General features: G+C 66.6%; 58 protein-coding genes and 1 tRNA gene (1 of these 59 only partly in view). 31 read left to right on the forward strand and 28 right to left on the reverse strand.

All coding sequences use genetic code 11. From position 1 onward, the window contains the following. Together TX76_RS17195 and TX76_RS13915 are read right to left on the reverse strand one after the other, a co-directional pair. The coding region (locus TX76_RS17195) for a twin-arginine translocation signal domain-containing protein (RefSeq protein ID WP_154019091.1) at window positions 1–289 on the reverse strand (289 nt) is incomplete at its 3' end. Between the two features lie 243 nt (window positions 290–532). Next, complete coding sequence (locus tag TX76_RS13915) at window positions 533–1462, reverse strand: NAD-dependent epimerase/dehydratase family protein (protein WP_049903198.1); 930 nt, start codon at window positions 1460–1462, stop codon at window positions 533–535. 108 nt (window positions 1463–1570) lie between these two features. On the opposite strand from TX76_RS13915, the gene TX76_RS13920 reads away from it, so the two are divergent. From TX76_RS13920 to TX76_RS13940, 5 genes are all read left to right on the forward strand, one after another. Then, complete coding sequence (locus tag TX76_RS13920; RefSeq protein ID WP_079890843.1) at window positions 1571–2257, forward strand: DsbA family protein; 687 nt, start codon at window positions 1571–1573, stop codon at window positions 2255–2257. A 6-nt stretch (window positions 2258–2263) separates the two neighbouring features. Next, window positions 2264–2800: a tRNA (cytidine(56)-2'-O)-methyltransferase gene (locus TX76_RS13925; RefSeq protein WP_049903200.1), complete on the forward strand. Its 537-nt coding sequence runs from the start codon at window positions 2264–2266 to the stop codon at window positions 2798–2800. Between the two features lie 63 nt (window positions 2801–2863). Then, complete coding sequence (locus TX76_RS13930) at window positions 2864–3382, forward strand: transcription factor (protein ID WP_049903202.1); 519 nt, start codon at window positions 2864–2866, stop codon at window positions 3380–3382. Further along, entirely contained in the window at window positions 3382–4047 is a 666-nt protein-coding gene (locus TX76_RS13935) for a DUF2110 family protein (RefSeq protein ID WP_049903204.1), read from the forward strand. Before TX76_RS13930 ends, TX76_RS13935 begins: the two co-directional genes overlap by 1 nt. Next, window positions 4044–4808, forward strand: coding sequence for a DUF5803 family protein (locus tag TX76_RS13940; protein WP_049903205.1), 765 nt, complete (start codon window positions 4044–4046; stop codon window positions 4806–4808). Before TX76_RS13935 ends, TX76_RS13940 begins: the two co-directional genes overlap by 4 nt. A 294-nt stretch (window positions 4809–5102) precedes the next feature. Here the strand turns inward: TX76_RS13940 and TX76_RS13945 are convergent, their stop codons facing one another. Then, entirely contained in the window at window positions 5103–7478 is a 2376-nt protein-coding gene (locus tag TX76_RS13945) for a DUF2298 domain-containing protein (protein WP_049903281.1), read from the reverse strand. Between the two features lie 120 nt (window positions 7479–7598). Between TX76_RS13945 and TX76_RS13950 the strand changes: the two genes are divergently transcribed. From TX76_RS13950 to TX76_RS13960, 3 genes are all read left to right on the forward strand, one after another. Next, entirely contained in the window at window positions 7599–8375 is a 777-nt protein-coding gene (locus TX76_RS13950; protein ID WP_049903207.1) for a glycosyltransferase, read from the forward strand. Beyond that, the gene (locus tag TX76_RS13955) at window positions 8372–8884 is read left to right on the forward strand and encodes a GtrA family protein (protein WP_049903209.1); all 513 of its coding nucleotides are present in this window, start codon (window positions 8372–8374) and stop codon (window positions 8882–8884) included. Before TX76_RS13950 ends, TX76_RS13955 begins: the two co-directional genes overlap by 4 nt. Window positions 8885–8923: 39 nt before the next feature. Continuing rightward, window positions 8924–8998, forward strand: a tRNA-Met gene (locus TX76_RS13960). 354 nt (window positions 8999–9352) lie between these two features. Here the strand turns inward: TX76_RS13960 and TX76_RS13965 are convergent. Further along, window positions 9353–10696, reverse strand: a complete 1344-nt coding sequence (locus TX76_RS13965; RefSeq protein WP_049903211.1) for a WD40/YVTN/BNR-like repeat-containing protein — start codon at window positions 10694–10696, stop codon at window positions 9353–9355. Between the two features lie 144 nt (window positions 10697–10840). Between TX76_RS13965 and TX76_RS13970 the strand changes: the two genes are divergently transcribed. Then, window positions 10841–11071, forward strand: coding sequence for a hypothetical protein (locus TX76_RS13970; protein WP_154019092.1), 231 nt, complete (start codon window positions 10841–10843; stop codon window positions 11069–11071). Between the two features lie 41 nt (window positions 11072–11112). On the opposite strand, the gene TX76_RS13975 is transcribed toward TX76_RS13970, so the two are convergent. The 7 genes from TX76_RS13975 to hpt all read right to left on the reverse strand — a co-directional run bounded on the left by TX76_RS13975 (window position 11113) and on the right by hpt (window position 19225). Beyond that, window positions 11113–11805, reverse strand: coding sequence for a DJ-1/PfpI family protein (locus tag TX76_RS13975; RefSeq protein WP_049903214.1), 693 nt, complete (start codon window positions 11803–11805; stop codon window positions 11113–11115). A gap of 106 nt (window positions 11806–11911) precedes the next feature. Then, window positions 11912–13240: an ABC transporter ATP-binding protein gene (locus tag TX76_RS13980; protein ID WP_049903215.1), complete on the reverse strand. Its 1329-nt coding sequence runs from the start codon at window positions 13238–13240 to the stop codon at window positions 11912–11914. Continuing rightward, entirely contained in the window at window positions 13233–14348 is a 1116-nt protein-coding gene (locus TX76_RS13985; RefSeq protein WP_049903217.1) for an ABC transporter ATP-binding protein, read from the reverse strand. Before TX76_RS13985 ends, TX76_RS13980 begins: the two co-directional genes overlap by 8 nt. Next, on the reverse strand, window positions 14348–15496 hold the full coding sequence (locus TX76_RS13990; RefSeq protein WP_049903218.1) for an ABC transporter permease: 1149 nt from the start codon (window positions 15494–15496) through the stop codon (window positions 14348–14350). Before TX76_RS13990 ends, TX76_RS13985 begins: the two co-directional genes overlap by 1 nt. Further along, entirely contained in the window at window positions 15496–16479 is a 984-nt protein-coding gene (locus TX76_RS13995) for an ABC transporter permease (RefSeq protein WP_394295443.1), read from the reverse strand. Before TX76_RS13995 ends, TX76_RS13990 begins: the two co-directional genes overlap by 1 nt. Before the next feature lie 15 nt (window positions 16480–16494). Continuing rightward, a complete protein-coding gene (locus tag TX76_RS14000; RefSeq protein ID WP_079890846.1) occupies window positions 16495–18453 on the reverse strand; it encodes an ABC transporter substrate-binding protein in 1959 nt (652 codons plus the stop codon). Window positions 18454–18655: 202 nt separating this feature from the next. Next, window positions 18656–19225 carry a hypoxanthine/guanine phosphoribosyltransferase gene (gene hpt / locus TX76_RS14005; RefSeq protein WP_049903224.1) on the reverse strand — a complete coding sequence of 190 codons (570 nt, stop codon included), beginning with the start codon at window positions 19223–19225 and terminating at the stop codon, window positions 18656–18658. A 139-nt stretch (window positions 19226–19364) separates the two neighbouring features. On the opposite strand from hpt, the gene TX76_RS14010 reads away from it, so the two are divergent. Beyond that, a complete protein-coding gene (locus TX76_RS14010) occupies window positions 19365–19808 on the forward strand; it encodes an SHOCT domain-containing protein (protein WP_049903226.1) in 444 nt (147 codons plus the stop codon). Window positions 19809–20279: 471 nt separating this feature from the next. Here the strand turns inward: TX76_RS14010 and TX76_RS14015 are convergent, their stop codons facing one another. Further along, window positions 20280–20717, reverse strand: a complete 438-nt coding sequence (locus TX76_RS14015) for a type IV pilin (protein WP_228842382.1) — start codon at window positions 20715–20717, stop codon at window positions 20280–20282. Window positions 20718–21039: 322 nt separating this feature from the next. Here TX76_RS14015 and mbhE point away from each other — a divergent pair, with 322 nt between their 5' ends. The 8 genes from mbhE to TX76_RS14055 all read left to right on the forward strand — a co-directional run bounded on the left by mbhE (window position 21040) and on the right by TX76_RS14055 (window position 28927). Continuing rightward, the gene (gene mbhE / locus TX76_RS14020) at window positions 21040–23451 is read left to right on the forward strand and encodes a hydrogen gas-evolving membrane-bound hydrogenase subunit E (RefSeq protein WP_049903283.1); all 2412 of its coding nucleotides are present in this window, start codon (window positions 21040–21042) and stop codon (window positions 23449–23451) included. Beyond that, window positions 23448–23933 carry an MnhB domain-containing protein gene (locus tag TX76_RS14025; protein ID WP_049903227.1) on the forward strand — a complete coding sequence of 162 codons (486 nt, stop codon included), beginning with the start codon at window positions 23448–23450 and terminating at the stop codon, window positions 23931–23933. Before mbhE ends, TX76_RS14025 begins: the two co-directional genes overlap by 4 nt. Beyond that, window positions 23930–24283, forward strand: coding sequence for a sodium:proton antiporter (locus tag TX76_RS14030; protein WP_049903229.1), 354 nt, complete (start codon window positions 23930–23932; stop codon window positions 24281–24283). Before TX76_RS14025 ends, TX76_RS14030 begins: the two co-directional genes overlap by 4 nt. Then, window positions 24283–25869, forward strand: coding sequence for a complex I subunit 5 family protein (locus TX76_RS14035; RefSeq protein ID WP_049903230.1), 1587 nt, complete (start codon window positions 24283–24285; stop codon window positions 25867–25869). Before TX76_RS14030 ends, TX76_RS14035 begins: the two co-directional genes overlap by 1 nt. Beyond that, window positions 25866–26423 (forward strand): Na+/H+ antiporter subunit E, encoded by a 558-nt coding sequence (locus TX76_RS14040; RefSeq protein ID WP_049903232.1) that lies wholly within the window; start codon window positions 25866–25868, stop codon window positions 26421–26423. The genes TX76_RS14035 and TX76_RS14040 overlap by 4 nt, the downstream gene beginning before the upstream one ends. Continuing rightward, complete coding sequence (locus TX76_RS14045; RefSeq protein ID WP_049903233.1) at window positions 26413–26703, forward strand: monovalent cation/H+ antiporter complex subunit F; 291 nt, start codon at window positions 26413–26415, stop codon at window positions 26701–26703. Before TX76_RS14040 ends, TX76_RS14045 begins: the two co-directional genes overlap by 11 nt. Then, complete coding sequence (gene mnhG, locus TX76_RS14050) at window positions 26700–27050, forward strand: monovalent cation/H(+) antiporter subunit G (RefSeq protein WP_049903235.1); 351 nt, start codon at window positions 26700–26702, stop codon at window positions 27048–27050. Before TX76_RS14045 ends, mnhG begins: the two co-directional genes overlap by 4 nt. Before the next feature lie 83 nt (window positions 27051–27133). Then, a complete protein-coding gene (locus TX76_RS14055; RefSeq protein ID WP_049903237.1) occupies window positions 27134–28927 on the forward strand; it encodes a flippase activity-associated protein Agl23 in 1794 nt (597 codons plus the stop codon). Between the two features lie 38 nt (window positions 28928–28965). Here TX76_RS14055 and TX76_RS14060 read toward each other — a convergent pair whose 3' ends face one another. After that, window positions 28966–29313 (reverse strand): winged helix-turn-helix domain-containing protein, encoded by a 348-nt coding sequence (locus TX76_RS14060; protein ID WP_079890844.1) that lies wholly within the window; start codon window positions 29311–29313, stop codon window positions 28966–28968. 104 nt (window positions 29314–29417) lie between these two features. Between TX76_RS14060 and TX76_RS14065 the strand changes: the two genes are divergently transcribed. Beyond that, window positions 29418–29693: a hypothetical protein gene (locus tag TX76_RS14065; protein WP_049903239.1), complete on the forward strand. Its 276-nt coding sequence runs from the start codon at window positions 29418–29420 to the stop codon at window positions 29691–29693. A gap of 9 nt (window positions 29694–29702) precedes the next feature. On the opposite strand, the gene coaBC is transcribed toward TX76_RS14065, so the two are convergent. Both coaBC and TX76_RS14075 read right to left on the reverse strand, forming a co-directional pair. Next, the gene (coaBC, locus tag TX76_RS14070; protein WP_049903240.1) at window positions 29703–30860 is read right to left on the reverse strand and encodes a bifunctional phosphopantothenoylcysteine decarboxylase/phosphopantothenate--cysteine ligase CoaBC; all 1158 of its coding nucleotides are present in this window, start codon (window positions 30858–30860) and stop codon (window positions 29703–29705) included. 107 nt (window positions 30861–30967) lie between these two features. Further along, on the reverse strand, window positions 30968–32419 hold the full coding sequence (locus TX76_RS14075; protein WP_049903241.1) for a NosD domain-containing protein: 1452 nt from the start codon (window positions 32417–32419) through the stop codon (window positions 30968–30970). 158 nt (window positions 32420–32577) lie between these two features. Between TX76_RS14075 and TX76_RS14080 the strand changes: the two genes are divergently transcribed. Both TX76_RS14080 and TX76_RS14085 read left to right on the forward strand, forming a co-directional pair. After that, window positions 32578–33099 (forward strand): SRPBCC family protein, encoded by a 522-nt coding sequence (locus TX76_RS14080; protein ID WP_049903243.1) that lies wholly within the window; start codon window positions 32578–32580, stop codon window positions 33097–33099. Between the two features lie 117 nt (window positions 33100–33216). Further along, window positions 33217–33879 (forward strand): hypothetical protein, encoded by a 663-nt coding sequence (locus TX76_RS14085; protein ID WP_049903245.1) that lies wholly within the window; start codon window positions 33217–33219, stop codon window positions 33877–33879. An 87-nt stretch (window positions 33880–33966) separates the two neighbouring features. Here TX76_RS14085 and TX76_RS14090 read toward each other — a convergent pair whose 3' ends face one another. Continuing rightward, complete coding sequence (locus TX76_RS14090) at window positions 33967–34728, reverse strand: GNAT family N-acetyltransferase (protein WP_049903246.1); 762 nt, start codon at window positions 34726–34728, stop codon at window positions 33967–33969. Window positions 34729–34807: 79 nt separating this feature from the next. Continuing rightward, on the reverse strand, window positions 34808–35881 hold the full coding sequence (locus TX76_RS14095) for a DUF3179 domain-containing (seleno)protein (RefSeq protein WP_049903248.1): 1074 nt from the start codon (window positions 35879–35881) through the stop codon (window positions 34808–34810). Between the two features lie 191 nt (window positions 35882–36072). Between TX76_RS14095 and TX76_RS14100 the strand changes: the two genes are divergently transcribed. Next, entirely contained in the window at window positions 36073–36759 is a 687-nt protein-coding gene (locus TX76_RS14100; protein WP_049903249.1) for an HD domain-containing protein, read from the forward strand. Between the two features lie 10 nt (window positions 36760–36769). Here TX76_RS14100 and TX76_RS14105 read toward each other — a convergent pair whose 3' ends face one another. Both TX76_RS14105 and TX76_RS14115 read right to left on the reverse strand, forming a co-directional pair. Then, window positions 36770–37462, reverse strand: a complete 693-nt coding sequence (locus TX76_RS14105; RefSeq protein ID WP_049903250.1) for a LysE family translocator — start codon at window positions 37460–37462, stop codon at window positions 36770–36772. Between the two features lie 339 nt (window positions 37463–37801). Further along, a complete protein-coding gene (locus tag TX76_RS14115; protein ID WP_049903255.1) occupies window positions 37802–38275 on the reverse strand; it encodes an Lrp/AsnC family transcriptional regulator in 474 nt (157 codons plus the stop codon). 165 nt (window positions 38276–38440) lie between these two features. On the opposite strand from TX76_RS14115, the gene TX76_RS14120 reads away from it, so the two are divergent. Together TX76_RS14120 and TX76_RS14125 are read left to right on the forward strand one after the other, a co-directional pair. Further along, a complete protein-coding gene (locus TX76_RS14120; protein ID WP_049903256.1) occupies window positions 38441–39556 on the forward strand; it encodes a CNNM domain-containing protein in 1116 nt (371 codons plus the stop codon). Between the two features lie 79 nt (window positions 39557–39635). Then, window positions 39636–40739: a CNNM domain-containing protein gene (locus tag TX76_RS14125; protein ID WP_049903285.1), complete on the forward strand. Its 1104-nt coding sequence runs from the start codon at window positions 39636–39638 to the stop codon at window positions 40737–40739. Window positions 40740–40865: 126 nt separating this feature from the next. Here TX76_RS14125 and TX76_RS14130 read toward each other — a convergent pair whose 3' ends face one another. Then, window positions 40866–42056, reverse strand: a complete 1191-nt coding sequence (locus TX76_RS14130; protein WP_049903258.1) for a threonine synthase — start codon at window positions 42054–42056, stop codon at window positions 40866–40868. Between the two features lie 351 nt (window positions 42057–42407). Here TX76_RS14130 and TX76_RS14135 point away from each other — a divergent pair, with 351 nt between their 5' ends. After that, window positions 42408–43697, forward strand: a complete 1290-nt coding sequence (locus TX76_RS14135; protein ID WP_049903259.1) for an NAD(P)/FAD-dependent oxidoreductase — start codon at window positions 42408–42410, stop codon at window positions 43695–43697. Here the strand turns inward: TX76_RS14135 and TX76_RS14140 are convergent. Beyond that, window positions 43689–44378, reverse strand: coding sequence for a metallophosphoesterase family protein (locus tag TX76_RS14140; RefSeq protein WP_049903260.1), 690 nt, complete (start codon window positions 44376–44378; stop codon window positions 43689–43691). The two genes, TX76_RS14135 and TX76_RS14140, sit on opposite strands and share 9 nt — an antisense overlap. Window positions 44379–44480: 102 nt before the next feature. Between TX76_RS14140 and TX76_RS14145 the strand changes: the two genes are divergently transcribed. After that, complete coding sequence (locus TX76_RS14145; RefSeq protein WP_049903262.1) at window positions 44481–45185, forward strand: hypothetical protein; 705 nt, start codon at window positions 44481–44483, stop codon at window positions 45183–45185. Between the two features lie 42 nt (window positions 45186–45227). Here the strand turns inward: TX76_RS14145 and TX76_RS14150 are convergent, their stop codons facing one another. Continuing rightward, entirely contained in the window at window positions 45228–45821 is a 594-nt protein-coding gene (locus tag TX76_RS14150; protein ID WP_195156071.1) for a J domain-containing protein, read from the reverse strand. A 283-nt stretch (window positions 45822–46104) separates the two neighbouring features. On the opposite strand from TX76_RS14150, the gene TX76_RS14155 reads away from it, so the two are divergent. The 3 genes from TX76_RS14155 to TX76_RS14165 are packed head-to-tail and all read left to right on the forward strand — an operon-like array spanning window position 46105 to window position 47682. Then, window positions 46105–46692, forward strand: a complete 588-nt coding sequence (locus TX76_RS14155; protein WP_049903265.1) for a helix-turn-helix domain-containing protein — start codon at window positions 46105–46107, stop codon at window positions 46690–46692. A 31-nt stretch (window positions 46693–46723) separates the two neighbouring features. Continuing rightward, complete coding sequence (locus tag TX76_RS14160; RefSeq protein ID WP_079890845.1) at window positions 46724–47176, forward strand: DUF4870 domain-containing protein; 453 nt, start codon at window positions 46724–46726, stop codon at window positions 47174–47176. Between the two features lie 5 nt (window positions 47177–47181). Then, window positions 47182–47682 carry a DUF3592 domain-containing protein gene (locus tag TX76_RS14165; RefSeq protein WP_049903267.1) on the forward strand — a complete coding sequence of 167 codons (501 nt, stop codon included), beginning with the start codon at window positions 47182–47184 and terminating at the stop codon, window positions 47680–47682. A 204-nt stretch (window positions 47683–47886) separates the two neighbouring features. On the opposite strand, the gene TX76_RS14170 is transcribed toward TX76_RS14165, so the two are convergent. The 3 genes from TX76_RS14170 to TX76_RS14180 all read right to left on the reverse strand — a co-directional run bounded on the left by TX76_RS14170 (window position 47887) and on the right by TX76_RS14180 (window position 50894). Then, a complete protein-coding gene (locus TX76_RS14170; RefSeq protein ID WP_049903269.1) occupies window positions 47887–48150 on the reverse strand; it encodes a DUF5827 family protein in 264 nt (87 codons plus the stop codon). 142 nt (window positions 48151–48292) lie between these two features. Further along, window positions 48293–48904, reverse strand: a complete 612-nt coding sequence (sod, locus tag TX76_RS14175) for a superoxide dismutase (RefSeq protein WP_049903287.1) — start codon at window positions 48902–48904, stop codon at window positions 48293–48295. A gap of 586 nt (window positions 48905–49490) precedes the next feature. After that, on the reverse strand, window positions 49491–50894 hold the full coding sequence (locus TX76_RS14180) for a cryptochrome/photolyase family protein (RefSeq protein WP_049903272.1): 1404 nt from the start codon (window positions 50892–50894) through the stop codon (window positions 49491–49493). A 181-nt stretch (window positions 50895–51075) separates the two neighbouring features. On the opposite strand from TX76_RS14180, the gene TX76_RS17710 reads away from it, so the two are divergent. Beyond that, window positions 51076–51246 (forward strand): hypothetical protein, encoded by a 171-nt coding sequence (locus TX76_RS17710; protein ID WP_228842384.1) that lies wholly within the window; start codon window positions 51076–51078, stop codon window positions 51244–51246. Window positions 51247–51258: 12 nt separating this feature from the next. On the opposite strand, the gene TX76_RS14185 is transcribed toward TX76_RS17710, so the two are convergent. Together TX76_RS14185 and TX76_RS14190 are read right to left on the reverse strand one after the other, a co-directional pair. Beyond that, window positions 51259–52008 carry an iron-sulfur cluster assembly protein gene (locus TX76_RS14185; protein ID WP_049903273.1) on the reverse strand — a complete coding sequence of 250 codons (750 nt, stop codon included), beginning with the start codon at window positions 52006–52008 and terminating at the stop codon, window positions 51259–51261. Then, window positions 52008–53063 (reverse strand): amidohydrolase family protein, encoded by a 1056-nt coding sequence (locus tag TX76_RS14190; RefSeq protein ID WP_049903274.1) that lies wholly within the window; start codon window positions 53061–53063, stop codon window positions 52008–52010. The genes TX76_RS14185 and TX76_RS14190 overlap by 1 nt, the downstream gene beginning before the upstream one ends. Window positions 53064–53220: 157 nt before the next feature. Between TX76_RS14190 and TX76_RS14195 the strand changes: the two genes are divergently transcribed. Then, window positions 53221–54261, forward strand: coding sequence for an NAD(P)-dependent alcohol dehydrogenase (locus TX76_RS14195; protein ID WP_049903276.1), 1041 nt, complete (start codon window positions 53221–53223; stop codon window positions 54259–54261). Between the two features lie 479 nt (window positions 54262–54740). On the opposite strand, the gene TX76_RS14200 is transcribed toward TX76_RS14195, so the two are convergent. Further along, on the reverse strand, window positions 54741–54795 hold the 3' portion of the coding sequence (locus tag TX76_RS14200) for an NADH-quinone oxidoreductase subunit N (RefSeq protein WP_049903277.1). Its footprint extends 1427 nt past the window's final position; the window shows 55 of its 1482 coding nt (coding positions 1428–1482); its start codon lies off the right edge, out of view; its stop codon occupies window positions 54741–54743.

Genomic DNA, 54795 nt, shown 5'->3' on the forward strand with positions numbered 1-54795 from the left:
CTAACGACCACTGGAGGTCCTTTCTTTGTTGAAGGAGTCCTGCTAATTTTTGCACGGGTTTCGACGACATCACCGAGCTGGTGAGTCGTTGATTCTCTTGCGATTGATCTAAGGGAGTTGCATTAGTTACTTCGATGTCACTCCCTTTTTGCTCCCAAGCTTCAGGCGACGGAGCTCCGCTAACCAGACCAACGCCATTAGCTCCCAGTACACCGACACCGGCAGTAGTTCCCACTTTTTTCAGCAAGCTTCGACGATTCAGATCGTTAGCTTTCACATCTTTCCTCATGGCACACTTGACTTATGTTCTAGTGCAGTATAAAAGTTTTCTAGCTTCTCTTATGACGATTTACTGTAACTCTATAAATTTATGTTGTTTCGGGGCCGGTACGTGCTCTCTCATGCGGAACTGTCCACCTCAGCAAGTATCGTTCCGGTACACCTACGCTCGCTGAGCGCGACTTTCCCACCCGTGTTCTCTGCTGGTTCAATAGGGATTTCACGATGTCGATAGCCAGCGGTACGATGCCGCTCAGGTCAGTTCCGCGATGAGCTCGCGCGCGCCGCGCCGGATCGCTGCGTCGCTCGACAGTTCGGGACTCCACCCGAGCGCGGCGAGTTTCTCGATCGAGAGCCGCATCCGCGGAACGTCGCCGGTCCAGCCGCGGTCGCCGCCGGTGTAGGCGTACTCGGGATCGAGCCCCATCTCGTCGGCCACGATGTCCGCGATCCGCGTCACCGAGGTCGTGGTCCGCGTTCCCAGGTTGTAGGTGTTCATCGCCTGGTCGGTGTGCTCCACGACGTGCTGGATGGCCTCGATGCAGTCCGTGACGTGGAGATAGGACTTCTCCTGGCGGCCGTCGCCGAGGATCTCCAACCTCTGGGGATCGTCGTCGAGCTTCTCGATGAAATCGGGCACGACGTTCCCGCGCTGGTGCGGGCCGACGATGTTCGCGAAGCGGAACAGCCAGACCGTGAAGTCGTGGGAGTGGGCGTACGTCGAGAGGATGCCCTCGTCGGCGAGCTTGCTCGCGCCGTAGATGGAGATCGGTTCGAGCGGGGCGTAGTCCTCCGGGGTCGGCATCGGTGCTTCGCCGTAGACCGTCGAGGAGGAGGTGAACGCGATGTTCGAGACGCCGACCTCGTGCATCCGTTCGAGGACGTTGTAGGTCATCGCGCCGTTCTCCTCGAACAGCTGGCGAGGGTTCGCGTAGTTCGTGTCGGTGTACGCCGCGAAGTGGAACACACAGTCGAGGTCGTCGGTGACGACCCGCGTCACGTCGTCGGGATCGGTCATGTCGGCCTCGACGAACTCGACGCCGTCGGGAACGCGCTCACGAGAGCCCTTCGAGAGATCGTCCGCGACGACCACCTCGTTGCCGTCGGCGAGCCGTGCCGCGAGATGCGAGCCCACGAGGCCCGCCCCGCCGGTCACGAGCAGCCGTTTGCCCGAAAGATCCATGTTCCGGATGCCGAGGCGTCGAGTATGTGTCTTCCGATCCCTGTGCCGCGTTCGGGGGCCGACGGCGGTGTCGCGGGGTTTATGCCCGCTGCGACGAAAAGCCGGCCAATGGATCGAACCCGCGAGTCGGCCGCCGGTTCCTCGAACCGGGGCCGGTCGCCGTCGGTGGATCGACGCCGGGCGCTGCTCGGGGCCGCCGGCCTCGCCACGACCGCGCTCGCCGGCTGTCTCGGCAGCGGTTCCTCGGGGAGTTCGGGCAGCGCGACCACCCGAAGTGGTGATCCGCTGTCGGCCCCGGTCAAAGGTGATCCCGAGGCCAGCGTGACCGTCGCGGTCTACGAGGACTTCGCGTGTCCGCACTGCCAGAGCTACAATGCAGAGATCCTCCCCGAAATCGAGTCGGAGTACATCGAACCCGGGACGATACGGTACGAGCACCACGACTTCCCGCTCCCGGTCGACGATCCGCAGTCGTACTACGCGGCGAACGCGGCCCGCGCCGTGCAAGATCGGGCCGGTGACGAGCAGTTCTGGACCTACGCGGGCCTGCTCTTCGAGAACCAGTCCTCGCTCGGCGGAGACCGCTACGCGTCGCTGGCCGACGAGGTGGGCGTCGACAGCGATCAGGTTCGAACCGCCGCGACGAGCCGTGTCTACCGGAACACCGTCATGGGCGGCAGGGAGCAGGGCGAAGAACGGGGTGTGACTGGAACCCCGGGCGTTCTCGTCGACGGGAACGTCCTCTCGGGGTACTCCTTCGACGCGATCAGCTCCGCCATCGAATCGGCACGATAGCACACCATGCAGAGCGAACCCCCGGTCTGGGTGCTCCGACTCGGCCATCGACCGGGCCGTGACGAGCGGATGAGCACTCACGTCGGGCTGACCGCTCGCGCGCTCGGAGCCGATCGGGTCGTGTTCGCCGGCAGTGCCGACGGACCCCAAAAGACAGTCAGCGACATCACGGGACGCTTCGGCGGCCCGTTCGACGTCGAGGCGCGCGAGTCCTACCGACCGCTGCTCCGCGAGTGGGACGGCCAGGTCGTGCATCTCACGATGTACGGGCTCCCGATCGAGGACTGTGAGTCTGAGATCCGGGCGGCCCACCGATCCGAGCCCCTGCTCGTGGTCGTCGGCGCGGAGAAGGTGGCTGGCGAAGTGTACGACGCCGCCGACTGGAACATTGGAATCACCAACCAGCCCCACTCCGAGGTCGCCTCGCTCGCGGTGTTCCTCGATCGGCTGTTCGAGGGCCGCGAACTCGATCGGGAGTGGACGGACGCCGAGCGGACGGTCGTGCCCCAGGAGCGCGGCAAGCGCGTCGAACGCTCCGAGTGACGGTCTCGCAGACGAGCCGGGGTAAACGATGGATTTACCCGCCCTGATGCCCGAAGACGGGCAATGGCGTTTGAGGACCTCCTCGAAGACCCCGTGGTCCAGACCTATCTCCACGAACTCGTCGGCCCGCGCGGGATGCCCGTCGCCGCCGCACCGCCCGATGGCGAAGTGACCGACGAGGAGTTGGCCGAGGACCTCGGCCTCGAACTCAACGACGTCCGGCGGGCGCTGTTCATCCTCTACGAAAACGATCTCGCGAGCTACCGCCGGCTCCGCGACGAGGACTCGGGGTGGCTCACCTACCTCTGGACGTTCGAATACGAGTCGATCCCCGGCAATCTCCAGGACGAGATGGGGCGGCTGCTGGAGGCGTTGGAGGAGCGCCGGGAGTACGAGCGTGACAACGAGTTCTACCTGTGTGAGGTCGACTCGCTCCGGTTCGAGTTCGGCGAGGCGATGGAGTTCGGGTTCGAGTGCCCCCAGTGTGGCTCCGCGCTCGAATCGATGGAGAACGACCGGTTGATCGACGCGATGGACGAGCGCATCGACGAGCTCCACGACACGCTCACCGTCCCCGCCTGATGGTCGTTCTCGCCACCAAGTGCTACGTCGAGGGGGACGCCCGCGAGCGTGCGCTCACCGGACTTGAGTCGCTCGTCGACAACGCGATCGGCGATCTCGAAGTGACGTACGAGGTGGGGGTCCGTCACGACGACTTCCCCTCGGTGACGGTCGAAGGGGAGGACGGGGTGGCCGCACGGAACGTCCTCGGCGAGGAGTGGGGCGCGATCACGCCCGAGTTCGAACGAGGCGAAACCTACACCGGAACCCTCGAATCGTGGGACGAGTCGGGGTTCGTGCTCGACGCCGGCGAGGAGATCCGTGTGCCGGCCGACGAGATCGGGTTGGGGCCCGGGAGTCCCGAACAGGTCCGGACGCGGTACGGCCTCGTCCAGCATCTCCCCCTCCAGTTCGTCTACGGCGAGCCGTCGCGCCTGGCCGACGACGAGCGCGATCGGCTGTACGACTGGACGCGGGGCACAGGGCGAGTGAACGTCAACAGCGCGACCCGTGGAGAGGCGCGCGCGACCGTCAACCGCGCGGGCCACGCGAACGACATCGTGACCGTCGAGCGGCTCGGCCTCCTCGAACAGAGCGTGATCTGTCGCGAGGGGACCGATCCACCGGGGCTGCTCGCGAGCATCGGTGGGTATCTGCCCGCCGAGCTCCTCTGTGTCGTCCCATGACGCGACGGCGGCTCCTCGCGTTCGGGCTCCTCGTCGGGCTCGTCGCGCTCGCGGGCTGCTCGTCGATCCTCGGCCCGGGAGCGGGCGGTGGGGGCGACGCCGCCAACACGAGCTACGACTGGGACACCGACGCGAACGCCACGATAAACGTCACCGGCGGGAGCTACGAGGCGGTCTACGCGGTCCAGAACGAATCGACGTTCCCGGTCTTCCGGCGGAACGAGCTCGGTCAGAACCAGCCGCTGGGGGTCTCCGCGCTGCAGTTCCGGTACCCCGACGGCCGGGTGGTGACGGCGGACGAGACGCCGGGGTTCAACACCTCGACCGAGCGCGAGCGCGCCGTCATCAACCTCCCCGCGAGGAACGGGAAGCTCGGGTTCACCGCGTCGGCCCAGGGCAAGCGCTTCACCACCCGGACGTTCGTCGAGGGGTCCTACGAGGTCACGATCCCGAAGGGGATGCGGGTCGACTACGAGCCGCTCGCGAAGGTGTCTCCCGGCTACACGAACAAGCGGATGGTCGACGGGCGAGTGCAGATCAGGTGGGACGACGTCGAGTCCAGCGCCGTGGTGGTGCGGTACTACCTCCAGCGCGACCTGTACCTCTTCATCGCCGGGGCCGCCGTGCTGGTGCTCGTGGCGGCCGGCGGCGCGCTCTACTACCTCCGGCAGATCCGCGATCTCGAACGCCGGCGGAAGGAGGCAGGGCCGGACGTCGACACCGGCAGCAGCTCCGACGACGGGCCGCCGGGATTCGGATAGATACGCCCCGGTCGCCGTTCACCTTGGAGCGGTGGCGCGCGGGAGCGGTGCGAGGCGCGAACGAAGAGAGGGCCTCGTTGCGAACGGGGAGGCACGACCCGTGAGCGCACGGTTCGCGCGAGGGATGACTGAGCGGAGTGAGCGAAGCGAGCGCAGCGAGGGAGTCGGCTGGGGAGGGGGTGGCCTACGGTACTCGTTTGTTCCGGGACTCTCCCACGACATTTCGGCCGCTGTCAGGGGCCCCTCGACAGTATCTCGCGTAATCGAAAGAGATAGCAAACGAACTGATTCCGTTCAGGCCGGCAACCCGTTCTGGTCGACGCGGTAGATCGTCACGTCCTCGAACTGCCTGGCGACCTCGACGCCCCGGAGATCCGCGACGGCGATCCGCTCGTACGCCGCGCGCTCGTTCGGGCCGACGTAGACGTACCGGACGTCGTACTCGCGGAGAAGCTGTGCCTGGTCCACGGGACGCCCTTCGTAGATGGTTTCGACGTCCGCGACGCGCTCGCGGTACGCTTCGTCGCCCCGGTAGCCGGTCTCGTGGCTCCAGCCCGCGACCGTCGGCAGCCCCGTCAGACTGGAGGGGGCGTTCACCCAGCGGTAGGGTTTGCGGGGGTCGTCGTTGCACCAGCAACCAGGCAGCGAGACGATGTGGGGCTGGCCGGATCGGTCGTCGAGCCACGCGATGGCGGCCGCCTCGTCGGGGTGGGTCGCCGGGACGAACGCGCGCGCGTCGAGCGTGGGGTCGTCGACGCTCGTCACCGGGCTCTCGCTCGTGAACTGGTCGGTGAGCGCGAGGCCGCCGTAGATCGATGTCGAGAGGACGACCAGCGCGAGCAGCGCGCGGCCGGCGATCCGCCATCGGCCCGCCATCGCGTCGGCGACCCCGGCGGGGCGGGCGTCGACCAGCCACGCGGCCATCGCGCCCGCTGCAGTCGCGAAGAGGACCCAGATCTGCGCATAGGTCTTGAACACCGTGTTGAACCGTCCCGGTCCCGCGTTCTCCTGGATGTAGACGAACTCGACCAGCAGGACGAGTCCCGCCCCCGCGACCAGCAGGACAGTCTCGTAGCCGACGGTCGCCCCGACGAGCGAGTCGCGGGTGGCGACGCCGCCATCGGATTCGGCGGGGTGTCGTCGGCTGCTGTCGACGAACGCCGATCGAGCACCGCTCGAACCGGCGTTCCGCCGGGTCACAAGCACGAGCCATCCCACGAGGAGCAGCGGACCGAACACTACGACGGCGGCCGCATCGGCCAGCCACGCGATCGCGACCAGGCCGGCGAGCGCGGCGAGCACCGCCTCGCGCGTCCGGGTGCCGAGCGAGCGCGCGTGGACGGCGAGATACGGCACGAACACGAGGAGGAACGCGCCGTAGACGAGCAACAGCGGGCCGAGCGCGCTCCGTTCCGGGAGGAAGGCGACCGCGCGCCCGCTCGCCGAACCGAGCCAGAACGGGATCGACCACGCGACTCCGAGTGCGAGGACGACCGCCGCGGCCGCGAGCGCGCTCGCCGTCCTGCGCACTTCTCCGCGGAGGCTGGAGCCGGCGGACGACCGCAGGCGAGCCGCGATCCGCTCGGGAAACAGCGACACCGGGTCGGCGTCGGCGAACGTCATCGCGAGCCACCCGATCCCGGCGACGGTCGGAAAGCTCCACGTGTTGACGACCGCGAGCAGGCCCGCGATCGGCGGCACAGCGCCGAACGCGAGGAGTCGCCGTCGCAACACCGCGTCGGCGGGCGCACAGTAGTAGGCGAACCAGCACGCCGCCGCCAGCAGGAGGAAGGGCGTGCTCAGCATGTGGGCGTGGAGATCGCCGTTGAGCCACGCGAACAGCGGGAACTCGTTGACCGTCCCCGGAATGACGCGGCTCGCGTCCCAGTAGCCGAACGCCGCGGGTGAGGCCGCGAGCCCCGTGATCTCGATGCCGAGCCAGGCGGCGACCGACTCCGTCACACCGTCGGGAAGCGCCCACAGCACCGCTCGACCGGCGGTTTCGAGATTGCTCGCGAACCCGACGAGGAACGCCGCGATCACACCAGCGGTGCGGGGCGATCGACCGCGTTCGGCCGCGATCGCCCCGGCGAGTCCGTAGGCCGCGGTCACGACCATCGCGAAAAAGCCCGCGAGCGCGAGGTTGTACGCGTAGCGCGCCTCCGTGAACGTGAGCTTCGCGAGCAGCGTCGTGAGGAGGTGACCGCCGTAGTAATACTGGACCGGCTCGCCGGCGAACCAGACGTCCTCCGGTGGGAGCCGGGTCGTTCGGGAGAGGGACTTGAGAAGACCGAAATCGAGGAACTTCTCGCCGCCACCCGGATGCACCGCCGGATCGACCGCCCGGATCGCGATCATGAACAGGAAGGCGAGCGCGAACACCACCACCGGGGCGAGCGCTCGCCTGGCGTCGATGTCGTCGCGGTCGAGCCGTCGAAGCGAGAGCCCCGACAGCGCCACGAGGACCGCGATCCCGGCGACGAGGCCGGCGACGAGCGAGAGGTGACCGACCCAGTAGGCGACGCAACCGACGACCGCGAGCGAGAGCGGGAGCGCGAGCGCGGCTCCATGGTCGGGGAATCGCCGGAAAAGAAGTGCAGCGAGAGGCGCACCCGCCAGTCCGAGGGCAAAGAGGACGGCGAGCCACCGGACGACGAGACCGTACTCCATGCCGAAACCCGGGAACCGGTGCATATCCCTCTTGTGGGATCGGCGAGCGTGAACGGACGGAAGCGGAGTTCGGGCCGGCGGTTCCGAACCCCTTTTGTCCGCGCCCGCGGAGGTGGCCCCATGCACCGGTCCGTCGGGGTCGTCGTGCCGGCCTACCGGCCCGACGTCGAGCGCCTCGCGACCTACGTCGCCGCGATCGACGAGCGCTGCGCCCCGACGACGATCCGGATCGAACTCGACGCCCCCCGGTCCGGGGTGGCCGACCGACTCGCGGACCTCTCGGCGACCGTCGCCACGTCGCCCCACCGGCGGGGGAAGGGGCGCGCGATCACCGCCGGGTTCGAGGCGCTCGACACCGACGTGCTCGCCTTCGCCGACGCCGACGGGAGCACGCCCGCCGACTCGCTCGCCGACGTGATCGCGCCGGTCGAGGGAGGCGGAGCGGATCTCGCGGTCGGCTCGCGCCGCCACCCCGACGCGACGATCGCGCGCCACCGGACGTTCGCGCGCCGCCGGCTCGGCGACACGTTCGCGTGGCTCGCCCGGCGGCTGGTCGCCCCCCAACTGTTCGACTACCAGTGTGGCGCGAAGGCGATCTCGCGGGAGGCGTGGGAACGGATCCGCGAACACCTCTACGAGCCGGGCTTCGCGTGGGACATCGAGCTGGTGGCGATGGCGGATGCGTTCGGGCTCTCGATCGAGGAGGTGCCGATCACGTGGCACGACCAGCCCGATTCGACCGTCTCGCCGATCGAGACGTCGGTCGCGCTCGCGCAGGGGTTGCTCGCCGCCAGGCACCGCGCGGCGCTGATCACCGAAAGCCGCCTCCACGGCGCGATCGCCGCACGCCGGGAGGCCCCGACAGCGCTCGTCGACGCGGGCCGTCCCGACCGATGAGCGCACGCTCGCTGCTGGCCGACCTCCGGGCACGCCTCGCGAGCGGACGGGTGACGGGGCGAGTGCTCGAACTGGTGTCGGCGGTCCGCTTCGGCCAGTTCGCCTCGGTCGGCGTCGTCGGCGCGCTATTCGACGTGACGACCGCGACGGCGCTGCGCGAGCTCGGTGTCTTCCCCGAGATCGCCGTCTTCGTCGGCATCGAGGTCTCGGTCGTCGTCATGTTTCTCCTCAACGACAACTGGACGTTCGCCGAGGAGGGCAGGGGTGGACTCCGCCCGACGCTCCGACGACTGCTCCGCTCGAACCTCGTCCGAACGGGTGGAATCCTGGTCCAGCTCGTGACCTTCCGATTGCTCTATCGTGTGGTCGCGGTCGACCTCGCCGTCGCGGGTCTCGACGGGTGGTTCGTCGTCTCGAAGGTCGCCGGGATCGGCGCGGGCCTGCTCGTCAACTACGTCGCCGAGAGCCTGCTCACGTGGCGGGTCCACACGGGTCCCGGCGACGGATGAATCACAACCCTTAACCAACGGACAGCGATACGAGAGAGTAGCGGGATAGGATAGCCAGGAGATTCCGGCGGGCTCATAACCCGCAGACCGGTAGTTCAAATCTACCTCCCGCTATCCCACCTTTTGCTACGGTCGCTCACTTCGTTCGCTCTCTGCTCGCGGGCCGAAAGCCCGCTCGCACGGTACGGGGGACGCGGAGCGTCCCTCGCTCCTCGCAAAATCTGGACCAAAAGCCTCGTCACCTCCTTCGGAGGTTCCTCGGCCCGCTTGCTCACACCGCGCTCACGGCTTCTTGGCGCGGCGGAGCCGCGCCAACGGTCCGAGGCGGCTTCGCCGCCTCGCTATCGCCGTTCGCGCAAGCCGCGGCGCTTCGCGCCGCGCGTTCGCTCGCGGTACGATAGCTTGCCCGACCGCACCGACCGCAGACCCTAAATTCGGTAGTTCGCCCTCTCGAAACGCCAGTGGTGCTCAGTTTTGCTGTTCGTTCGCTGTTTCCGCGGGCGGATTCTGCGGCCGTGACTTGGCTTGATTCTCCTTCTGCGAACGATCTCCGTTCTCGGGCCGTGAGGAGACGTTTTGCGACCGTGTCACGTCCGTAGCTTCGGTTCGGGGCTGCGGTCTGGACTGGGTCGGCGCGCTCTCTCGGGACTGCTGGCGTGGCTGCGCGGTGCGGGACTGCGGCGGGTTTCGTGACGGCTCTCGTCGTGGTGGGGTGGACGCGTGCGGTTGCGGCGATTCGGCCGCCGGCTGCACGGGTTCGCTTCGGGGCTGCTGTGCGGTCGAGGGTCGGTTTGACGCTGTCGACGCGGATTCGCGAGGTGCGTTCGGGTCGGCGTCGTACACCTCGCCGCGTCCTGCGTACTCGTCGCCGTCGGGGCTCTTGCCGGCCGCGCGCGTCGTCCCGCGCGGGCGTTCGAGCACGAGGCCGCCCTTCCCGATCGCGATGTCGGGGTCGCCGAGCGCGAGGTCGTAGAGGGTGTCGTCGGTGGGGGTGTGGAGTCGCTCCCACCGTTCGCCGCCGTCCGTGCGCTGGTACATGAGGCCGCCGTCGCCGAGCGCGACCATCTGGTTCTCGTACATGTCGAACGCGTGGAGCGCGCCCTTCTCGGCGACGCCGATCGGCGTCCAGTCGCGGTAGGAGTTGTCGTAGCGGTAGAGCACCCCTTTCCCGGCGGCGATGTACACCCGGCCGTTGCGCTCGGCCCAGATGTCGTAGAACTTGACCTGTGACTCGATCACTCCGATGTCCTTCCAACCATCGTTTCTGGTTGTCATGAACGCGTTGCCGCTGGTGTCGATACCATACCCGTAGCCGTCGGGTGAGGCGGCCAGCCCTGTCATGGTCGACCCCTTGTTTGCGGGTTTCTCGGGCACGCCCCAGTTGATCGTGAACCCATCGACGCTGCACGGCATGATCTCCCCCGACCCGTTGGCGACCAGTAGCTTCTCGCTACCGGTGTTGCCGCTGACGGCGATCGACTCCCACGTGCTGGTCATCTCGTTGGGGTAGGAGTAGTCGTACTTCCGGTTGGTCTCGACGTCGTAGCAACCGATCGCGCCGCTCGACCCCGCGAACCACAGCCGCTTGCCGTCGTCGGTCACGTCGAGCGTCCGCAGCTGGTTTTGACTCACGTTCGGCCCGTCGTCGGTAATGATCGCCCATCCTTTGCCACGGTCACCCGCGATGATTCCGCCGTCACCCACCGCGAACGGACCGCGGGACGTGGTGACGACCTCGAAGAGGTCGTTCGAAAAGGGCGTCTCGACTACCTGCCACTCCGGCTCGTTCCTGTCGGCTCCGAGTCCCCACATGCGATCGGAGGAACGTCGCCGTAGCTCTTGAGTTGTGGACAATATATGGAAGAATAGAACGTTCGGGCTGGTGTGTCGGTTCCGGATCGTCCGCTTTTCTTCAGTACGGACACCCATTTACCGTTCCCAGCGATGGGTGTAGCCATGGCGGAAATGACCGTCGTCGACGCCAACGACCGCGCCATCCAGCGATGTACCGAGTTCGAACTGCGCGAGCACGGCCTCGTCACGAAGACCGAGAACGGCGACGAGACCGGCTTCTTCCCGTTCGGGAGCTTCGCCTACGTCGGGCGAACCCAACGACGGGACGAGCAAGCGACCGCCCAGCAGGAGGCTCGGCAAGGGACCAGTCGCCCCCAGAGCCGCCAGCAGTAAGCAGTAGTTCGAGCCGGACGTTCGGGGCCACCCCCGGCCGTTCAGGCGGGCTGTTCGATGCCGAGTTCGTCGAGGAGCGTTTCGGCGGCCGCGGCCGACGAGCCAGGTCCGCGGGCGGTGACGAGATCGCCGTCGACGGTGACGCTCGTGTCGGCGTCGAGTTCGGCATCCCAGTTGCCGCCCGCTGCACGGACCTCGTCCTCGACCCAGTAGGGAAGTTTCCGGCCGTCGGGCATCCTGTCGTGGTCGTCCACAATACCTTCCTCCCACTCGTTCGGGAACCCGGTGACGTCCCGGCCCTCGACGAGCCGGCCCTCGCTCTCGCCCCACGTGAACGCGAGGATGCCGACGGCGTGACAGACCACGAGCGCCGTGCCGTCGTCGCCGGCGACCGCGTCGGCCAGCAGCGTGCGGGCGTGACGATCCTGATTGATGTCCCACTCGGTTCCGTGCCCGCCGGGGAACACCACCGCGTCGTACTCGTCGGCGTCGGCGGCCGCGACCGGGATCGGGTCGTTCAGCCGGTCGTCGTTCTCGTGGACCTCCATGACGTGTTCGGCGGTCTCCTCGCCCACCTCGTCGGGATCGACCGAGCGCTCGTCGATCTCCGGAGGCGATCCGCTCGGCGTGGCCACGGTGACGTCGACGCTCGCATCCGAGAGACTCGTGAGCGGCTCGATGCATTCCTCGCCCCAGTAGCCCTCCTCGCTGACGACGAACAGTGCGGTTGTCATCGCCCACGATACGCCCCCACCGCCGAAAGGCTCACGGCCGCCGGACAGTTCCGCCGCTTATCTGGTACCGTCGCCCGTCTCCACCGCCGCTCGTCGCCTCCGCCGCTCACCCGGCTCCGTCGCCGATCCGCTCGGCGGGCCGTGGCTCCGGGTACCCCTCGTCGTGGAGGTGACAGGACGCCGGATGGCCCACCGCGGTCTCACGGAGTTCGGGTGGATCGCGCTCGCAGACGGTCGCGAACTCCTCGGCGAGCAGCTCGCGCGCCTCGGCGAGGTCGTCGCGGACCACGTGATCGAGCGCGTCGTCGAGCACCCGCTCCGCGCTCGGGCTGTCGAGCGTCGGCGGCACGTCGAACTCCTCGCGGATCGCGCGCTTCAGCGTCTCGTCGTCCGGGTTCTCGGATTCCATCGAGACGAACTCCCGAACCGCTTCGAGGTCGATCCCCTGGCCGTCGACGTGCTGGCGCAGGTCCATCACCGCGCGCCAGTTCTCCTGCTCGAACTCGTAGTCCGTGGGCTGGATCACCTCGGGACACCGGGTGTGGAACCGGCAGCCGCTCGGCGGGTTCGAGGGGCTCGGGACGTCCCCGCTCAATACTACCCGATCCGCCCGATCGCGCGGGTCCGGGGTGGGGATCGACGCGAGCAGCGCGCGGGTGTAGGGGTGGGCGGGGTTCTCGAACAGCTCCTCGGTCGGCGCGACCTCCACGATCTCGCCGAGATACATCACCGCGACACGATCGCAGACCTCCCGCACCACGCCGAGGTCGTGCGAGATGAACAGCATCCCGACCCCGAACTCGTCTTGGATCTCGTTCATCCGCGAGAGGATCGTCGACTGGATCGAGACGTCGAGCGCGCTCACGGGCTCGTCGGCCACGATCAGTTCGGGGTTGACCACCAGCGCCCGCGCGAGCGCGACGCGCTGTTTCTGCCCGCCCGAGAACTCGTGGGGGTACCGATCGAAGTCCTCGCCCGACAGCCCGATCCGGTCGAGCAGGTTCTCGACGATCCGCCGTCGGCGGTTGCGGTCGCGCATCCCGTGGACGCGGAGCGGTTCGGCGACCGACTCGCCGATGCTCATCCGGGGATCGAAGCTGGAGGTCGGGTCCTGGAAGATCATCTGGGCGCGCCGCCGGAACCGCTTCAGCTCCGCGTCGTCGTATGCGGTGATGTCGGTGCCGTCGAACAGCACCTCGCCCGCGGTGGGATCCTCCAGGCGGAGCATGCTCGTCGCGGCGGTCGACTTCCCACAGCCGGACTCGCCGACCAGGCCAACGGTCTCGCCGCGCTCGACGGTGAAGCTGATCCCGTCGACCGCCTTCACGCGGCCGACCTCGCGCTTCAGAACCCCCTCCGTGATCGGGTAGTGTTTCTTCAGCCCGCGGACTTCGAGCAGCGGCGCGTCGCCGCTCGTCGGTATGTCGCTACTCATCGTCGGCCTCCCTGGATTCCGTCCCCTCTGCAGTCTCGGCACCGACCCCGCCCCGCACGGCACCGCCGTCCGCGAGGCCGGTGTCGGTCTCTCCGGCCGGCTCGCTCTCGCGGACGACCGACGGATCGCCGCTGGGACCGTAGTGGACACAGGAGACCCGGTGGTCGTCGGTGCCGTCGACGGGGTAGAGTTCGGGCTGGTCGCCGACGCGACAGTCGTCGATCGCGTGCTCGCACCGAGGGTTGAACCGGCAGCCCTCGGGCGGGTCGGTCGGGTCCGGCAGCGTTCCGTCGATCGACCCCATCGGGGTTCCACGTCCCGGGAGGCACCTGAGCAGTGCCCGGGTGTAGGGATGGGAGGGCCGTTCGAAGATGTCGTACACGTCGCCCCGCTCCATCACCTTCCCCGCGTACATCACGACCACGCGATCGGCGATCTCGGCCACGACGCCGAGGTCGTGAGTGACGAAGAGGACGCTCATGTGGAACTCCTCCTGGAGGTCGGCGATCAGTGCGAGGATCTGAGCCTGGATCGTGACGTCCAAGGCGGTCGTCGGCTCGTCGGCGATCAGGAGATCGGGGTTCGCGGCGAGCGCCATCGCCACCACCACGCGCTGTTTCATCCCACCCGAGAACTCGTGGGGGTAGTCGTCGAACCGAGCGGCGGCCTCCGGGATCCCGACCCGATCGAGCAGATCGATCGCGTGCTCTTTCGCCCCCGCGTCCGAAACGGTGTGGTCGTGGAGTTCGATCGCCTCCACGATCTGCCACCCCACGGTGTAGACGGGGTTGAGCGCGCCCTGGGGGTTCTGGAAGACGTGCCCGATCCGACCGCCACGGACCTCCCGGAGCTCCTTTTCGGTGAGCTTCGTCAGGTCCTCGCCGTCGAACAGCACCTCGCCGCCGGCGATCTCGCCCGGAGGGCTCTGGATGAGTTTCGTGAGCGATTCGCTCGCGACCGTCTTGCCCGAGCCGGACTCGCCGACGATACACACCGTCTCGCCGCGGGCGACGTCGAAGCTCACGCCGTCGACCGCGCGAACGGTGCCCTCGTCGGTGTGGAACTGCGTCCGGAGGTCTCGAACCGAGAGCAGTGATTCGTCTTGCATCATTCGGTCTCCTGTCGTGGGTCGAGCGCGTCGCGCAGCGCGTCCCCGAGGAAGTTAAAGGAGAGGATCGTGAGAAACAGGAACACGCCGGGAATGGTCGAGATCCACCACGCGTCGCTGAGCTCGCCTCGTCCCGCCGCGATCGTCTGTCCCCACGAGTACACCGTCGGATCGCCGAGTCCGAGGAAGGAGAGCCCAGCCTCGGCGAGGATCAGGAAGGGGATGTTGAGCGTCGCGGCCGTGATGATGGAGTTCGAGACGTTCGGGACGATATGTCGCCGGATCACGTGATAGGTGCTTCCGCCGGCGCTTTTGGCCGCCTTGATGTACGCCTCCTCGTTGCGCTGGAGCGCCTCGCTTCGGATGATCCGGGCGTACCCACCCCACCCCGTGAGGCCGAAGATCACGATCAACAGGAAGAGGCTGCCGCCGTAGAGGTAGACGAGGATCAGAAAGAGGAAGAACGTCGGGAAGGTGAGCTGGATGTCGACGTACCGCATCAACACCTCGTCGACCCACCCGCCGCCGTAGGCGGCGGTCGCGCCGACCGCGGTGGCGATCACCATCGAGATCAGGGTCGCGATCAACGCCACCTGCATGCTGACCCGCATCCCGAAGATCACTGCCTTCATCACGCCCACACCGTCCTGTGTCGTCCCGAACGGGTACGTCCACGACCCGCCCTCCTGCCAGACCGGGGGCTGGGAGATCGCGCCGAAGTTCGGCTCCGGCGCGTTGATGAACACCGTTCCGATGGTCCCGACGAGGAAGATCCCGATCAGGAAGACGAGACCGAGCACCGCCGCCTTGTTCTTCTTGAACTGCCGCCAGTAGTACGCGGTCAGCCGGCGGTTCCGCGCGAGCGGGACGATGGCGTAGAGAAAGAGGACGAGGAGGGTACCGACGAACAGCCAGTCCACGCCGGTGAGATCCCAGACGTACCCGAAGCCGGCGACCGTCACGTCGATCGTCGCCCGGCTCGGTGGGAGCACGAAGACGTCGTACAGCAAGAGGAGCGCGTACGCTGCGAACGCCCCGTAGGTCACCGCGGCGATCGCGTCGACGTCGCCGATGCCGCTGTCGAGCGTTTCCCAGTCGACGTCCTCGAACCGCTCTCCCTCGCCGTCCGGTGGTGTGTCGACCGCCATCAGCGATCACCGTAGCTGATCCGCGGGTCGAGCACCGTGTACGCGATGTCCTGAAGCAGGTTGCCGATCACGGCGATGAACACCGGGATCAGCGTGGTGCCGAGCACCAGCGCGGTGTCCTGGTTGATGATCGCCTGATAGCTCAAGAATCCGAGGCCCGGGATCCCGAAGACCACCTCGATGAGGTACGACGCCGTCAGGATCAGCCCCAGCAGGTCCCCGACCAGCAGCGTCGAGAGCGGCACCAGGGTCGGCCGGAGGATGTGCCGAGTCAGCATCCGCCAGCCGGTCGCGCCCTTCGCGCGTGCGGTCTTGACGAACTCCGCCTGGACGTACTCCAGCGCCTCCGCCCGGGCGTACCGGGCGTTGCCCGCCAGCGCGGAGGTCATCAACACGACGATCGGCAACACGAGCTGGTGGAGGTTCGCCAGCGAGAACGTCCGGTTGGTGGCGATCTGCGCGTCGAACAGCACCGGAAACCAGTTGAGCTGGACCGAGAACACCAGCAGGAGGACGATCCCGAACCAGAAGTTGGGGATGCTGACCCCGAAGAAGGCCGCGAGCGTGGCGACGTAGTCGCTGCGCTCGTACTGGTGGACCGCCGAGTACAGCCCGATCCCCATCCCGATGATCGTCGAGAGGACGATCGAGGGAGCGCCGTACATCATGGAGTACGGGATCGCCGTGAGGATCGCCTCCGACACCGGCTGTGATCGGGTGTCCGACCAGCCCCAGTCCCCCGACGCGAGGTTGGTGAGGTAGTCGAGATACCGCTCCCAGAGCGGTCCCTGGAGGCCGCGCCGCGCCCGGAACGCTTCGGCCGCCGCCTCGGCGCTCTGCCCGCTCTGTGCCGCCTGGAACTGCACCTGCGCGAGTCCCGCGTTGGGTGCGGCGTCGAGCAGGACGAAGGTGATCGTCAGGATCACGAACGTCACCACGCCCGCCCACGCGACCCGCCGCGCGACGTACCATCCCATTCCCATCGTTGGTCCCGATGATCAGGCCTCGTCGAAGTACCAGATGTTGTCGTCCCACCCGAAGCCGAACGTCTCGTCCGGCCCGACCACGTTCGGCTGGTAGCCGATGATGTCGACGCCCATGTTGGTGAACAGGTTGGCCTGTTCCTTCGAGAGCGCACCGAAGATGCTGGCCAGCGCCTGCTGGCGCGTTTGCTGGTCGGTCGCGGTCGAGGCCCTGCTGTACAGCTCGTTCAGGTTCGCCTCGGGGTAGTAGCCGAAGAAGTTCGTCGAGGTCTCCCGCTGCCAGAACACGTCGGTCGACGTCGGCGTTCGGGGGTAGGTGTTGAAGACGATGCCGTACATCATGTCCCACTGCTCCGGACTCACCGAGTCGGTCCGTTCGCCCGCGTTGAACGGTCCGGCGCTCCAGTCGCCCTCCTCGTCGCCGAAGTTGCCGTTCGTCGGGCTGTTCGTGACGTACTTGTCGAGCAGCGTGTTGAACCGAACGGCGGTGAGCGACACCGCGAACCCGAGCTTCTCGAACTGCTGTTTGAAGTACTTGCAGGTCGTCTCGGTCGTCTGCGACCCCGTCGTGTAGACGAGGGTGAGCGTGACCTGGTTGCCGTTCTCGTTGACGACCTGCCCGCCCTCGTAGGCGTACGGAGTGTCACCGAGCGCGCTCTGGAGTTCGCTCCGGGCTTGCTCCATGCTGAACGTGTCCCCGACGCCGAACTGTTCGACCTGCGAGTCGTCGTAGAAATCGGAGAACTGCGGCTGGAACGTGTGGGCGACGTTGCCGTAGCCGTTGAGGATGTTCTCGAGGATGAGCTGCTTGTCGACGGCGTAGGCGAGCGCCCGGCGGACCGCCGTGCTCCGGAACCCCTCCGCGAAGACGCTGTTGGCCCGTCGGTTGTAGATCAGCTGCGAGCAGAACGGCTGTGGGGCGACGACGACGCTCGTGTCGTCCGATCCCTCGAACTGACTCACTTGCGTCGAGGGGATCGCCGTCGTGGTTATCTCGTTGGCCTGCAGCGCCGAGAGGCGCGTGCTCTGCTCGCCGATGACCCGGTAGGTGTACTGATCGAAGTACGGCGCACCCTGCCACGCCGCGGGGACGTCCGAGGCGTCGCGCATGTAGTAGTCGTCGTTTCGGGTCGCCACGAACGCCGCCTCCCGATCCCAGCGCTCGAAGCTGTACGGCCCGAGGTTCCCGCTGTAGGCGAGCGTGCTGATCTCCTCGTCCTGCTGGAGTCCCTCGAGGTCCTTGTCGGGGACGTACTGTTCGAGGAGCCCCTTCGGCATGCAGAACGCCCCCCACAGGATCGGCTTCAGCGGGAACGCCGGGTCGGGGTTGGGGAGCCGGATCTCGAAGGAGAGTTTGCCGGTCTTCTCGACCGGGATGAACTCGCCCTCGCGCTGCCAGTCACCCCGGTTGGAGTAGGCCGCCCAGTTGTCCTCGGTCTGGTAGACGTTCTTGATCATGTACACCCAGTCCTCGGCGGTCATCTGGCCGTAGTCCCCGCCCCACTGGAGGTTGTCCCGGAGGTTCGCGGTGTAGACCCGGTTGTCGGGCCCCGATTCGAGGTCGAGCCAGAGCGGGAACACCTCGTTTTCGGTCGTGATCGCGTAGGCGCTGTCGAGCGCCAGTCCGATCCGGTTCGACGACGGGACGTCGGAGACCTGGATGAAGTTCAGGGTCTGGGCGTCGGTGCTGGAACCGGCGATGTAGTTCCCGCCGACCGTGCGCTGACCCCCGGACTGTTGGGTCTCTTCCGAGGCGTTCCCGCCCTCGGTCGAGGCGTTCCCACCACCCGAGGTGGCCGTCGCCTCGGTCGTCCCGCCACCGGACGCCTCCGTTCCACCGCCGCCACCGCCGGCGGTGCTCGTCGAATCACCCGAGCCACCGCCGCCGGAACAGCCGGCGAGCGCGGCCGCCGCCCCGCTCACCCCGAGCGTCTGCAAGAACCGTCGACGATTCGGAAATCGGAGGGCTGGCATTCGTTCTCGTCCGTCGTCGTTGCCATCGGTTGGCATGTGTGTGTGAAACGTTGTCTACGGGAAAAGGCCGTCGCTTTCTGCGGCAAACAATTGTTACAAATAATGGGAGTGCACGCCGGGCGCACGAACGCGGACGATGAGACTCGGTCTCGAACGCTTCGGTCAGTGATCGGCCGGTCGTGTCGGATACGCGGAAAAGAGCTTACCCGTCGCCGTGGGGATCGGTGATGACGACCTCTTGATCCTCGACGTCGACGTTGATCAGCGTCTTCACGTCGTACGGGCTGTCGTCGAGTTCGTTGCCGCCGCCGACCTTCTTGATGACCGCGACGACGTCGACGATCTCCGCACCGATCTCCTCCAGCGCGCCGGTGATCCCGCGGAGCGTCCCGCCCGTGGAGAGCACGTCGTCGAGCAGGAGCACCCGATCACCCTCGTCGACGTCGTTGACGTACATCTCGTTCTCGGAGTAGCCCGTGACCTGCGAGAGCGCGACCTCTCCCTCCAGGCCGTACTGGCGCTTGCGGACCACCACGAGCGGGATGTCGGTCATCAGCGAGGTCGCGGTGGAGATGTGAATGCCCATCGCAGCGGGCGTCACGATCTTGTCGACGTCTTCGAGCGCGGCCTTCCGGATGATCTTGATGACGATCTCGCGCAGGAGTTCGGGTTCGAGCATCGGGACGCCGTCGCTGATCGGATGGACGAAGTAGTGATACCCTTCCTTCTCGATGATCGGCGCGTCGAGCAGCGAGTCCCGAAGCTGATTCATGCCGCTGGTACACCGAGTCGTCGGTAAAACTTGACGGTCGTCGGTCGTGAACCGCGCTCGCTCGCCGCCCTCGTCGGCGGCGACGCCTGGCCGCAGCGAGGGATGGGTTTTTGCCGTGCGCTCGTCAACCAGCGATCATATGACCACGACGGCGCGCGAGCGATTTCGGGAGAACGCCACGGGGATCACCTCGACGGTGGTGACGGGGGTCTGGCTCGTCGCCCTGTTCACCGGCCAGTCGTGGTGGCTCGCGGCGCTTCTCTTCGGCTACATCGTCGTCGTCCCGGTCGTCTCGATGCTGTTCGGCGACGACGAGGACTGGGAGGAACACGCCGACGAGGAACGGGCGGACGACGAGCACTGGGAGGACGGCTGGACCGGCGGCGGCTGGACGACCGAGGACTCGTCCGACGAGCCGCCCGAAACCGACAACCGCGACGCCCTCGAAACGCTCCGGAATCGCTACGCACGCGGCGAACTCACGGACGAACAGTTCGAACGGAAAGTCGAGCGACTCCTCGATACCGACTCCCTCGAAGCCGTCGAGGACCAGTATCGCGAGCGCGAGCGGTTGCGGGAGTAGTGTGTTTCACAGACGATCTGATTGCTGCGGGCTGCTCCCGCCACGATGCCGGACACTCACTTTTTTGCTTCGTCGGGGGCGCTCGGTCGCTCACGGATCGCTACGCTCCCCGTTCGCATCGAGGCGCTCACTTTGCTCGCACCTCGCGCCGCTCGCCCACCACTCTTCGTAAAATTTGGACTAAAAACCCCGCTCAACTCCCATTTTTTGCTGCACTCGCTCGTTCGTGGTTCGAGAGACGCGAAGCGTCTTTCGAACGACTTCGCTCACTCAGTCATCCCTCGCGCAGTGTTGCGCGCCGACGGAGCGGCGCGCAGCGCGCGCCACCGCACAGCGAACCGCACGGCTGGCACCACGACTTCCTGAGACCGCCACGTGACCGTTGAGTCGTCGGCTATCCGTTCGCCGTCGAAAAATGAGATTACACCGAGTTGTTCAGTTCACCCGCGAAGGGTGAGGCGAGCAGTCGGATTACGTGGTGCCACTAACGGCAGAGTCGAACGTCTGAAGGACCGCCGAGTTGCCGTTACCGTCGTCCCAGATGACCTTGACGGGTTCTCCGGCTGTCCCCGTCGCAGATGTGGAGTCGCCAGAGACGTAGGCACTTTCCTCACCACTTCCTCCTCCCCACTCAGTTCTGGTTCCATCGCCAATCTGGTAGTACAAATTGCCATTCGTTATCGAATCGCCACTTTCCATGGTTAGCGTCCCATCTTCACTATAACTGAAGCTCGCCTGGGGAGCGCTGCTCTGACTCCCAAAGATGCCGGTGGCGAACGCACCGACGACGGCGGCGAGAATGACGACGACCGCGATCATCAGCACGACGCCGATGACCGGGCTGACTGCACGTGAATCCGACCGGAGTTCGTTGAGTTTCGTTTTCATAGTCTTGGTTTCGCGACCCATCAGCCCCGGACTCGACAGCAATCATCGTCGCCGACTGATTCAGCTATCGTGACTGTCGAGTTCGTTTATGCTGATGCGTTGGCGAGGATTGAGAAGGGGACACCATAATATTTGTCCTTGTCGGTTTCGGTTGCACACGATCACGACGCTATTTCGTCCATTGGAGCCGTGGAATGCTACCGCTCTCCTCTCCCGGTTCCGATACGGCACGAACGACCGGCTGAGAAGGGATTTGAGAACGATTAAGTCCCGTCGTCGGTTGATCGGAAGTGTGTCTCTCGCGACGCTCGCCGCATCCTCGATCACGCCGACGGTCGCCGGAATCGGTGGCAGCGTCGCTCAAACCACTGCGGAACCGACGGCCGCCGTGCTGGTCGCCGCGCTCGGACTGCCCTTCCTCGGCGCGCTGGTCGTGCCACTGCTCTATCGCGCCCTCGGCGAGCGCGTGGCGTACGTCGCGGCGGCGATCGCGCTCGCGTGCTTCGGGCTCGTCGCGAGCCAGTACGGCACGCAGGGAACAGTTACAGTGCCGTGGATCCCGGAACTCGACGTCGCGCTCGTGCTGTATCTCGACGGCCTCTCGCTCCTGATCGCGCTGCTCGCCAGCGGGATCGGTGTGCTGATCTTCACCTACTCCGGGAGCTACATGCACGGCGAGTCCGGCATCGCACGCTACTACGCCACCCTGCTCGCGTTCATGGGCTCGATGCTCGGCGTCGCGCTCGCCTCTGACCTCATCTCGCTGTTCGTCTTCTGGGAGCTCACCAGCATCACCTCCTTCGGGCTGATCGGCCACTACCGCGAGGAGGCGAGCTCGCTCTACGCCGCCCGGAAATCCATGCTCATCACCGTCTCGGGCGGCCTGTTCATGCTCGTCGGCTTCCTCCTCCTCCGATACGTCTCGGGCGAAGCGCTCGCGAGCGCGACCTACACCCTCGTCGGCACGCCCGACTCGATGATCGCGAACGCCGACGCGATGCGCGTCGCCCTCCAGGATGCGGGCCTGTTCCTCCCCGTGCTCGGGCTGATCGCGATCGGCGCAGGTGCGAAGTCCGCCCAGGTCCCGCTCCATCTCTGGCTGCCGAACGCGATGGAGGCCCCGACGCCGGTCTCGGCGTTCCTCCACTCCGCCACGATGGTCAAGGCCGGCGTCTACCTCGTCGGCCGGATGCGCCCCCTCCTCGTCGGCGAGGAGTGGATGCTGCTGTTCGGGACGCTGGGCCTCCTCACGATGACCGTCACCGCGCTGCTCGCCATCGGCGCAAGCGACATCAAGGAGCTCCTCGCGTACTCCACCGCCTCCCACCTCGGACTCATCACCGCGGGCTTCGGCTTCGCCAACCAGCTCGGCGCGGAGACCGGCGTGTTCCACATCCTGAACCACGCGCTGTTCAAGGCGACCCTGTTCCTCGTCGCGGGGATCGTCGCCCACGAGGCCGGCACCCGGGCGATCGACGAGCTCTCCGGCCTCCGCCACGACCTCCCCCTCGTTGCTGTGATCACCGCGATCGCGGCGCTCGGGATGGCCGGCCTTCCGCCGTTCAACGGCTTTTATTCCAAGGAACTCCTGTTCGAGGCGGCCTACGAGGTCGCCCACACGGACGGCGGCCTCCTCTGGCTGTTCCCGATCGTCGCCGTCGTGGGGAGCGTCTTCACCTTCCTCTACTCCATTCGGTTCCTCTGGCTGTTCATGGGCGAGAAGCCCGCCGGACTCGGTGAGGTCCACTCCCCGCCCGCCCTGCTGGTCGCGCCACCGGCCATCCTCGCGGCGCTCGCCGCGGTCGTCGGGATCGACCCCCAGCTCGCGGTCGATACGATCGTCCAGTCGGCGTTCGGCAGTGCGGTCGCCGGCGAGGCCCACACGATGAGCGTCCACCTCCCGACCGAACTCAAACCCGCAGTCCTGATGAGCGCGATCACGATCGCCGTCGGCATCGTCGCCTCGCCGTTTTACGACCGCATCCGCGACGCCGTCCGGCGGGCGAGCCGCGGCCCGCTCTCGGCGAACTGGTACTACGACGGCGCGGTCGACGGCCTCGAACGCGCGAGCGCGCTCTCGCTGCCCCGCGTACAGACCGGTTACTTCCGAACGTACGCGGCCTGGACGCTCGCCGCGACCAGCCTGCTCGCGCTCGCCGGCTACCTCGCGGCGGGCGTCTCGCTGCCCGCGTTCACCGGCCTCTCGGTCGCGCTCCCGGTCGTGATCGTTCTCGCGGTCGCCGTGGTCGGCGCGGCCGCGGTCGGGATCGCGCCCTCGCACGTCGCCGGCGTGCTCACCCTCTCGATCCTCGGGTTCATGATCGCGCTCTTTTACGTCCTGTCGAACGCACCCGACCTCGCGCTCACCCAGCTGGCCGTCGAGACCCTCGTGCTCGTGCTCTTCCTCCTGGTGCTCGACAAACTCCCCGCCTACTACGGCGACGCACCCCTCTCCCGGACGCTCCGCGACGGCGCGCTCGCGGCCGGGGTCGGCGTGACGGTCTTCGTCACCGTGCTGGTGGCGACCGCCGCGAGCCCGAACGACGTGATCGCCGAGTTCCTCGTCGAGCGCGCGCCGGTCCCCAAAGAGCACGGCCCCGTCCTGCTCGACTCCGGCGGCGGCGGCAACATCGTCAACGTCATTCTGGTCGACTTCAGAGCGTTCGACACGATGGGCGAGATCTCGGTGGTGGCGATGGCCGCGCTCTCGGTGCTCACGCTGATCGCCATGCGCGGCCGGGGGGAGTCCTCGTGAGCACCCCCGACCGCGACACCGACGTCACCGTGATCGCGAAGACGGTCACCAGGGTGGTGTTCCCGCTCATCCTCCTGACCGCGATCGCCCTCCTGCTCCGGGGCCACAACCTCCCCGGCGGCGGGTTCATCGCCGGGGTGCTCACCGCCGCGGCGTTCGCGCTGCTGTACGTGATCTTCGGTCTCGATTTCGTCGGAAGCGACCTCCTCGATCGCGGCGGCACGCCCACAGTGGCCGCCGGGCCGGCGATCGTCGCCGAGTACCGACTCGCCTTCGCCGCCGGGCTCGGCCTCGCGGTCACGGGCGGGATCGCCGCCATCGCGCTCGGCTTCCCGTTCCTCACCCAGGCCGTCCTCTTCCTCTACGATCTCCCGATCTACCACGAGCTCGAACTCGCGAGCGCGTTCGTCTTCGATCTCGGGGTGTATCTCGTCGTGGTCGGCGCGCTGCTCACGATCCTCGCGGTGGTGGGCGCTGAATGACCCAGTTCGTGCTCGCGGGTGTGCTCGGCCTCCTGTTCGCGTTCGGAACCTTCCTCGTCCTCCGGCGCGACATCGTCAGGGTCGTCTGGGGCGTGACCATCATCGCCCAGTCCGCGAACGTCTATCTCGTCACGATGGGCGGACTCGCCGGGACGGTGCCGATCGTCGGCCACGGCCCGCCGGCTGATCCCAGCAGCGTCACCGATCCGCTGGTCCAGGCGCTCGTGCTCACCGCCATCGTCATCGGCTTTGGTACTACCGCGTTCGCGCTCGTGCTCACCTACCGGGTGTACGAGGAACACGGCACCATCGACCTCGACGAGCTCGGCGAGACGGGGGGTGAGGTCTGATGGCTCCGCAGGTCGTGATCGCGCCGCTGCTGATCGCGCTCGTGACCGCCATCCTGAGCCTCCTGCTCCGTCGGTTCCCGCGCGCCCAGCGTGCGGTGAGTCTCACCGGCGCGCTCGCCTACCTCGGGGGCGTAGCGTGGCTTGCCACGGCCGTCGCCCGGGAGTCGATCCTCGTCTACCAGGTCTCCGCGTGGCAGGCACCCCTTGGCATCACCCTCGTCGCCGACGCGCTCTCGACCTTCATGCTCGGGCTCACGGCGGTCGTCTCGCTCGCCGCCGTCGTCTTCTCCGCACGATACATGAGCGAATACGGCCAGCAGCTGTCCTATCACGCCCTCTACCATCTCCTCGTGGTCGGCGTCACCGGATCCTTCCTCACCGGCGATATCTTCAACCTGTTCGTCTGGTTCGAGGTCATGCTGCTGTCGAGCTACGTCCTCGTGGTCTTCTACTCGGGACCGGAACACACCCGTGCGGCGCTCCAGTACACGGTGTTGAACCTGCTCGGCAGCGCGGTCATGCTGCTCGCGATCGGCGGACTTTACTCCACGACCGGCACGCTCAACATGGCCGACATGGCCCGCCGGCTCGCGAACCCTGCGGAGTTCGGTATCGATCCGGTTCCCGTTCTGGGGATCGCTGCCATCCTGTTCGCGGTGTTCGCGCTCAAGGCCGGGATCGTCCCCTTCCAGTTCTGGGTGCCAGCCGCCTACCGCGCCGCGCCCGCTCCGGTTTCGGCGATGCTCGCTGGCGTCACGAAGAAGGTGGGAATTTACGCGATCGTCCGGCTCTACTTCACCGTCTTCGCGGCGGCGAGCCTGCCGGCCGGCCTCTCGCTGCCCGGCTTCGCGGGCGATTCCTTCCTCGCCTTCTTCGGCCCGATCCTGTTCGTGATGGCCGCGGCGAGCATCGTTCTCGGCGGCGTGGGTGCGGTAAGTCGAGTGGATCTGGACGGGGTGCTCGCGTACTCCAGCATCGGCCAGATCGGGTTCGTCGTGCTTCCGCTCGCGATCGCCGCGACAGTGCCAGGGGTGCGCGAACTCGGGATCGCGGCGGCGCTGATCTACGCGCTCAACCACGGCCTCGCGAAGGCGATGCTGTTCCTCGCGAGCGGCACGATCCGGGAGGCCATCGGCACGGTGCGCTTCGAGTATCTCGGCGGGCTCGCGCGCCGCACGCCGGTGCTCTCGGTCGGGTTCTTCCTCGGCGCGCTCGCGCTGGTCGGGATCCCGCCGCTGTCGGGCTTCTTCGGCAAGCTGCTCGTCTTCCGGACCGCCGCCGATGCCGGGGCCGTGGGGGGTCAGGGAGCGACGCTCGCGCTCGCCCTCGCGTTGGGCGGCGCGATCCTCACGGTCGCGTACTTCTCGCGCGCCTGGAACGAGGGGTTCTGGGGCACCCAGTCCGAGGCCGTCCGGACGGCGACGTACTCGCCGACGCTGGTGGCGGTCGTGATCTCGCTCGCCGCCACCCTCGTGATCGTCGGCGTCGGCTTCGATCCCGTGATGCGGGCGGCCCGCGCCGCCGCCGGTGCGGCGGTGGATCGAGGAACGTACGTCGAGAGCGTGCTGCCCGGAGGGTCGCCATGAGACGGTGGCCGGCGCTCGGGGTCGTGCTCGCGGTGCTCTGGCTGTTCGTCCGCGGGATCGAGCTCACCCCCGACCGGATCGCCGGCGAGTTCCTGATCGGGCTCGCGATCGGCGTCCCGGTCGCGTTCGTCTTCCGGCGGTTCTACGCCGAGGAGTTCGTGCTCGCGCGATCCCTCCGGATCGTCCCCTACGTCGGGCTCTACCTCGCGGTGTTCGTGAAGGAGCTGCTCGTGGCGAACGTCGACGTCGTCTATCGGGTGCTCTCGCCGTCGATGCCGATCGAGCCCGACGTGGTCGCCATCCCGCTGCGGGTCGAGTCCGACGTCGCGATCACCACGATCGCCAACTCGATCACCCTCACACCGGGCACGCTCACGATGGATTACGACGACGACACCAACACGCTCTACGTCCACGGCATCACCGGCCGCAATCGTGAGGGCGTGGTCGCCCCGATCCGGACGTGGGAGGACTACGCGCTCGTGATCTTCGGCGAGGACGCGAGCCCCGACGACGCACCGCCCGCCCCGCGGGGTGATCTGGGTGGCGACTGAGCTGCCGGCGTTCCTCGACCTCGCCATCACCGCGGGCCTCGTGATCGCGAGCGGCGTCACCCTGCTGGCGGGCTACCGGGTGATCCGTGGTCCGACCACACCCGATCGAGTGGTGGGGCTCGACGCCATCGGGACCAACGTGGTCGCGGTCGCGGTCCTGTTCGCGATCCGCACTGGACGGGGCTTCTTCGTCGACATCGGCCTCGTGCTCGCCATCATCGGCTTCATCAGCACGATCGCCGTCGCGCGCTACGTCTCGGAGGGAGACATCATCCAATGAACACGATCCACGCACTCCTCGTCACGCTCCTCGTCGCCATCGGCAGCGGATTCTTGCTCGTCGGCACGATCGGCCTGCTCCGATTTCCCGACGTCTACAACCGGATGCACGCCACCAGCAAGGCCACCACGCTCGGCGCGGCCTCGCTGTTCCTGGCGGGAGCGGTCTACTTCGGCCCACAGGAGGTCGGCGGCGCGGGGTTGACGTCGCTCGTGGGGATCGTCTTCCTCTTCCTGACGGTGCCGACCGGCGCACACGTCATCTCCCAGGCCGCCGAACGCATGGGCGTCGCGTTCCACGGCGACGCGTCGTGGCCGGACGACGACCCGAGAGACCCCGAACAGTGATCGCAACCGTATTGTACGCGAGCCCTGATGCGTTCGGATATCGGCCGCCGAACCGCCCGATCGACCCCCGTTTCGCATAAGCCATGTCCACCGAGTCCTCCCGCTCGACGATCCCGACCGCCGCCGTCCGCGACCGCCTCGCGAGTGTCGTGGCCCGTCCTCGCCTCGTCGTCGCGATCGTCACCCTCGCCGCGCTCGCCGTCCGGCTGTTCGGGCTCGGTGCGCGCGTCGCCCACCAGGACGAGGCCCGGGTCGCGTTCTGGGCGTACCGCTACATGGAATCCGGCGTCTACTGGTACCGCCCGATCGTCCACGGTCCGTTCCTGACGATCGTCGACAGTCACGTCTTCTCCGTGCTGGGGGCCTCGGACTTCACGATGCGCCTCGTGGTCGCCGTCGTCGGGGGACTGCTCCCGCTCACGGCGCTGCTCTTTCGCCGCCGGCTCCGGAACGGCGAGACGATCGCACTTGCCTTAGTGCTCGCCGCGAACCCGATCCTGCTCTACTACTCGCGCTTTTACCGGAACGACCTGCTGCTCGCGGGGTTCATGCTCGTCGCGTTCGGCTTCTTCGTTCGGGCGTACGACGACGATCGGGCCGCCTTCCTCCACCTCGGCGTCGCCGCGTTCGCGCTCGCGTTCACGACCAAGGAGAACGCCCTCGTCTACCCCGTCACGTGGGCCGGCGCGACCCTCCTGCTCTGGGATCACCGGCTGTTCCTCGACCGGGCGGGTGAGCGCGGCCTCCGGAACGCGATCTGGGAGCGGACACGGCGGACCGGCCGCTGGCTCCGAGGCTGGTGGCTCCACCTCGCGCTCGCGGTCGTGGAGTTCTTCGCGATCTTCGTGTTCTTCTACGCGCCGCGCGGCGAGGCCGCCCGGCCGGAGCCGACCCTCGGCGCGACGCTCGCCGATCCGACCCTGCTCCCCGATCTCGTCGGGGAGGCGGTTCTCGGGTCGTGGAACGCCTTCCTCGGCCAGTGGGGCAGCGGCAATCAGGAGTCGTACCTCTCGACCGCGGGCGCGCTCTGGCCGCCGCTCGAAACTGGCGCGCTCGCCCTCCTCGCCCTTGCAGTCGTGGGGTTCGTCGCCGATCGCTACGCCGGCGAGCACCCGCGCGACGCCGTGGCGTTCGGGGCGTACTGGGGTTTCGCGAGCGCGCTCGGCTATCCGGTGATCGTCGACAACCCGTTCCCGTGGGAGGTGATCCACGTGATCGTGCCGCTCGCGCTCCCGGCGGCGATCGGACTCGCGCTGGTGGGGCGGGTCGGCCTCGCGAGCCTCGCGGATCGGGACACGATCTCGGCGGTCGCCGCGGCCCTGGTCCTCCTTGCGGTCGCCGGCCAGGTCGGCGTGACCGCCTACGACACCTCCTTCGCCGAGCCACAGAGCCCCGACAACGAACTGGTCCAGTACGCCCAGTCCGGCAGCGAGATGAAGCCGCTGCTCGGCGACGTGCGTCGAGCCGTCGGAGCGAACGACGGCACCGACGTGCTCTACTACGGCGACGATCCCGACTTCGACGGCGACGAACTCTACGCGCCGAACCCCGGATCCCACGACACGCCGATCGCCGGGGATGAATGGTTCGAGCGCCTCCCGTTCGCGTGGTATCTCGAAGCCTACGGAGCGGAGACGAACAGCACGGACCGGCCGGCGACCGTGCGTGGGGCGGTGTCGAGCGGCGACCGACCGCCGGTCGTGATCGCGTTCAGCGAGTCGGCAGCCTGTAACGAGGAGTACGACAACGCCACCGACATCGATCGATTCCTCGACGGGTACGAGCGCCACGTGGTCGATCGGTTCCTCTACGACAGCGGCTGTACCATCAGCAGTATGGCAGTCTACGTCGACGAGGATCAGGCTACTGGGGCGTAGTTCGACTGCCGACTCTCGGAAGATGGAGCGCCGCCGAGTTACGTTTCCAACTGTTTGTCCCGTTCGAGAAGCCGTCTGAGCGTCACGCCTTCGAGCTTGGCGACGTACTCCCCGACATCGCTCTCGGCATCGAATCGGTACATCGGGCTGTCGCCGACGTTGCGGGTGTGTTCGACGACGCCGAGTTCCCGTAGCTCGTCGATGTGGTCGTAGACGGTGCTGCGCGCGACGCCGGCCAGCCGCGCGATGTCGCTCACGTTGAGGTCGGTCCCCTCCTCGCCGAGCAGCGCAGCGATGATTTTCACGCGCGCGCCCGACCCGAACAGGTGGGTGAGCGGCGTATTGTCGGCGTATGGTTCTGCGCTGGACCCAACCTCAGTTGCCATATTTACCCAGTATATGGGGCAACCCTATAAACCCTGCTTGATTCAGACTTCGTTAGTGTAGTTTGAATCGACATACTTATTTCAAATAGGCGTGAGGCCTGAATATGGACGGCCCGGAGATACGGAATCGAATCATCGAGAAACTGCTCCGCAAACGGGTCGTCGGTTCTCACAAGAAGCGAGTCGATACCGTCACGAACTGGCTACCGTCGCACGCTCAGGGCCGCGGCGAACAACTGATCCGGGAGATGATAACCGATCCGAACGTGCCGGTCGAAGCCTACGGTGGGAGTCGGGACAACGTTCGCCTGGCGAGCGTCGAAAGCGCCGTCGAATATCTCAAGCGCCACGACGGCAACGTTCCATTCGGGTTCGATTGACCGTTCTTTTCAGTCGAGTTCGCCACTCAGCGACTCGGCAACGCGTGCGCCGAGCCCGGATTTGTCGCCAGTGTACTCGCTCGCCTCGTTTTCGCGGACCACGAGCGCGCGCGTCTCGGCCTCGCCCATCACGCTCGCGTCGTTGGCGACCACGAACGCGAGCCCCGCCCGCGAGCGGATCCCCCGCGCGGCCGCGATCATCGCCTCGTCGTCGCCGCTCGTCTCGGTCTTGAACCCGACGATCGGGAGGTCGGGGTGGGCGTCCCGAACCGTGTCGATCAGCTTCGGGGTCGGTTCGAGATCGAGTGTCAGATTCTCTTGGCCCGATCTGATCTTCTCGGCGCTCCCCTCGACGGTGTAATCGCCGATCGCCGCCGCCGAGACGAGCGCGTCCGCCCCCTCGACGGACCCCTCGACCGCTGCCGTCATCTCCGCGGCGCTTTCTACCGGTTCGACCGTGGCGTAGGGAACGTCGTCGCCGTCGTGGACGAGCGTCACGTCCGCGCCGCGGGCGTAGCACGCGCGCGCGACCGCCTGGCCGGTCCTCCCCGACGAGCGGTTGGTCAGCACTCGCACGGGGTCGATCGACTCCGACGTGGGGCCGCTCGTCACCACCACGTGCCGGCCGGCGAGCGGCGTCTCGCCGGTGGCCCGTGCGGTTTCGAGAACGATCGCGTCCTCGGTCGCGATCTTCGCCTTGCCTTCCTCGATCCGGGGCGGGACGAACGCGACGCCCCACGATTCGACGCGCTCGATCGCGTCGAGTACCCCCGGATGGTCGTACATCGGCTCGTGCATCGCGGGCGCGACGACCACAGGGATATCGGCCCCGAGCGCGGTCGTCGCCGTAGTAGTGACGGGTGTGTCGTCGATCGCGCTCGCGACCTTCCCGACGGTGTTGGCGGTCGCGGGCGCGAGCAGGAGAACGTCGGCCCAGCCCTCGCGGCCGCAGAGTTCGACGTGCTCGATGCTCCCCGTGATCTCGGTCACGACGGGGTTGTCGGTCGCGAACTCGACGGCCCACGGATGGACGATCCCCTGGGCGCTCTCGGTCATCACGCCCCGGACCGCGGCTCCTTGACGACGCAGCTCGTGGGCAAGCTCGACAGTTTTCACCGCCGCGATCGAGCCGGTGATCCCGAGCGCGACGTTCACTCCGCGCAACATCCTCTGGATATGGGTCGCCTCGCGGTTTAAATCCGCCGACGGTGGCGTGACTCGCCATTCCGACTCCGATCGAAGTCCGCTCTCCAAGGACGACCGTAGAATCGAGATCAGCGAGTCTGGCGAACCGCGGCCACGCCGAGGACGGCGAGTCCGACGACACCGAGGAGAACGAGGACGAGCCGGGCGACGCCGAAGATCGAGGCGCTCGTCCCCTCGCTCTCGCCAGTCTCGGGCGGTGGGGTCGTCGAGCCGTTCGTGGCCGTGTCGTTCGACGGCGCGATCGTCTCCGGCGTGTCGGTGGTCGTCGGCATACCGGTCGTCGTCGGCGAGGTAGCGTTCGTCGGCGGATCGCCCACCGCGACGTCGCTCGCCGTCGTCCCGTCAGTCGTCGTGGTGTTCGCTGTCACGTTGCCGGGTGGCGTCGCCGTGGTGTTCGCTGTCACGTTCTCCGTTGTGGTGCTCACCGTCGGCGGCGACGCGACCGGCGTCAGCGTTCGCTGGACCGACGGCGACGCGCCGGCCGACACGTTCACCGATCCGCCGGATGCGCCGGGGACGGCCGCGAGCGGTGCGAACGTTCCGAACTCCGTGATGTTGGGGACCGTCACCGTGCTCGACGACGCGTCGATCGTGGCTCTGTCGACGTCCGCCCAGAACTCGCCGTCGTTGCGGTACACCACGACCGACGAGCCGTTGGGGTTGTCGTACCCCATCGTCAGCGAGACTTCCGATCCCGCACCGCCGGTGCCCGTCGTCTCGACGAACGTCCCGAGGCTACGGGTGTCCTGAGGGATCTCGGGTGGGTCGGTCGTCGAGCGGAGACCGACGTTCCGCTCGGTGAAAGAGACCGTCGTGACCGCGAGTCGGAGGTCAGTGACGGTGTTCGTGCCGCCGTTGCGGAGCGAGTAGTAGTCCCACCGGGAGTTGTTCCGAGCGGCGTTGTCGACCACCGTGTTGTTCGGGCTGTCGCGCTCGAAGTGGATGCCCCACTTGTTCTCGACCGCGACGTTGCCCCGAAGCGTGTTGTTCTGGCTCTGGCCGCCGATCGCCATCCCGAGCCCGTTCGCGTACGCGGTGTTGTCGACCAGCCGGTTTCCGGTCGCCCGTGCGAGCTTGATCCCCTCGGTGTTGTTGTTCGCGATCGTCCCCCTGATCGTGCTGTCCACGACGCCGAGGTAGAACACGCCGACCGTCCAGTTGCTCGTCTGGATCCGCCGGACGGTGACGTTCTCGACCGCGCGCGCGGTCCCGTTGGCGTGGATCGCGTGGCCCGACCCGCTCCCCTCCAGCGTGTGGCCCGCGCCGTCGAGCGTCACGTCGCTCGCCGCGATCGTGATGCAGTTGCCCTCGCCGCCGGTGACGTTTGCGGTCAGGACGTACTCTCCCGACGAGTCGATCGTTCGGCACGAGTCGACGCCGACCGTGCCGTTCCCCGCGCTCTGCGCACCCGCCACACCGACCAGTGTCCCGGCCGCGAGCAGCGCCACGACCACGACGCCGACGAGCAGCGCACGGTGGTCGTCCGTCCCGTCATCGCCGAAACCCCAGAGTGAGCCCATCAGTCGTCGCGTTCGTACAGATCGGGTGCGTATGTATCTCCCGGTATCGCGCGCACGGACCGTGGAACGATGTCGCGCGAATCGCCGACCGGAAGCCGCGTCACTCCCCGGAAATCGGGAGGGGGAACGCTTACGGGGCGGCGGCGCGAGGCGTTGTCGTGGATAGCGTCGAAGTCAGCACCGTGGTCTATCTGCCGCCCGAGGAGACCTACGGGTTCCTCCTCGATTTCCCCGGCTACGCGAACTACTCCGAGTACCTCACCGGCGTCGAGAATCGTGGCGACGGCTCGCCCGGCACGATCTACGACCTCCACTTCGCGTGGTGGAAGCTCACCTACACGGCCCGCTCGCGCGTCACCGAAGTCGATCCGCCGAACCGGATCGACTGGCGGATCGTGAAGGACATCGACGCCCGTGGCCGCTGGACGGTCGAGCGCGTCGACCGGGCGGGGCGCGAGCACGCCTCGGAGGTCCGCCTCCGGATCGAGTTCGACGCCGACTCGGTCGACCCGAGCGGGCTCGATCTCCCGCGCCTCGTCTCGCTGTCGTGGGTGGTCGAGAAGGTAAAGCCGCTGATCGAACGCGAAGCCGAGCGCGTGGTCGAGCGGATCGTCGCCGACATCGAGGGCGAGTCTCGACCGGTTGATCTAACGGTCCACGCGACCCCCGACGACGTTTGAGGCCGCTCTCGGTCGAACGATGCACGGACCAGTCACACTTTTTTGACCGAGGGCGGATACTGTACGTAGCGAACGAATCGACGGACTCGAACGCCAGCGAGGACACCGAGGGAGTTCATGTCGACCGAAGACCAGGCAGAACACGAGGACGAGGCGACCACGGAGCGGATCCGGCCGTTCGACGAGGACGCCCGTGACCTCGCGGCGACCGCCATCGACGTCGCGGAGCGCCTGACCACGACCCGCGAGTTCGTGCTCCTCGGCGACCAGCTCGCGTGGCGCGAGGAGTCGCTTCCGCCGGAACAGCTCCGCCAGGCGGCCGCCGAGGGCGACGACGCGGCGATCGAACGCGCCGCCCGGAACCAGGCGATCGACAACGGGCCGTACGTGAAAGCGAGATGGGAGGCGATGCGTTCCGTGGACCGCCATGATCTGAACGAGGGGCATCTGGTGTCCGCCGTCGTGTTCGCCGTCTTCGTCGCCCTGCTGTCCACGGGCGGTGTCTCGTGGGCGGCGGTAGCGTTGCCGATCGGGCTCGTCTGCGCGTACGCCGCCTACAGGCTCTATCACGCGTTCCGGACCCACGGATCACGGCCGAGAGCGTTCGTTCTCGGGGTCGAGACGGACCCGGTTTCGGTCGAAGTCGTCCTAGACGATCGCGAACCCGAGGCGGTGGCGCTCTGGCATCTCCATCGGGAGTACGCCACCGGTTCGATCTCCGAAGAGCTCCACGAGGCGGCGACGAAGCGCGTGCTCCGTCACTACGGCACGCCCTCGTGACCGCACTGTCGGCACGTTCGGAGAAGACAGCCACTCGTTCAGGGGAGTTTCGGCTACTCCCGTCGGTCTCGGTGCCGGTTCGGCCGATCACCCGTAGGTCGCGTCCCACCGGGTCGCCTTCCGGAGATTGCCGCAGTCGTTGCACTTCACCCGACCCATCGTGTCCATCGCGTTGTCGAGGGTCTCGCAGTTCGCACAGAAGTAGCCGTACTTGTGCTCCTCGTCGAAGTCGGGCTGAGTGTAGCTCGTGAAGAAGGGGCCCTTCGAGCCGCGCTCGATCTCCTCTTCGTTGACGTACATCTCCTGACCGTCGGGGGTCGTCACGGGTCCCTCGGCGATGTCGGGTCCGGGATCGGCCGCGACGGTGCCGGCTTTCATGTAGATGTTCTCGCGGTAGGTCTCGTCGTCGATGGTGACTTCGTCCGTGTCGACCATCTCGAACTCGAAGTCCTCGTAGAAGTCGTTGCCCTCCGCGTTGTCCTCGATGACCTTCGCGCGGAGCTGGGCCGCCCCCATGTCGAACAGCGCCTCCCGGGTCGCCTCGAACAGCTCGGTTCCGACCCCGCCGCCGCGGTAGGCCGGATCGACGTGGAGCCAGAGCAGGTCGCCGTTGCCGCCCTCGGCCACGAGATCGCTTTCGGAGAACCCTCGGACCTCGCCCTCGTCCTCGGCGACGAGAATCAGCGCGTCGGGCTCGTCGATCGTCGTCCCGAGGCTCTCGTCGTCGTACCACTCGGTGATCGCGCTCTCGATCGCCCGGGGGCTGAGCGAGTACGACGCCTCCATCGAGTCCCGCGCGATCCGTCTGATCGCTTCGCCGTCGTCGCGGGTGGCTTCACGGATCTCCATGCGACCGCTTCGACGGTCGCGGGCATAAACCCCGGTGCCGATCGGCCGCCGTCGCGTGGTCACGGCGGACGGCTGTGGATCACTCCCCGTAGAACGCCTCCGGGCCGTGATCGTCCTGCCAGGCGAACGCGAACAGCCGACGGGTCGGCACCCGCGCGAGGTTTCGTCCGTCTGTGCTCTCGCCGGTCGCGCCGTTCCACCGCGTTCCGTCGCCGTCGAACGCGTGCGGGTCGTCGGTCGACGTGAACGCGTATCCGGGGCTCTCGAACGCGGCCATCCCGTCCGGCGTGGCGAACACCACGATCGGTAGGTCGCCAATCGTTACCGTGACGACCCCGCTTTCGGTCGTCGCGTCGTCGGTGGCCTCGTCTTCCGGCCCTCGTGCGTTCTCGCGGTCGGCGTCGGCCCCGACGACGCGCGAGCGCGGGACGCCGAGGGCCGTTCCGTCGCGCTCGATCCCGAGCACGATCTCCTTGGGGGCGAGGTCGTCGCGGCCCCACTCGCGCGAGCCGTCGCCGCGGTGGGCCGCGAGCCCGAACCCGTCGCCCGCGAAGTATCGCTCGTAGGGGGCGGCGTCGTACTCGATCGGGGCCATCTCGGGGCCGTCGCCGCTCGCCTCGCTCCGGCCGCCCGGCGGCACGAGCACCCCTCCACCCCTGTGATCCCGACGAAACCGCTCGACGGTGGTCACGCTTGCGGGGAGCACGGTGAGCGCCCGCCCCTCGAACTCGCCCGCGATACACTCGCCGAGCGACTGCTTCCACTCGGAGTCGGTCTCGCGGTCGTAGAGCACGAGGTCGTCGTCGGCGAGCTTGCCCGACACGCCGAAAGACAGCACGAGGCTGTCTTTCGAGCCTCCGCTCGTGTCACTCTCGGAGACCCCGAACTCCAGGGCTCGTCCGTCCACGGTTCGGTCGTAGACGACCGCGCTCGCACACAGCGGGCACCACGTCACCGCGATCGGCCGTCCCGCGACCTCGTCGTTGACGATCTCGTGGTAGTGGAGGATCCCGAGCGGGTACGCCCGAGCGGGCGCGCCCTCGAAATCGATCACGATGGCCTCGTCGTCCGGGTCACCGTCGTAGGTTTCGGCGAACGCGGGTTCGTCGATGCTCGGGATCGCGTCGCGCGGCACGACATCGCGGACGTTCATGGCCGGCGTAGGGAGCCATCGATGAAAACACCACGCCCGCCCCGTGAGGCGCAAAAGATTAGAAGAGAGATATTTCGATCGTGGAGCGGGATGACCGATCCACCGAACGACGGTGTCGTAACGCTAAAGGGTCGAACATTCGTCTAGACGACTAACATGAACATCGTACGAGGATTTCGGAGGGGATCACGTTGGGTGTCGAGGTAAGGGAGTCGCCGGTCTCGGCCGAAGCGTTCGAGGCGATGGAGGCGTTCGTCGGCGATTACCTCGCGGCCAGCGTCAACAACGAGGAGGAGGGTGGCCGGATGCGGTGGTACCCGTGGCATTCGGCGGCGTACCGGTTCAACCACATCCGAAACGTGGTCGCGATCGCCACCGAGATCGCCGAAGCCGAGGGCGCGAACGTCGACGTGGTCCGGGTGGCCGCGTTGTTCCACGACGTCTCGAAGCTCGAAGCCGAACAGGACTACCACGCCGAGGCGGGCGCACGCGTCGCACGCGAGTACCTCGACTCCCAGGGCGAGTACCCCGATTCGTTCGTCGAGGAGGTGTGTACGGCGGTCGCGGATCACTCCTACCAGGGCCCGCTCGGCGAGCTCCCGCTCGAAACCCGGTGTCTCATCGAGGCCGACCTGCTCGACAAGGTGGGGGCGAACGGCGCGATACTGCTGGTGCTCCGGATGGGCTACGAGTCCCGAACCCACATGGACGCCGCCGAGATGGTCGATCGGGTGACCGAGCGCGGCGAGAGCGTGGCCTCGCGGGTCGAGAGCGACGAGGCCGTGAGCATCGCCCACCAGCGCCGCAAGCGGGTGACGTGGCTGCGCGAGTGGCTCGAAGACGAGGTCGCCGGGATGGACGTCGACGGCGAGGAGTGAGCCGCCGAGCTCACGCGAGCGATCCGCCGAGCACCGACGTCGCCTCGCCCAGGAAGACGAGTCCGAACACCGCGAGCACGAGCGCGCTCGCGTAGGCTATCGTCGGCCCGACGCCGGTCGCCCGGCGTTCGGCCGCAACGAGGGTCGCCGGAAACCCCACGATCCAGACCACGATCCCGGCGAAGAAGCCGACGAGGAGCGTCGGGCTTCCCGTAGAGACCACGAGCACGCCCGAGAGCGCCTCGCCGATCGACGGCAGCGCCGCGAGCACGTCGATCCGGCCCGGTTCGAGCAGGCCGACGCCGACGGTGAGCCAGAAGACGATCTGGTAGGGGTTGGTGAGCGCGAGCACGAACGCCTTCCGGAACCCTCGCGAGCCCTCGGGGGCCGCCTCCGCGGTCGAAGCGGTCGCGTCCCGCGCCGCGGTGTAGGCGAAATAGAGCATCAACGCACCGCCGACCGCGAACGCGAGGCCGCGCACGACCGGGAACCGCTCGACCACCGCGACCGCGCCGAACAGGGCAAGGACGAAGAAGCAGGCGTCCGCGGTCAGCGCGCCGAGTCCCGCCCAAAAGCCCGCGGTCCACCCCCTGAGAACGCTCTCCTCGGCGATGATCGCGTTCATCGGGCCAGGCGGCGCGGCGATCGCCAGTCCGAACACCGCGCCGGCGAGCACCGTCGTCACGGCTTCGAGAACCGCCATCGGCTACGCTCGTCGGATGGCCCGATCGAGACTGTTCGCGAGACCGACGCGTGCAGGCGTCTTCGGCGTCATCGTCCCGTGTACGACGGTCGGCGTGAATAAGGTGTTCATCGTGTTGATACGTGTCAACGCGGTTCGGTCGCCCGAGCGAGAGAGGAGTGAAGAGCCGGGGACCGTGCCCACGGTGGCGTCAGCCGTCGTGGGCGGCTCTCCGGTGCGCACGAGTCCGAAGACACCGTCGCCATCGAAACGCGGCCGAGTCACGTCGGCGGGCCCGACGAGCCGACCATCGTGGCTGCTCCGAAGGCAATCCACTATCGTCTCGGTCGACTCCCGCAGTTATTCCTCGTGCTGGCTCTCGAACCCGGAGTACGGGCTGCGATGGGTGTTCCGGATCAGATCCTCGTCCGAAACCCCGAGGCCGAGCTCGTCCAGCTCCTCCCCGATCCGGCTGAGATCGTCGCCATCGACGCCGATCGCGCGGACGAGCACGTTCGCCTCGCCGGTCATCACTTCCTGTACCTCCACGACACCGGGGACGTCGGCTGCCGCCGCTGCGAGCTCCTCGCGTTCCGGAATCGGAGCCGTACAGACGATGAGCGTGTACAGTTGGAATCCCGCGGCCTCGTAGTCGACGTCCGCGTGGTAGCCGCTGATCACCTCGTCCGATTCGAGTCGCTGGATGCGGTTCCGAACGGTGCTCGCCGACACGTCGAGCGACGCTGCGATGTCACTCGACGAGGTGTGCCGCCCGTCCTCCTGGAGCGCATGCAGTATCCGTCCATCCAGGGCGTCGAGGTCACGGATCGCCATTCACCCCTGCGTTCGCTACCCTCGCCATTAACACTGTCCACCGAGTTCTATCAGAACAGCAGTTGCGAGATACTCTCACATCGATCCGATACGACGGTACATGTGCTCCCGGACGATCGCTGCTTTCTAACGTGTGGAGCGAGAAACGAGTCGCACCCATAGTCAATGAACGCAACCGAGATCGGTGTCCGGCTCGTTGCCGGTGTCTTGCTCGTCCTCGCGAACGGGTTCTTCGTCACCATCGAGTTCGCCCTCACCCGTGCGCGACAGTACTCGGAGTCGGCGTTCGTCGAGCCAGGTGTTCGCGGTCTCGAACGCGCGTGGGCGATGACCGAGGAGCTCGAGATCTACCTCACGGGTTGTCAGGTCGGGATCACCGCGGCCAGCGTCTCGCTGGGTATCGTGGCCGAACCGGCGCTCGCGGCGATCTTCGAGCCGCTGTTTAGCGGGACGGTTCTCGCGTCGATCGGCGCGGGCGTGCTCTTGGCGTTCCTCATCGTGAGCCTGGTACACAAGGTCTATGGCGAGCAGACCCCCACCTACCTCGGCGTCGAGCGCTCGAAGCAGGTCTGTCGGTACGGCGCGACCCCGCTGTACTGGTTCACGCGGAGCATCCGACCGATCCTCGATCTCGGTGATATAGTCGCGAAATGGACGCTCAAACTGTTCGGCGTGGAGATGACCGGCGCGTGGCTCGAATCAGAGGTCGACGTGATCGAGGGCCGTGCGGATCTCCACCGCCAGCTGGGATCGGTGCTCGCCGAGGGCGACCTTCCCGAGGAGCGCCACGAGGAGGTGATGAACGCGTTGGCTGTGGGTGAGATGACCGTTCGGAACGTCATGGTGCCGCGCGAGGAAATCGCCGCGCTCTCGACCGAGAACACACCCGCGGAGAACGTCGCAATCGTCGAGGACAACCCCCACCTCCGGTTCCCGTTGTTCGGCGATGACGACGGTGATCTCCGTGGGATCGTCTATCTGGCGGAGCTCACCAACCACTTCGAGGCGTTCCGGGACGGCGAGACCGGGATCGAGGAGATTGCCGCGCCGCCAATGACGCTGCCGGCCGACGAGGAGGTCAGCGACGCGATCGACCGGTTCCAAGACGAGAATCAGGAACTCGCGCTCGTGACAGAGGACGGCGAGATCGTCGGCCTCCTCACCGCCACCGACGCCTTCGAGGAGGTCATGGGCGAGCTCGAAGACCCCATCGATGTCTACGATCAAGCACGGAACCGGGAGAACTCGCTGGGCATCGATTCATCAGGTGATCCGACGTGATCGAGACCTCCGGAGTCCGACGGTTTCGCGTATCGAGTGACACGATGCCTTCGACCCGATCGTTCACGGGGCTATGGCGATGAACCCGACCGAGCTCACCATCCGACTCGTCGCGGGGGTCGCGTTGATCCTCGCCAACGGCTTTTTCGTCGCCATCGAGTTCGGCCTGACGCGCGCCCAGCAGTACACCGAATCGGAGTTCGTCGAACCGGGGGTTGCCGGTCTCGAACGCGCGTGGGAGATGACCGAGAGCTTGGAGATCTACCTGACTAGCTGTCAGGTCGGGATCACCTCTTCGAGCATCGCGGTCGGTATCGTGGCCGAGCCCGCGCTCGCAGCCATCTTCGAGCCGCTGTTCGGCGGGACGGTTCTCGCGTCGTTCGGTGCGGGAGCGATTCTCGCGTTTCTCATCATCAACCTCCTCCATCTCACCCACGGGGAGCAAGCACCGACCTATCTGGGGGTCGAGCGCTCGAAGCAGGTGTGTCGGTACGGCGCGACGCCGCTGTACTGGTTCACGCGGATCACCTGGCCGGTCATCACGTTTGGAGATGGGGCGGCGAAGTGGACGCTCGGGCTGTTCGGCGTGGAGATGACCGGCGCGTGGCTCGAATCCGGCGAGGACGAGGTCGAGGGGCGTGCGGACCTCTACAAGCGCTTCGAATCGGTGCTCGACGAGAGCGACATCGACGACGAACGGCGCGAGGAGGTGATGAACGCGCTCGTCGCCGGCGACGCACCGGTACAGGGGATCATGATCCCGCGCGAAGACATCGCCGCGCTGTCGACCGAGAACACCTTCGAGGAGAACCTCGTGATCATGGAGGACCACTCACGGTCTCGCTACCCGCTTCTCGGGGAAGACGAGAACGATTTCCGCGGGATCGTCTACCTTCCCGCGATCACGAACAACTTCGATGCCCTCCTGAACGACGAGATCGGCATCGAGGCGGTCGCTGCGCCGACGATGACGCTACCGGCCGACGAGGAGATCAGCGACGCGGTCGACCGGTTCCAGGCCGAAAACCAGGAGCTCGCGCTGGTCGAGGACGGTGGAGAGATCGTCGGACTGTTGACCGCAACCGATGCCTTCGAGGAGGTCATGGGCGACATCGAGGATCCGATCGACGAGACACAGAGAACCGAACGCCGGAGCAGCCACGGGCGGTCAACGGGGTCCTGACCAGTAACGAATCCCCACAGCGTGATATTGCAGTACGGAACCCGTCCTGCATTCTGTCTCGATGGCCCGAGTACGAAATCGCCCGACACCGACCCACCAACGACCGTCTCCACGAGAACGAAGTCGTTAGACGCCTTTCCCCATCAGGTGGCTCCGGAGGATGTCGTCCTCCTTGTTACCGGTGGCGGTGTTCATGAGCACCACCGTGTCGTCGCTCTCGAACTCGTCCCGCTCGGCGAGCTCCCACGCACCGCTCGCGGCCGCCGCGCAGGTCGCGCCCATCTCGATCCCCTCGTGCTGGGCCACCGTGATCGCGCTGTCGAGGATGTCCTCGTCGGGGGTCGCGACCGCGCCGCCCTCCGACTCGCGGAGCGCGTCGAGGATCAGCGGGCTCGCCCCGGGGTCGGGAATCTCGATCCCGCCACAGATCGTGTCGGGCGTATCCCACGTCTCGTGGATCGCGTCGCCCTCGTTCCACGCCTCGACGATCGGCGCGCAGCCGCTCGACTGGGCGGCGTACATCGCGGGCAGGTCGTCGGTGAGCCCGAGGTCGTGGAACTCCTTCGCGCCCTTGTGCATCCCGACGAGGCCTACACCGCCGCCGGTGGGGTAGACGATCCGGTCCGGGACTGCCCAGTCGAGCTGTTCTGCGATCTCGTAGTACATCGTCTTCTTGCCCTCGTGGCGGTACGGCGTCGTGAACGAACTCGTGGAGTACCAGTCCTCGCCTGCCATCGCGTCGGCGCAGGCCGCGGCGGCGTCCTCGAAGCGGCCCTCGACCACGGTCATGTCGCCGCCGTGGACGTTGATCATCGCCTTGTTGACGAAGTTCGCCCGTGAGGGGACGAACACGTGCGAGTCGAGGCCCGCACGGGCGGCGTACGCCGCGGCCGACTGACCGGCGTTGCCAGCCGACGTGAGCACGATGTCGCTCGCGCCGTGTTCGCGCGCGGCCGACACCGCGAGCGCGTGGCCGCGGTCCTTGAACGAGCCCGTCGGGTTCCGGCCCTCGTCCTTGATGAGTAGTCGTGAGACGCCGAGTTCGTCGGCGAGCGCGGGACACTCGATCAAGGGGGTGGTACCCTCGTCCATCGTCACCGCCGCCGCGCGCGGGATCGGGAGGAGTTCCTCGTAGCGCCACTGGCCATCGAACGGCCTGGCGTCAAGGTCCGTCTGTGTGAGATCGAGCTCCGCGTAGTCGTAGCGTGGATTGAGGATGCCACCGCACTCGGGACAGTCGTGAGTCACCGACTCGGCGTCGAACCGCTCGCCGCAGTCGGTGCATCCGAGCCCGTCGAACGCCGCGGTCGTCTCCATACGCTTCGGAGCATCGCCGGCGACAAATGGGTTCCCGTCCGCTCATCGTTGTCGACGAAACCGACCCGAATCGGTATCGCCAACACTACTCCGAGTCGCCAGTCTCGATACGGCTTCCGAGACCGCACTGTTGCCGACGCAAGTGAGAACCGCAAGCCACACGCCTCCCCAGCCGACTGCGCTCCTCGCTCGCTTCGCTCGCTGTGGTGCTCATCCCTCGCACGAGAGTTGCACGGCGCTCCGCCGGAGCGCCGCGCAGCCGTGCGCCAACCGCACGGTTGTGTCTCCAGTTCGTGACACGCCGTCCGGACCGATGGGAGGCGTTTTGTTCCCGGCGGTCGGAGCCGATCCATGACCCGGGTCATCGTCGTCGGCGGCGGGCTCGCGGGCCTGGTCGCGGCCCGTCACCTCGGCCGCGCGGGGATCGACGTCCAGATGTTCGAGCGCCGAGAGGCGGTCGGCGGCCGCGTTCGGAGCCGCCACGAGGACGGGTTCGTTCTCGATCGTGGCTTCCAGGTGTTGTTCACGGCCTACCCCGCCGCGAAGCGCGAACTCGATCTCTCCTCCCTCGACCTCCGCGAGTTCACGCCCGGCGCGACGATCGCGCGGCCGGGACACCGAACCACCCTCGCCGACCCGCTCCGCGATCCCGGCTCGCTCACCGAAACGCTGTTCAACCGCGATCCCACGCTCTTCGACAAGCTCCGGGTGCTCTCGCTCCGCCGCGAGTTCGGCGAACGGGACGAGGCCGACCTGTTCACGGGCGAGGACCGATCGATCCGCGCACTCCTCGCCGATCGGGGATTCTCGGAGCCGTTCGTCGAGCGGTTTTTCGCCCCCTTCTACGGCGGGATCACGCTCGATCGGAGCCTCTCGACCTCGGCCGCGGTGTTCGGCTACACCTTCCGGATGCTCGCCGAGGGATCGATCGCGATCCCCGCCGACGGAATGGGCGCGATCCCCGCACAGCTCGCCGACGCCGCCCGCGACGCCGGAGCCGAAATCGCGCTCGATACGCCGGTCGAGACGATCGAAACCGATGGTTCGGCCGGTGAGAACGTTGCCTCGAACAGCGGCGCGACCGTCGAGACCGATAGCGAGACCCACACGGCGGACGCGGTCGTGGTCGCCACCGATCCACGGGCCGCCAGGGACCTCACCGGCGTCGCGTCGATCCCGACCGACGCCCGCGGCTGCGTGACCCAGTACTTCTCCTTCCCCACTCACGACGCGCTCGACACCGGTCGGAAACTCCTGCTCAACGCCGAAGAGGACGGCCCGAACCACGTCGCACCGCTTTCGGCGGTGGCCTCCGAGTACGCTCCCGAGGGCCGGGAACTCCTGAGCGCGACCTTTCTCGGCAATCCCGACGAGAGCGACGACGAACTCGCCAGACAGGTCGAGCGGACGCTCGCAGCGTGGTACCCCGAGCGACGCTTCGACGACCTCGCCCATCTCCACACCGACCGGATCCCGTTCGCTCAGATCGCTCAGCCGCCTGGCTTCTATCGCGACACGCCGGCCGTCGACGCTCCGGATGGATCGGTCTATCTCGCCGGCGATCACACCCGGTGGTCGTCGATCCACGCCGCGATGGACAGCGGTCGCGCGGCCGCCCGCGCGGTCCTCGACTCAGAGTAGCTCCCGGAACGCACCCAGGGGAGGGAATTCGACCGTCTCCTCCGCGTCCTCGTCGCGGACCACGGGCCGGAACCGATCGATGTCGGTGACCAGCGGCGAGCGTTCGAGCGTTCCGCGACCGTGGCCACCGTTGACCGCGACGCCGCCCGCGAGCCGGGTGAACGCCGGGAGAACCAGCACGTCCGCGCCGCAGTAGACGCCGTTGCCGAGGAGATAGCAGGGCCAGTCGTCGCCCTCGATAGCGATCTTCGGGTGGTCGTGACCGACGACGTATCGCTCGGCCTCGCGCTCGGGCGGTTCGTGGCCGTGGAGAATGGTCGTTTCTCCCGCAGAGAACGCGGCCGGGGCCGGGCCGTCCCAGACCCCATCGAGCATCGTATCGTGGTTGCCCGATGTGATGACCAGCCGTGCGCCAGCCTCCTCGACGCCTGCTTTGACCTCCCGAAACGTCTCGCGCGCCGCGGCCGGAACGTGTGAAAAGGCGTGGAGCACGTCGCCAGCGAGGACGACCGTCGCGGGCGAAAACCGCTCGCACAGCGCGCCGATCCGCGACGGAACGTCGGTCTCGGGGAGCGGCACCTCGACGTTCGCGCTCGCGCCGCGCCCGAGATGGAGGTCCGCGAGCACGAGCGTATCGCTCTCGGGGAGGTGGACCGCCCGGTCCGCGAACGCCACGTCCATCACCCGGCCTCCGGGCGCGAAACGGATAGCCCCGACGAACGGATGCGACTCGTTACCGCCTTTCGTCACACTCTTATTACAATTGCTAGTGTGTCACACTATGTGACGACCACCGATCCGTTCGGTCGCGCCATCCGCGACTTCCATCGCGGCGAACAGGACGAACCGCTGATCGATCGGGACGGCGCGACGACCCGTGACCACCCGATCGAGGAGTTCTACTTCGGCGAATTCGACCCCGAGAGCGACGCGGGCGCGTGGCGCGCGTCGTGGCTCGACGGACCGCTGCTCGACATGGGTGCGGGCCGGGACGCGCTCTACTTCCAAGAACGCTTCGAGACAGTCGCCATCGAACCGTCGGCACACCTCGTGGCAACGATGCGCGAGCGCGGCGTCCGCGACGCCCGCGTCGGGGACATGTTCGCGCTCCGCGAGACGTTCGACCGCGACCGGTTCGGGTCGGCGCTCGCCATCGGCACCCAGGTGGGGCTCGCGGGATCGATGCAGGGACTGCGCCGGTTTCTCGGTGACCTCGCGTTCGTGACGACGCCCGACGCGAGCGCGGTGCTCGACGGCTACGATCCCGACTGGGAGGGCGAGGACCTGCTCGGCTACCGTTCCGACCCGACCCCAGGCCTCGCCCACCGGGTGCTGCACTTCGAGTACGGGGACGAGGTGGGCGAAACACTACATTTCCGCCTGTTCAGTCCCGATCGTGTCCGCGAGGCGGCCGTCGGTACTGGCTGGAGCGTCGCCGAAGTCCGAACCGACGCCGGCTACTACCGCCTGGCGCTGACGAAGGCGTAGTTTGGGATCGTGGAACACCCGTTCGACCGCGCCCGCGACGCGCTACCCGGCGTGTTCTTTCGCGGTCGTGTACGCCTCGCGCACCCGGCGAAACTCCTCGTGATCGCCGCCGTGATCCGGATGGACCTGCTTCACCTTCTCGCGGTAGGCCGTCTTGACCTCGGCGACGCTCGCGCCTGCCGGGAGGCCGAGCACCCCGAAGGCGGCGTTCGCAGGATCGACTCCGGTGCCTTCGTCGAGTGCGAGATCGGGGGTGTCGAACGGCAGTCGCGAACCGAGATGAACACCGGGGAGTTCGTGCTCGACGAGAACGGCGTGCGTCTCCGCACGCTGGATCCGGTAGTACGCCCGTGCGTCGAACGTGATCGCGACGTCATGCTTCGGGAGATAGAAAGCAACCGCCTCGCCACAGACCGGATGCTCCTCGGCGAACGGCTCGTCGATCGACTGGAGATACTCGCGGATCTCACGCCGGCGCTTTCCCTCGCCGGTGAGCCGCGCCGAATGCCGTACTGTGGTCGGGAACAGTCGCGCGCCGACGACGAACACGCTCGCGACGACCACGATGGAGCCCAGGGCGAGGATCGCGCTGAGAACCAACCACTCGGACAGCAGGGCGGTCACCGCTTCTGACACGCCCGACGGTAGGCGTCGCCGACTAATAAGCGACTCGACGGGTGTTCGGATCGATGAACTCAACCTATACAGTACCCTGAATTGTGGTTGTTCTACGGTCTTATGTTTTGAAGTATACTATTCCGCAGTTCTGGAAACGTCGAACAGTCATCTAAACATCAATTGAAGCGACACTCCAGCGGGCGGAGAGCGTTGGCCGGATTCGTGGCCGCAAATCGGCGATTCGCGGCCGCGAAATCCACTCGGTGTTTTATATTCCCCCCTTTCCTTACCCCGGATCACCGTGGCAGCTCTCCCGGACTGGATTGACAGTCGCATCGACAGAAACCTCGACAACTCGCTGACGCAGCGCCATGTAGTTGCGACGATGTTGGACGCGGAGCGGCCGTTCTTCTCCGCCCGACAGGTTCAGTCGCGGGTGAAACCGGACATCAGCAAGGCCACGGTTCGAAACCGATTGAACGAGCTGCGGGAGCTTGATATCGTGGCCACAGAAGCGTACCCCGAATCGGAGACTCTGTACTACATCGACTATCCGGAATCGAACTGGCCGCTTTCCCCGGAAGGACAGCGTGCTCTCACTATGGAGTCTCCGCTCGATCGCCTCTCCATGCGCGGGTTTCTCACGATGCAGGAAACGGCAGGTATCAGAACGCTGGTCCTCGCCGGCTATCAGTTGACGTTACTCCTGCTGGCGCTTGGAGCCGTCCTTTCGGTGCTCGGGCTTGACGTTGTTTTCGGGAGCGGTATCCCTCTTTGGGGGACAGCATTCAACGTGCTCGCGGTGAGCACCCTTACCCTCGTCACTGAACGGGCGGTCTCGTGGGTTCGGTCACGGTACGGGCGGCTGAACCCGCTCCCAAGCGCATAGACAGACAGACGACTGATGCCACACGATCATCATGAGTTCGAACGAATCCAAACCTAGACCTGGTCCAGAGCTACTGAACGAGCGTACCCTTTCGGGCATTTTCGTCCACTTGCTCGGATTTCTGACGGTAGTCGTTGGCCCCGGATTGATCTATTTGATCTCCGACCACGACTTCACCCGAGCGAACGCGCGAAACGTGTTGAACTGGTATCTGACAATTCTCGTCCTCACGCTCGTTGCGTTTGGTGTCTTTCTACTCGGCGCGGACACGATGACTATTGGCGGGAACACTATGGAGTGGTCGCCGCTGCCAGGCTCTCTCGGAAGCGCGTTCGGGATCGTCGGTGGTCTCCTGCTGCTCCTCGCCATTCTCTCGTGGATGGCGACGTTCTTCTTCATGTTGTTCGCCACGTTCAAGGCGATCACCGGGACCGCGTGGGAGTATCCCTTCGCCAGGGAACTAATCGGGAGTGAGAGGGGGTAGTCGCCGTGTCTGACGAATCCGGGTTCTCTATCGACGGTCCGAACACGTTTCGGGGAGCGGTCCTGCTGTTGGTCGTCGGCCTCGCGGCGTCCGGCTACGGAGCCTACGACTACCTCCAGCAATCCGACGCGGTCGAGAACTCGGTCGAGGTCGACGCCGAAATCACCGAGGTCGGGGTCGAGTCCGTCTCGTCTAGCAGTAGTGGCGGTGCCGATTTCACGCCGACAGTCCAGTTCGCCTACGAGTATCAAGCGACCTCGTACACGAGTACGAACGTCTTCCCCGCGGAGATCACCAGGAACTACGACACGGAGGATGCGGCCCGGTCCGTTCTCGATGACTACGAGACGGGCGAGACAGCCACCGCATACGTCGCCCCCGACGACCCGGGGAACGCGTTTCTGAAAAACCGGACGTCGAACTCGCCACTGCTGTTCGTCGGAGTCGGTTTGGTCTTCGCGGTGGTTGGCGGCCTCTCTGTAGTGAACCGCTATCGTGGCAGGTGACCGACCACACCGGGTATCAACTCCAAGTGCCCACACGGCCAGCCGTTCGTGACTCGATAGCGGAAGGGCAGGCGTAGTCACCGGACATCACCCTGATCAAGTATCGTCCAGAAAAATACGGGCAAGTCGCTCAGAATACGACTCGAAGATCGGGCCGATTCGGCACAAAATTACGACGAGAATCGTCCGTCACATATTCAGAATTCAGCGTACTCCATAGTGACCCGGTTCGTCGTCGCTCGCGGGTTCGGCGAAACAGAGCGCGTCGGCGTTTGCGACCATCCACGGGATCGCCCAGTCGAGCAGCACGTCCTCGGTCTCGACGTCGAGTTCGGCCTCGGGATCGAGCCCCTGGAGGAGGCGCGCGATCTCGTAAACAGAGTACATCGTTTCGGGATCGAGCACCTCATCGGGGGTCCGGAACTCGAAGGGGCGCACGCGGTCGAACGACGATTTCGGTCGGGGCATGCGATCGCTACGTCGAACGGGCCTAAATCCTCGGCGGTGTGGCCGTGCTCGCGGCGCTACTGATGGCTGGGCGGTCGGTTCGGCTCCGTGCCTGGAGCTGTGGCTGGGTGGTCGAGTGCGCCAAAAATCGTGAGTTCGGGAACTACTCGTGGTTCGACGTGGTCTTCTCGAAGTTGTCCGCGGCGGCGTCCCAGTCGACGACCTCGAAGAAGGCGTCGACGAAGCTGCCACGGTCGGGACCGTAGTCGTAGTAGTACGAGTGCTCCCAGACGTCGAGCGCGAGCACGGGATGGGCTCCCCAGAGCGCGCCCTCGTCGTGGTTGTCGACCGCTACATTGCGAAGCTGGTCTGCAACCGGATCGTAGATCAGGAGTGCCCAGCCCGAGGCAGCCGACGCGGCGGCCTCGAACTCGCCCTTCCAGCCCTCGTAGGAGCCGAAGTCCTCCTCGATGCGGTCGGCGAGCTCCCCCGAGGGTTCGCCGCCGCCGTCGGGACTCATGTTCTCCCAGAACATGGTGTGGAGGTAGTGCCCACAGCCGTTGTGAGTCACGTCGCCGAGCGCGCCGCCGGTCGAGCCGTAATCGCCCGACGACCGGTTCTCGGCGAGCGTCTCCTCGGCGCTGTTGAGCCCGTTGACGTACCCCTGATGGTGGGTGTCGTGGTGCCAGTTGAGCACCTGCTCCGAGATGTGCGGTTCGAGCGCGTCGTAGTCGTACGGAAGCGGTGGAAGCTCCGCGTTCGAGTGTTCAGACATGATCAAATCCTCCACCCGGTACATCGACGCGATAGCTGTTAAAGGTTGAGGAATGAGTGATACCATCCCACATGGTCTGTGTCGGCTAACGTTGCTGATGGCGGACGGCGCGCGGGAGTGTGCAGGCGGCGCGAGCCGAGCGAGGGCCGCCGGACGCACGAACGGGGAGCGCAAGCGACCCGTGAGCGCGGAGCGCACGACCCGCGTGAGGGATGAGCGAAGCGAGGGTCGCCAAGCGAACGGGGAGCAAAGCGACCCGTGAGCGAAACGAGCGGAGCGAATCGGTTGGGGAGGCGTGTGGCGGTTGCGGTGCTGGGCGGTGGGTGTCAGCAATCGAACCGCGAACGAGCAACGCGAGTGAGCGGGTGTTTTTAGTCCAGGTTTTTGCGAGGAGCGGTGCGCGAGAGAATGAAATGAGCGAGCGCACCCGACGAAGTAAAAAAGTGGGTGCGGGAGGCGTGTGGCGGTTGCGGTGCGGTTCTCACTTGCGACGGAATCCGCGGTGGTGAGTCTACTCGTCAACAAAACCACCTCGTTCCGGCATCACCCGCTACCGATTTCCGACGGTCTCGTTGCTCTCCATCGGTCATTCGTCGTCGCCGCGCGCCCGCTCAAACATCGCGATCGCTTCCTCGCGGCGCTCGCCGTGGTCGCAGATCGGTGCGGGATACTCGGGGGCGAGCTCCTCACGCTCCTCACTACCGAGTTCGTGCCACGAGTGGATGTCGTCGGGATCGACGCCGTCGAGTTCCGGGACGTACGTCGTGATATACTCTGCGTCGGGATCGTAGCGCTCGCCCTGGGTCATCGGGTTGAAAACTCGAAAATAGGGCTGGGCGTCCGTCCCGGTCGAGGCGGCCCACTGCCAGCCGCCGTTGTCGTTCGCGGTGTCGTGGTCGACGAGTCGCTCGCGGAAGTGGTCGTAGCCCGCACGCCAGTCGAGCAGGAGGTCCTTCGTGAGAAAGGAGGCGACGATCATCCGGACGCGGTTGTGCATGTACGCCTCCACGCGGAGCTGGCGCATGCCGGCGTCGACGATGGGGTAGCCCGTCTCGCCGGCCTTCCACGCCGCGAGGTCCTCGGCGTCGTCACGCCATTCGATCTCGTTTTCGAACTCCTGGTAGTTCCGCGTCACCACGTGCGGGTTGAAGTAGGTGACTTGCGTGTAGAACTCGCGCCAGGCGAGCTCCTCCTGATACGTTTCGATCGCCTCGCGTTCTTCCCCGTTTTCGGCGTCGTCCAGCGCCGCCGCGGTGCGCTCCGTGACCTCACGGATCCCGATGGTGCCGTACTTGAGGTCCTGAGAGAGCCGCGACGTTCCCGCACGCGCGGGATATTCGCGCTCCTCGTCGTACTCGAAGATCGCCGACTCGCAGAACCGATCGAGACGCTCGCGTGCCGCCTCGGTGCCCGCCGGGGGAAGGTTCGTGTCGGGCTCCTCGAACCCCAGCTCGTCGATCTCGGGAAGCGCGTCGCCCGCCACGTCGGCGAGCGCGTCGGCGTCGGGCGTGGGAAGGGGATCGTCCTTCTCGCGGTCGAGCCACTTGTCGCCGAAATAGGAGAACACCGCGTAGGGATCGCCGTCGTTCGTGGTGATGGTGCCTGGCTCGTGATGCACCGCGTCGTGGAACGCCTCGTGGTCGACGCCCGCCTCGTCGAGCGCCGCACGAACCGCCTCGTCGCGCTTCTGAGCGAGGCCCGTGTAATCGTGATTCCAGACTACACCATCGACCCCGTGCTCGTCGGCGAGGTCTGGAAGTTCCTCGGCAGGGTTGCCCCGGACGATGATCAGGTCGCTGCCCCGCTCACGGTACCACTCGCGGAGCCAGGCGAGCGCGTCGTGCAGGAACGCCATCCGTGGCGGAACGGCGTGTTCCAGCACGTCGGGATCGAAGACGAAGACCGGAAGGACGGGACCATCGTCGGCGGCCGCGGCGAGCGCGCGATTGTCCGCCGCGCGGAGGTCGCGCCGGTGCCAGTGAAGTTGCATACGCGGGACAGGAGCGGGTACTTCCTAAACCACCGGGAAGCGGTACGCCGCGTGTGCGGTCCCGATAGGGACGATAGCGTCGGGGTAGACGAGGGCTCCGCTGACCGGCAGGGTCTATGGTGGCGAGTGCCCCGCAGTCGACGCCCGAACAGTTTTGGTACCACGACGCATGATCCGGCGTATGCCGGACGACGACGAACGGCAGCTCGCCGAGGACAGTCCGCCGCGGATGGTGCTGTGCCAGCGCTGTAGCGAGGCGTTCGACTGGCGCGAGGAGTCGTGTCCGCACTGCGGGTGGGAGAAAGCCGAGTGGACCGACGAAGGTCGGTACGGCCTCGCACGATCGGATTGAGCGGCGACTGGCTCAGTCCGCCCCTTCGACGCCGTTGCGCGCCTCGTTGAGTGCCGAACAGATGCTTCCCTGCCCGGTCGCGTTCGTCTTTGCAAGCCGCGCACGATGCTGCACGCGATCGAACTCGTCGGGCGAAATCGGCTCGCCCTCGGGCGTCGCAAACAGCCGGTCCGTCGGGCCGGTCACGAGACCGGTCGCCGCCGCTTTCCGAAGGTACTCGACCACCGGATCCGCCGACACCGACACCACGAGACCACCGTCGGCGAGCGAGACGAGTGTCTGCTCGTCATCGAGGGAGACGTCCGCACGCCGGAGCGCGGCGATCTGTTCGGGGTCGATCCCGGCATCGAGCAGCGCCTCGATCGCGCGGTACTGCCGACCCATCCGGGCCTTCTCGTCGAGCGTTCGTCGCACGTCCGCGAGGCCGTCCTCGGCGTCGGGGAAGGCGTCCTCGAAGGCCAGCCTCTCGTTCACGCCGTGGTTGATCTCGTCTTCGTGCATGTGGTCTCTGAGCCGGACCACGCACTTCTCGACGTCCGGAAGGGCCGACACTTCGTCGCGCGCGCCGGTCGCCATCATCCACGCGAACGCGGGCGAACACCACGCCGTCGGCAGCACGAGCTCCACCGTCACCACGGACGCATCGATGGCGAGGTCGCGGATGTAGTCGAGTTCGACGATCGACTCGTCGAGTTCGGGATCGTCGACTCGATCGAGCCGGTCACGGACGGCGGCCTGTGTCGGACGGGTAGTTGTCGCCATTAGTCGTCGGCGGCGGTCTCCCCGTACTGTTCACCCATGTCGAACTCCGCGCTGATGGCGTCGTCGTGGAGCTCGTCCTTTTTTGCCTCGATGTCGATATCGTAGAGCTCCGCGGCGTTTTCGCCCATGATCTTCTTCTTCACGTCGTGAGTGAGTTCGACACCGAACTCGGCGCGCTGGTCCGCGGTGAGTTCGGCGTCCATCACCGCCTCGACCACCCATTCGGGCTCCCAGAGCGCGTAGTCGCTCCCGAACAAGAGGTTGTCCTCGCCGACCCAGAAGAGGAGCTCGCCCATGATCTCGCCGAACTTCCGCGGGCGTGCATGTGCCATCGGCGCGACGACCGCCAGCCCGCCGTAGACGTTGGTCTCCTGGGCTCCGATGTGGGCGAAGTCGTCGAACCGGGGGAACCCGACGTGCTCGACGATGAAATTGAGTTCCGGGAACGACGTCGCGGCGTCGTCCACGTCGGCCACGTCGAAGGCGTCACGATTCAGGGGGCGGATCGTCGGTCCCTTGTGGGCGTGAATGTTCGTGATTCCCAACTCGGCGCACTTTTCGAGGTAGTCGAACGATTCCTCCGAATCGAGCCGCCACCCTTTCGAGTCGCCGTTCCACTCGGCGGTGTACAGTTTGACACCCTGAATGTCGTGTTCGTCCTTCTGGCGTTCGAGCTCTTCGAGCCCTGTCTCGCCCTCGCGCGGGTCGAATCGTCCGTTGAGGACGAACCGTTCGGGGTACTCCTCCGTGAGGTGGGCGTTGTCCTCGATGGTGTTGAACCCGTCCTCGTAGAACTCGCCGAGATACGTCGGCTGGAAGATGCCCATGTCCGCGTGGCCGTCCCGGAAGAGGTCCTCCACCATCCGATCGGCGCTGTACTGGCGATACTCGTCCATGTCCCAGAGGCGCTCCTCGGGTGTGAACGCCGAGTGATAGTCGTAGAAGCACTGAATGAACTGTTCGCCTCCCTCGTGGACGATGTTCTCCTCGCTCGCATCCCAGTGATGGATGTGCGAATCGATGACGAACACGTCCTCGCCGTCGTGCCGGTACATGGCGAATGATGAATGGTCACACGCAACAATATATCTTTGGCAATTTTTCGGCATAGTCAGCCGTAGTTTCGTTCGGACGGGTTGTGTGGCCGGTTGACGCCACGGATGGACGTCACGAACACTTTTGCCGATGACCGGAGTACCGGTGTGTGCTACCATGCAAGCAGCCAGGCTCCACGAGTACACCGAGGAGATGGACGACGCGCTCGCGATCGACGACGTCGACGCGCCGCAGGTGAGCCGGGCCGATCACGTGGTCGTCGACATCGAGGGGGCAGGCTGGTGCCAGACGGACAACCACGTCATCGAGGGGATGTGGGAGCAGTATATGCCCCAGAATCTCCCGATGATCCTCGGCCACGAGAACGCCGGCACGGTAGTCGAAGTCGGCGACGGCGTCTCGGTGGTCGCGGAGGGCGACCAGGTGATCTGCCACCCGGTAATGACTTGCGGCACCTGCCGTCCCTGTCGGCTCGGCGAGGACATGTACTGTGAGAACGTCGCCTTTCCGGGGCTCAGTACTGATGGGGGGTTCGCCGAGTCGCTGCTCACGAACGAGCGTGCCGTCATCCCGCTGCCCGACGGCATCGACACCACCGACATCGCGCCTCATGCCGACGCGGGCATCACGGCCTACCACGCGGTGAAAAAGGCCGTCGACGAGCTGAATCCGGGCGATCACGCGGTCGTCGTCGGGATCGGTGGGCTCGGCCACATCGGGCTGCAGTGTCTCGACGCGATGAGCGCCACTACCATCACCGCGGTCGATCTCAAGGACGGCGCGCTCGATCTGGCGACCGATCTCGGGGCGCATCACACCGTGAATCCCGACTCGGCGGACGTCGCGAGCGAGATCGAATCGATCACCGACGGCGTCGGCGCACAGCAAGTGCTCGACTTCGTCGGTAGCGACGCGACCACCGCGCTCGCACCCGATGTCGTCGCGGCCGGCGGCGACCACCACGTCGTCGGCTACGGCGGTCACGTCCACGAACCCGCCCAGGCGCTCGTCAACGGCGAGTTCAGCTATCGTGGCACGCTCGTCGGCCAGTACACCGAACTCCAGGAGCTCGTCGCGCTGGTCGAACGCGGCGACGTCGATCTCCGGACCTCTCGGTACGGGCTCGACGAGATCAACGACGTCGCCGCGAAGCTCGAGCACGGCGAGATCGAGGGTCGGGCCGTTATCACGCCCTGAAAGCCCTCGGAACTGCGGGGCCGGTGGCCCGCGCATCCGGCCTCCCTACGGTCGGCCGGACGCCTGACGGCGGTTCCTCGCCCTTATCATGTTGCTCAAAAACGCCGCTGCGCGGCGTTTTTGGCATGCGAAAAATCTCCGATTTTTCAGCACCACCAGGCCTGCATTGCGCGACCCGCGCTGTCGCGTCTGCTCACGGGCCGAGGCGCTACGCGCCTCGTGGCGGCACGCGCTGAAGCCCCCGTCCCTCCCCGTGCGGCCGCGATGAACGCGGCCGCGTGGCTTCCTTCCGCCTCCGCACCGCCAACCGCACAGCACCGCCAGACCGATACCGTTCGAACGCTCATCGCCAGTACGGATCGACTCTATGCTCTGTACACGGTGAATGATACCAGGCGCTATCGAGCTGATGACCTTCGATCAGCAACTCACGGAACGCCCTGCACCTCCCGGTTGAGGAGAACGCGACAACCGAAGAATCAGGAGAACAGCGCGGCGGCAGCGTCGACCGCCGGATCGGTGACGAACCCGAAC

It is taken from the genome of Halococcus agarilyticus, assembly GCF_000334895.1.
Classification (GTDB): Archaea; Halobacteriota; Halobacteria; order Halobacteriales; family Halococcaceae; genus Halococcus; species Halococcus agarilyticus.

What these genes read in the sequence shown, in the direction of transcription:
- TX76_RS13925 (WP_049903200.1), top strand. Translation starts at nt 2,264, where the DNA reads ATGCAGAGCGAACCCCCGGTCTGGGTGCTCCGACTCGGCCATCGACCG.
- TX76_RS14190 (WP_049903274.1), bottom strand. Translation starts at nt 53,063, where the DNA reads ATGTACCGGCACGACGGCGAGGACGTGTTCGTCATCGATTCGCACATC.
- TX76_RS14195 (WP_049903276.1), top strand. Translation starts at nt 53,221, where the DNA reads ATGCAAGCAGCCAGGCTCCACGAGTACACCGAGGAGATGGACGACGCG.
- TX76_RS13970 (WP_154019092.1), top strand. Translation starts at nt 10,841, where the DNA reads ATGGCGGAAATGACCGTCGTCGACGCCAACGACCGCGCCATCCAGCGA.
- TX76_RS14185 (WP_049903273.1), bottom strand. Translation starts at nt 52,008, where the DNA reads ATGGCGACAACTACCCGTCCGACACAGGCCGCCGTCCGTGACCGGCTC.
- TX76_RS14060 (WP_079890844.1), bottom strand. Translation starts at nt 29,313, where the DNA reads ATGGCAACTGAGGTTGGGTCCAGCGCAGAACCATACGCCGACAATACG.
- TX76_RS13915 (WP_049903198.1), bottom strand. Translation starts at nt 1,462, where the DNA reads ATGGATCTTTCGGGCAAACGGCTGCTCGTGACCGGCGGGGCGGGCCTC.
- TX76_RS13950 (WP_049903207.1), top strand. Translation starts at nt 7,599, where the DNA reads ATGCACCGGTCCGTCGGGGTCGTCGTGCCGGCCTACCGGCCCGACGTC.
- TX76_RS14140 (WP_049903260.1), bottom strand. Translation starts at nt 44,378, where the DNA reads ATGGACGTGGCGTTCGCGGACCGGGCGGTCCACCTCCCCGAGAGCGAT.
- TX76_RS13940 (WP_049903205.1), top strand. Translation starts at nt 4,044, where the DNA reads ATGACGCGACGGCGGCTCCTCGCGTTCGGGCTCCTCGTCGGGCTCGTC.
- TX76_RS13935 (WP_049903204.1), top strand. Translation starts at nt 3,382, where the DNA reads ATGGTCGTTCTCGCCACCAAGTGCTACGTCGAGGGGGACGCCCGCGAG.
- TX76_RS13955 (WP_049903209.1), top strand. Translation starts at nt 8,372, where the DNA reads ATGAGCGCACGCTCGCTGCTGGCCGACCTCCGGGCACGCCTCGCGAGC.
- TX76_RS14170 (WP_049903269.1), bottom strand. Translation starts at nt 48,150, where the DNA reads ATGCCCCGACCGAAATCGTCGTTCGACCGCGTGCGCCCCTTCGAGTTC.
- TX76_RS14115 (WP_049903255.1), bottom strand. Translation starts at nt 38,275, where the DNA reads ATGGCGATCCGTGACCTCGACGCCCTGGATGGACGGATACTGCATGCG.
- TX76_RS14120 (WP_049903256.1), top strand. Translation starts at nt 38,441, where the DNA reads ATGAACGCAACCGAGATCGGTGTCCGGCTCGTTGCCGGTGTCTTGCTC.
- TX76_RS13945 (WP_049903281.1), bottom strand. Translation starts at nt 7,478, where the DNA reads ATGGAGTACGGTCTCGTCGTCCGGTGGCTCGCCGTCCTCTTTGCCCTC.
- TX76_RS13930 (WP_049903202.1), top strand. Translation starts at nt 2,864, where the DNA reads ATGGCGTTTGAGGACCTCCTCGAAGACCCCGTGGTCCAGACCTATCTC.
- TX76_RS13980 (WP_049903215.1), bottom strand. Translation starts at nt 13,240, where the DNA reads ATGAGTAGCGACATACCGACGAGCGGCGACGCGCCGCTGCTCGAAGTC.
- TX76_RS17710 (WP_228842384.1), top strand. Translation starts at nt 51,076, where the DNA reads ATGCCGGACGACGACGAACGGCAGCTCGCCGAGGACAGTCCGCCGCGG.
- TX76_RS14065 (WP_049903239.1), top strand. Translation starts at nt 29,418, where the DNA reads ATGGACGGCCCGGAGATACGGAATCGAATCATCGAGAAACTGCTCCGC.
- TX76_RS14125 (WP_049903285.1), top strand. Translation starts at nt 39,636, where the DNA reads ATGAACCCGACCGAGCTCACCATCCGACTCGTCGCGGGGGTCGCGTTG.
- TX76_RS14095 (WP_049903248.1), bottom strand. Translation starts at nt 35,881, where the DNA reads ATGAACGTCCGCGATGTCGTGCCGCGCGACGCGATCCCGAGCATCGAC.
- TX76_RS14040 (WP_049903232.1), top strand. Translation starts at nt 25,866, where the DNA reads ATGAGACGGTGGCCGGCGCTCGGGGTCGTGCTCGCGGTGCTCTGGCTG.
- TX76_RS14130 (WP_049903258.1), bottom strand. Translation starts at nt 42,056, where the DNA reads ATGGAGACGACCGCGGCGTTCGACGGGCTCGGATGCACCGACTGCGGC.
- hpt (WP_049903224.1), bottom strand. Translation starts at nt 19,225, where the DNA reads ATGAATCAGCTTCGGGACTCGCTGCTCGACGCGCCGATCATCGAGAAG.
- TX76_RS14015 (WP_228842382.1), bottom strand. Translation starts at nt 20,717, where the DNA reads ATGGGTCGCGAAACCAAGACTATGAAAACGAAACTCAACGAACTCCGG.
- TX76_RS13985 (WP_049903217.1), bottom strand. Translation starts at nt 14,348, where the DNA reads ATGCAAGACGAATCACTGCTCTCGGTTCGAGACCTCCGGACGCAGTTC.
- TX76_RS14090 (WP_049903246.1), bottom strand. Translation starts at nt 34,728, where the DNA reads ATGGAGATCCGTGAAGCCACCCGCGACGACGGCGAAGCGATCAGACGG.
- TX76_RS14085 (WP_049903245.1), top strand. Translation starts at nt 33,217, where the DNA reads ATGTCGACCGAAGACCAGGCAGAACACGAGGACGAGGCGACCACGGAG.
- TX76_RS13965 (WP_049903211.1), bottom strand. Translation starts at nt 10,696, where the DNA reads ATGTGGGGACTCGGAGCCGACAGGAACGAGCCGGAGTGGCAGGTAGTC.
- TX76_RS13995 (WP_394295443.1), bottom strand. Translation starts at nt 16,479, where the DNA reads ATGGGAATGGGATGGTACGTCGCGCGGCGGGTCGCGTGGGCGGGCGTG.
- TX76_RS14160 (WP_079890845.1), top strand. Translation starts at nt 46,724, where the DNA reads ATGAGTTCGAACGAATCCAAACCTAGACCTGGTCCAGAGCTACTGAAC.
- TX76_RS14075 (WP_049903241.1), bottom strand. Translation starts at nt 32,419, where the DNA reads ATGGGCTCACTCTGGGGTTTCGGCGATGACGGGACGGACGACCACCGT.
- sod (WP_049903287.1), bottom strand. Translation starts at nt 48,904, where the DNA reads ATGTCTGAACACTCGAACGCGGAGCTTCCACCGCTTCCGTACGACTAC.
- TX76_RS14030 (WP_049903229.1), top strand. Translation starts at nt 23,930, where the DNA reads ATGACCCAGTTCGTGCTCGCGGGTGTGCTCGGCCTCCTGTTCGCGTTC.
- TX76_RS13990 (WP_049903218.1), bottom strand. Translation starts at nt 15,496, where the DNA reads ATGGCGGTCGACACACCACCGGACGGCGAGGGAGAGCGGTTCGAGGAC.
- mnhG (WP_049903235.1), top strand. Translation starts at nt 26,700, where the DNA reads ATGAACACGATCCACGCACTCCTCGTCACGCTCCTCGTCGCCATCGGC.
- TX76_RS13920 (WP_079890843.1), top strand. Translation starts at nt 1,571, where the DNA reads ATGGATCGAACCCGCGAGTCGGCCGCCGGTTCCTCGAACCGGGGCCGG.
- TX76_RS13975 (WP_049903214.1), bottom strand. Translation starts at nt 11,805, where the DNA reads ATGACAACCGCACTGTTCGTCGTCAGCGAGGAGGGCTACTGGGGCGAG.
- TX76_RS14135 (WP_049903259.1), top strand. Translation starts at nt 42,408, where the DNA reads ATGACCCGGGTCATCGTCGTCGGCGGCGGGCTCGCGGGCCTGGTCGCG.
- TX76_RS14010 (WP_049903226.1), top strand. Translation starts at nt 19,365, where the DNA reads ATGACCACGACGGCGCGCGAGCGATTTCGGGAGAACGCCACGGGGATC.
- coaBC (WP_049903240.1), bottom strand. Translation starts at nt 30,860, where the DNA reads ATGTTGCGCGGAGTGAACGTCGCGCTCGGGATCACCGGCTCGATCGCG.
- TX76_RS14180 (WP_049903272.1), bottom strand. Translation starts at nt 50,894, where the DNA reads ATGCAACTTCACTGGCACCGGCGCGACCTCCGCGCGGCGGACAATCGC.
- TX76_RS14035 (WP_049903230.1), top strand. Translation starts at nt 24,283, where the DNA reads ATGGCTCCGCAGGTCGTGATCGCGCCGCTGCTGATCGCGCTCGTGACC.
- TX76_RS14105 (WP_049903250.1), bottom strand. Translation starts at nt 37,462, where the DNA reads ATGGCGGTTCTCGAAGCCGTGACGACGGTGCTCGCCGGCGCGGTGTTC.
- TX76_RS14055 (WP_049903237.1), top strand. Translation starts at nt 27,134, where the DNA reads ATGTCCACCGAGTCCTCCCGCTCGACGATCCCGACCGCCGCCGTCCGC.
- TX76_RS14000 (WP_079890846.1), bottom strand. Translation starts at nt 18,453, where the DNA reads ATGCCAGCCCTCCGATTTCCGAATCGTCGACGGTTCTTGCAGACGCTC.